The following is a 57,671-nucleotide window of genomic DNA, read 5'->3' on the forward strand; positions in this document are numbered from 1 at the left end:
TTCACCATCGAGGACGTGATCGGGGGCGTCATCGACAAGATGGTACGGCGCCATCCCCACGTCTTCGGCGACGTGAAGGTCGCCGACACCGCCGACGTGCTCCGCAACTGGTCGCGCATCAAGAGCGCTGAACGCGCCGGCAAGGGGACCGACGCGGACCCTTCGATCCTGAGCGGGCTGCCTTCCGAGCTGCCCGCCCTCCACGCCGCGCATCGCATCGGCGAGAAGGCCTCCCGCGTCGGATTCGATTGGCCGTCTCCGCGCGCCGCGATGGCGAAGGTCCGCGAAGAGGTGGCGGAGCTCGAGGAGGCCCTGACGGAGGGCGTACCGTCGCGCGTCGCGCACGAGGTCGGTGACGCGCTCTTCGCCCTCGCGAGCGTCTCCCGCCTCGCCGATCAGAACGCCGAGATGAGCCTGCGCGAGACGCTGGCGCGCTTCACCCGACGCTTTCGCGGCATGGAACGCGCCCTCGCCGTCGCCGGTCGGGACATCCACGCGGTTCCACAGGACGAGCTCGAAGCGCTCTGGGAGGCCGAGAAGCGCGCCGAGCGCGGCGCCGACCACCGTGTCCTCGAAGAGGGCCGTGCCCCCGGAGAGGGCCGTGCCCCGGGAGGGGGTTCGTCATGACGGCCGCGGTGCGATCCGGCGCTGCAACCGCGTCACGACCGCACGGCGAAACGCGGCCACTTCGCTCCCGCCGACGACGTTGAGCGCCGCGCCGCACGTCGCCGCGCCCGCCGCAACCGCCAGCAGCAGCCACCCCACTTTGACCGCCAGCGTCGTCGTGCCGTCGAACCACTCGACGCGGGCCACGATCGTCCGCACGACCGGGACCATCATCGCCGAGGCGATGCCCGTTCGCGCCGTCGAGCCGAGCCACGAGCCCCAGGCGAAACCGCCGATCCGCCGGTTCAGCAGGGCGGCGAGCGCCACGAGATTCACGGTGGCGGCCAGCGAAGTCGAGAGCGCCAATCCGCCGTGGCGGAGATCGAGGATGCCGACCGCATGCGTCGCCGTCGCCATCGTCCGCCCGAACCACGAGTCCGGCGGTACCGTCACCGGACCGATCAACAACACGACGAAGAACAGATTGGCGACAAAAGCCGCAGCGGCCGTGAGAACCGGAGTGCGCGTGTCCTCGAGCGCGTAGAACGCTGGGACCAGGACGCGGACGCACGCGACCGACCAGAGTCCGACGGAGTACCAGCGCACAGCGACAGCCGTCGCGGCGGCATCCGCGGGCGTGAACTGACCCCGAATGAACAGGACGGACGTCAGCGGCTCGGCGGTGAGGGCGAGCCCAACCGCCGCGGGAAGCGCGATGAGATTCACGAGGCGGAGCGCGAAAACGACCGTGTCCCGGAAGGCCGCGAGGTCGTGCTTGGCCAGCGTCGCGAAGCTCGGCAGAGCCGCCGTGCTGAGCGCGACGGCGAAGACGCCGAGCGGAAACTCGAACAGACGCTCGGCGTACCAGAGGAAGGCGACGCTCCCCGCCGGCAAGAGCGAGGCGAACATCGTGCTGACCAGCACGTTGATTTGATAGACGGCCGAGCCGAATACGGTCGGCAGCATCAACGTCCCGACGCGCTTCACCGCCGCGTGACGCGGCGCCCAGAGCGGCGTGAGGGGAATCCCCTGTCGCTGGAGCGCCGGAAGCTGCGACGCCATCTGCGCGGCCCCCCCCAGGAGGACCGCCACCGCGAGGCTGTAGATCCCGAGCCATGGCGCCAACGCGGCCGTCGCCGCGATCATCACGAGGTTCATGACGATCGGGGACATCGCCGGTGCCCAGAAATCGCGGAGCGCGTTCAACACGCCCATCGCCGCCGCGACCATCCCGATGCTGAAGATGTACGGGAACACGACCTGGGTGAGCCGGCTCGTGAGCTCGAGCTTTCCGGGCACCGCGGCGAAGCCCGGCGCGAAAAGGGCCGTGATCGGGCCCGCGAAGACGATTCCGAGCACCGTGACGACGCCGAGCACGAGCGCCATCATGGTGAACAGCACGCGCGCCACCCGATCGGCCTCGGCCCGCGGTCCGTGCGCCAGGTATCCGGTGAAGACCGGGATGAAGGCTGCGGTGGCCGCCCCTTCCGCCACGAGGCGCCGCAAGAGATTCGGGATGCGGTACGCAACGAAGAACGCGTCTGCGCCCATGCCGGCCCCGAAGAGGTACCCGACCACGATGTCGCGCACGAGCCCGGTCACGCGCGAAACCACCGTCAAACCGCCGACCAGCCCGGCCGCCCGGGCGATCTGTCGCTTCTCGCTCATTGACGACCAGGGGGTCGGCTGCTAGAAGCGCCGCCACTGTGAACAAGCACCCGTCCGCACAAAAGCGCCATCGTCAGAGCGTCAAACGGCAAGCCCGCAACACCGTGATCCGGTCGCGCGTTCGCACTTCGGTGCGAAAGCTCCGCGAGTCGATCGCGGCCGGCAACGGCGCAGAAGCAACCGAGCGCCTCCTGAGCGCGACCCGTGCCATCAGCAAGGCCGCAACCAAGGGCGTGTTTCACCGCAATACCGCCTCCCGCAAGATCTCGCGCCTCACGTTGGCCGTCCGCAAGCTGACGGCCAACGCCTGACCCCCCCACCCCGCTCGACCTCACGGGCGGCGTGGTGTCGTTGACGGACGCACCGCGCCACGACACGTCCGCAACATCCAGAGCTCGAGAAGCACCCGGCCGTCACCTCCGCTCTTGGCGGCGAGGTCGATGTCGGCGAGCTCACCGTACGCGCGGCGGAGCTCCCCCGCGCGATAGGCCCGGAGCCCACGCTGGCACGCGATGCGCTGATAGGGCGCGAGCGCGAGCTCCCGCAGCGCCTCATCGACGCTGCGGCCGCGAGCGACCAGCTCGGCGCCCGCCACCAGCGGCCGCAAGCTCGCCGCCAGAGCGCCGATGAGGGCGATGGGCTGCGCCCCTTCGTCGAGCGCGCAGCCCAGGAGTCGCGTCGCGGCGGCGGCATCGCGCGCGCAGAACGCGTCGGCGACCTCGAAGTTGCCGTGCTCGCGCCCCGGAGCGGTCACACGTCGCACGTCGTCCACGTCGACCGCGCGGCCCTCGACCGCCGCCGCGAGCTTGTCGAGCTCGCTCGCCAGCAGGAGAAGATCGCGGCCGACGCACTCGAGCAGCAGCGCGCGCGCATCCTCGCGGAGCTCGAGGCCACGCTCCCGCGCAAACGCGTCCGCGAAGCCGCGCATCTCGCTCGCGCGCGGATGATCGACCGGAATCCGCACCGCCAGCTCGCGGGATCGAGCGAAGAAGCGCCGACGCATGTCGGCTCCGCGCGCCACGATCGCGAGCGTCACTTGCGGCGCCTGGCGGTCGAGCGCCGCCGTGAGACGCTCCTGACTCCGCTCGTCGAGGCTCTCGACACCGCGCACGACGATGAAGGTCCGCGCGCCGAAAAGCGACGGGGTCTCGATCGCATCCGCGAGCGCGACGACGTCGCATTCGCCGGCATGATAGCCGTGCACCGCGAGCGATCCCGCCTGCTCGAGGTTGCGGCGGATGTCGGTGAGCGCGCGGTCGGCGCGCCAGCCGTCGAACTCCCCCCGCCGCTCCTCCGCGAGCAGGTAGAGCGGACTCGTGGGTCTGGACGCCATCAGAAATCTTCCATGATCTGCTCGTAGACGTCGCGCGCCACGCTGCCGATCATCCGGTCGAGCGTCTCGCGTCGACGGAACTCCGCGAGCTGCACGTCGGTGAATCCCCCGAGGTCCTCAGGATTCAACGTCCCCTTCCGGAAGTCCGACGAGGTGGTCACGATGACGGAGGCGATGCTCTCGTAGTCGTCCACGACCCGGAGGCCGCGCACCTTCCAGACGAGCTTGCCGGTCGCACGCTGGCGCAAGTCGAGGTCGAGCGCGAGGATCGTCTGGTAGATGAGGACCTCGTCGTCGCGGTTGAACGCGACGGGGCGATCCTCGGCGGTCTTCACGGTGCCCGTGAGCACCAGATCTCCTTCGTCGGGCTTCGCGACCTTCAGCGGACCGCGCAACACGAACTCCCGTTCGATCGCCATCGCCAGGCGCTTTTCGACGCCGACCTCGCGCGTTTCGTTCGCAAACGGACGGACGCCGATCGTCCGGATGCCCGCCTCGAACGCCCGGCCGGTTCCGGCGAAGTGGTACCCGCAACCGTGAACGAGCGCGAGGCATGCGCCGAGCGCCGCCCGGAACGCGGTCCACCGCCGCACGCCACGCGCCCTCATACGACGATGCTGACGAGCCGCCCTGGAACGACGTGGGTCTTGCGGACCGGTTTACCGGCAATCTGCGCCTGCACCTTCGGATCGGCGAGCGCGCGGGCGATCAGCTCGCTCTCCACCGTGTCGGGCGCGGCGGTGAACCGTCCCCGCACTTTGCCGTTCACCTGCACCACCAACTGGACCTCGTCCTCGACGAGCGCGTCACCGTCCGCCTCGGGCCACGGCGTCGCGGCGAGGGGCCGACCGCCGCCGACCTCCTGCCAGAGCTCGCTGGCGATGTGCGGCACGAACGGCGCGAGGAGGACGATCGTCGTACGCACCGCCTCGCCGATCGCGGCTCCGAGGTCGGCGTCCGACGGCGCCTCGTCCCGGACGAGCTCCGCGTAGCCGTTGACGAGCTCCATCACCGCCGCGACCGCAGTGTTGAAGTGATTCCTCCGCTCCACGTCCTCGGTCACGCGCGCGATCGTCTTGTGCGTGAGGCGGCGAAGCGCGCGCGCGTCGGCGCTCGGCGCCGCGGACCCAGACGGCGCGGCTCCCGCCAGCCAGCCGCATCCCCGAGCCACGATGCGCCAGATCCGATGGAGGAAGCGCGAAGCCCCCTCGACGCCTTGATCGCTCCACTCGAGGTCCCGCTCGGGGGGCGCCGCGAAGATCGAGAACAGGCGTGCCGTGTCGGCGCCGTACCGCTCGACGAGGTAGTCGGGGTCGACGACGTTCCCCTTCGACTTGCTCATCTTCGCACCGTCTTTGATGACCATGCCCTGCGTCAGGAGGTTCGCGAACGGCTCGATCGTCTCGCCCGGCGCCTCCCAATCGGGAATCTCGCCGAGATCACGCAGCACCTTGGTGAAGAAGCGGGCGTACAAGAGGTGCAACACCGCGTGTTCGACGCCGCCGATGTACTGGTCAACGGGCAGCCAGTAGCGGATCGCGTCGCCGGCGAACGCCCGGGTCGTCTCGTCCGGTGTCGTGTAGCGCAGGAAATACCACGACGACTCCATGAACGTATCGAACGTGTCGGTCTCGCGGCGGGCGGCGCTCCCACAGGTCGGACACGTGGTGCGCACGAAGTGCTCGAGCTTCGCGAGCGGTGACCCCCCCGACCCCGTGAACTCGGCGTCGAGCGGCAGGACGACCGGCAGGTCGGCGTCCGGTACGGGAACGATGCCGCACGCGTCGCAATAGACGACCGGAATGGGCGCCCCCCAATAGCGCTGCCGCGAGACGCCCCAGTCACGCAGGCGATACTGCGTCGCCGCGCGCCCGAATCCGCGAGCCTCCGCGGCGTCCGTGATGCGCGCCTTCGCCGCGTCGCTCGCCAATCCATCGAACTCGCCGGACCCCACGAGGCAACCCGGTCCCTCGTGTGCCGCGGTCATGCGCGCCGGATCGAGCCGCGGCTCCCCCTCCGGCTGCACGACGACCTTCTTCGGCAACCCGTGGATCCCGGCGAACTCGAAATCGCGCTGGTCGTGGCACGGTACGGCCATGACGGCGCCCGCGCCGTAGGCCATGAGCACGAAGCTCGCGGCGTAGATCGGGAGGCGCTCGCCCGTGAAGGGATTGCGACAATGGGCCCCGATGAAAACCCCGTCCTTCCCCTCCGCGCGCGCCTCCGGCGCCTGGGATCGCACCGTGCGGACGAACGCGTCCACCGTCGCCTCCTGCGCCGTACCGCGCGACAGCTCGACGACGAGCGGGTGCTCGACCGCGAGGCTGACGAACGTGGCGCCGAACACCGTGTCGGGACGGGTCGTGAAGACCCGGATCTCGCCGTCTCGACCGTCGAGCGCGAAGCGCAGCTCCGCGCCGACGCTCCGTCCGATCCAGTGCCGCTGCATCACCAGCACCTTCTCGGGCCAGCCCGCGAGCCGATCGCAGCCTGCGAGCAACTCGTCGGCGTACGCGGTGATGCGGAGGAACCATTGTTCGAGGTCGCGCTCGCGGACGACCGACTCGCAGCGCCAGCACTTCCCGTCCTCGACCTGCTCGTTCGCGAGTACGGTCTGGCAGCGCTCGCACCAGTTGACGATCGACTTCTTGCGGTAGGCGAGACCGCGTTCCAGCATCGCGAGGAAGAAGCGCTGCTCCCAGCGGTAGTACGCGGGATCGCAGGTCGCGATCTCGCGGCCCCAATCGTAGCTGAAGCCCATCCGACGCAGCTGATCGCGCATGTAGGCGATGTTGTCGCGGGTCCAGTCGGCGGGGTGGGCGCCGCGCTCGATCGCCGCGTTTTCCGCTGGCATCCCGAAGGCATCCCAGCCGATGGGGTGCAGCACGTTGAAGCCGCGCATGCGCCGTTGCCGCGCGATCACGTCGCCGATCGTGTAGTTCCGGACGTGCCCCATGTGGATGCGTCCCGAGGGATACGGAAACATCTCGAGGCAGTAGAACTTCGGGCGCGACGCGTCGGCCCGGACCTCGTGGGTGCGATCGGCCTCCCAGCGAGCCTGCCAGCGCCGCTCGACGGCGTGGGGATCGTAGCGGTGTTCCATGCCGTCTAGGAGCCTGTCCGCGTCATGGTGCCGGCCGCGCCAAACGATCCCGGGGCTGCGAACGGGGTGCTCGCCTCTGCCTTGTGCCGCGTGCCTCTGGGCATGCCGCTGCGGTCGTCGCTGCGCTTCCCGCTCTCCTTTGGCTCGCTCGGCACCATGACGCGGACAGGCTCCTAGAGCGCGCCCTGTCGCTCTTTGGCGCCGACGACGGCGGCAATGGAGTCGAGAACGCCGTTCACGAACGTCGGGGACTCGTCGCTGCCGAAGCGCTTGGCGATCTCGATTGCCTCGTCGATGGCGACGCTCGCCGGCACATCGCGGCGGCAGAGGAGCTCGTACGTAGCGACCCGCAGGATGTTGCGGTCGACGTGCGACAAGCGATCGACGCGCCAGTTCGACGAGCTCCCGCCGATGAGCTCGTCGATCCGCGAGCGGGCGTCGAGCACGCCTCCCACGAGCGCCTGCCCGAAGGAGCGCGCGTCGTTCGGCGCGTCGCAGTGCTCCCAGAAGATCCGGAGCGCCGCGCCCGAATCGTCACCGCAGACGTCCAGTTGATAGAGTGCCTGCAGCGCCAGCTCCCGACCTTTCCGTCGCATGCCCATGAATCGTCGTCACCCCAGCAAACGCGCGAGCTGCGCCATCTCGATCGCCGTCACCGCCGCTTCGTATCCCTTGTTGCCGTGTCCTTCGCCGGCGCGCGCGAGCGCCTGCTCTATCGTGTCCGTGGTGAGGACGCCAAACGCCGCCGGGATCCGGTATTCCGCGACCACCCGGCCCACCCCGCGGGTCACCTCGTCGCAGATGTAGTCGAAGTGCGGCGTCTCCCCCCGCACGACGGCACCGAGGCAGACGAGCGCCTGGTATCGGCCGGTCCGGGCGAGCGCCTGCGCCGCGAACGGGATCTCGAAGGCCCCGGGCACGTGGGCGACGACGATGTCGTCGTCGCTGACGCCATGGGCGGCGAGCGCCTCCAGCGCTCCCGCGAGAAGCGGCGCCGTGATGCTGCGGTTGAAGCGCGACACGACGATCCCGAATCGTAGCGCACCGCCCTCGCGGGCTCCGGTCAGCTCACGTGGCATGGGTGGCCGCTCAGCCCGGCGTGAGACCGGTCAGCAGGTGGCCGAGCTTCTCCTGCTTCGTCCGGAGATAGGCCAGGTTGCCGCTCCGCGGCCGGACCTCGAGCGGCACGCGCTCGACGACCTCGATGCCGTACCCCTGCAGACCGATCACCTTGCGCGGGTTGTTGGTGAGCAAGCGCACCCGCCGGAGTCCGAGGTCGCGCAAGATCTGCGCGCTGATGCCGTAGTCGCGCAGGTCCTCCTCGAAGCCGAGCTCGAGATTGGCCTCGACCGTGTCCCGCCCCTGGTCCTGCAGCGCGTACGCACGGATCTTGTTGGCGAGGCCGATGCCCCGTCCCTCCTGGTGCATGTACACAACCACACCCTGCCCGAGGCCGTCGATCACGCGCAACGCCTGCTCCAGCTGTTCGCCGCAATCGCAGCGCTCCGACTGGAAGACGTCGCCGGTCAGACACTGCGAGTGGACGCGGACGAGCGGAACGTCCCCCGGCTTGAACCCGCCCGTCACGAGCGCCATGTGCTCGTACCGGTCGACCGAGTTGCGATACACGATCGCGCGGAAACGGCCGCCGGTCGCCGTCGTGAAGTCGGACTCGACGACGCGCTCGACGAGGAGCTCGCTCCGCAACCGGTGCGCCCCGAGCGCCGCGAGCGTCGTCATGCGAAGGCCGCGCGCGCGCGCGAGCCCCTCGAGGTCCGTGCGCGTCGCCACGGAGCCGTCGTCGCAGAGCACCGTACAGAACACGGCCGCGGGACGCATGCCGGCGAGGCGCATGAGATCGATCGTACCCTCCGGGTGGCGCTTGTATGCCAGCACGCCGCCACGCTGCACCTGGACGGGAAAGACATGGCCGGGCATCGCGAGATCCGCCGGTCCGGCGCCGTCAGCGACCGTCACGAGGATCGTGCGCGCGCGGTCCGCCGCCGAGATCCCGGTGGTGACGCCCGTCCGCGCCTCGATCGAGGCCCCGAAGGCCGGTTGGCGCGTCGGCGCGAGGGGGTTGCCGAGCAGCGGGATGCCGAGGCGACGCATGCGGCCCTCGGTGAGGGCCAGACAGATGAGCCCGCGCGCGTGCGTCGCCATGAAGTTGATGACATCGGGAGTGACGCGCTCGGCGGCGGCACACAGCACCCCGTCTCCACCCTCGCGCTCGTCGACCAGGACCACCATCTGGCCCGCGCGCACGTCCACCAGGATCTCGTCGATCGGCGACAACATCGGAGCTCGACGCACTATAGCCGCTCCCCGCTAGTATGCCACGGGCCCGTCACGCAGGAGGTCGCGACCGAGGCGCACGACCGTCTGCCGGACGAGGCGAGGGGCGTCGCCGAGCCGGCGAAGGCCGAGCGCGCCGAGCATCGGCCGGCCGTCGCCCCCGAGGAGCACGGGCGCCGTGATCACGGCGAGCCGGTCCACCAACCGCGCGCGCACCATGGCGGCTGCGAGGTCGCCGCCCCCCTCGACGAGGACGCTCACGATCCCGCGCGCCGCGAGGCCGCGCAGCAGCGTCCCGAGATCCACCTTGCCGCCCTTCGCCGGCACCACGATCACCTCGACGCCGGCGTCGGCGAGCGCGCGGCGACGTCCGACCGGCGCGGCCGCCGTCGTCGCGACGATCGTGGCGGCGGCCGACCGTTGCCGGACGACCGCCGCGGCAAGCGGCGTCTGGAGACGCCCGTCGATCACGATGCGCACCGGGTCGCGGCCGCCGCGAACGCGGCACGTCAGCGAGGGATCGTCGGCTCGCACCGTCTCCGACCCGACCATGACCGCGTCGACGCGATTGCGGAGCGTGTGCACCCAACGGCGGGCGGCGGCGCCGGTGATCCAGCGCGATGCTCCCGCGGCGGTCGCGATGCGACCGTCGAGCGACGCCGCGAGCTTCAGGATCACGAACGGTCGGCGCCGTACGACGAAGTGCCGGAACCAGGCGGAGACCGCGCCCGCCTCCTCGGCGAGCACGCCCGTGGTGACGGCAACACCCGCACGCGCGAGGATGCGGAGTCCCCGACCCCGGACGCGCGGATTGGGATCGCCCACCGCGACCACGACGCGCGCGACGCCGGCCGCGACGATCGCATCGGCGCAGGGCGGGGTGCGGCCGAAGTGCGCACACGGCTCGAGCGTCACGTAGAGCGTCGCGCCCCGCGCGCGGGCGCCGGCGCGCCGTAGGGCGACGACCTCCGCGTGTGGCCCGCCGACCGGGCGCGTCCACCCTTCCCCGACGACGCGCCCCGCCTTCACCACCAACGCGCCGACGGCCGGGTTCGGGCTCGTGCGGCCGAGCGCCCGCTCGGCCAACGCGACCGCGCGGCGCATCCACCGCGCGTCGTCGGCGCGCTCACGGCTCTTTCGGCTTCCGCCCCTGCGCGTCGCCACGACGCTCCTTGAGGAGCGTCTGCAGCTCCTCCATGAACTCGCCGATGTCCTCGAACGAGCGGTACACGGACGCGAAGCGCACGTACGCGACCTTGTCGAGCCCGTGCAGCTCGCGCATGAGCGCCTCGCCGATCGTCGAGCTCGGCAGCTCCTTCTCACCGCGCTCCTGCAGCGTGCGCTCGATGCGGTCGACCACCGCCTCGATCGCCTCGATCCCGACGGGGCGCTTCTCGCAGGCGCGCTTCAGGCCCGCGACGATCTTCATGCGGTCGAACGGCTCGCGTCGGCCGTCCTTCTTGACGATCAGCGGGAACGCCTCCTCGGCGCGCTCGTACGTCGTGAACCGCCGCGCGCACTGCAGGCACTCCCGCCGACGGCGGATCACGTCCCCCTCCTTCGAGAGGCGCGAGTCGATGACCTTGTTCTCCAGGTCGCGGCAGAAGGGACACTTCACCGTCGGTCACACTCCCGATCGCTCGGGATAGATCGGGAAACGCGCGCAGAGCGCCGCGACGTCCTCGCCGATCGCCCGCAGCGCCGTCTCGTCGCCGACCCGCGACAGCGCGCGCGCGATCAAGTCGCCGATCGTTCCCATCTCGGGCTCCTTCATGCCGCGCGAGGTCACCGCCGGCGTCCCGATGCGAACCCCGCTCGTCACCATCGGCGAGCGCGGATCGAACGGCACCGTGTTCTTGTTCACGGTGATGCGGGCCCGATCGAGCGTCGTCTCGGCCGCCTTGCCCGTGAGCTCGCCGCCGCGGAGATCGAGCATCATGAGGTGGTTGTCGGTGCCCCCCGTGAGCAGCTGGAACCCGTGCTCGATCAGGCGCGCCGCGAGCGCCTTCGCGTTCGCGACGATCTGACGCTGATACGCCTTGAACTCCGGCGTCAGCGCCTCCTTGAACGCGACCGCCTTCGCCGCGATCACGTGCATGAGCGGGCCGCCCTGGTTCCCGGGGAAGACCGACGAGTTCAAGTGCTTCGCGTGCGCCTCCCGGCAGAGAATGAGGCCACCGCGCGGGCCGCGCAGCGTCTTGTGGGTGGTGCTGGTCACGAAGTCGCAGTGGGGGACCGGGGACGGATGGACCTCCGCGGCGACGAGCCCCGCGAAATGCGCCATGTCCGTCATGAGGAGCGCGCCCACCTCGTCGGCGATCGCCCGGAAGCGCTCGAAGTCGAGCGTCCGGGGATACGCGCTGTAGCCGGCGACGATCATCTTCGGACGATGTCGGCGCGCGAGCGCCTCCAACTGCTCGTAGTCGAGCCGATGGTCCGACTCACGCACCCCGTAGTGCACGACGTCGAAGAACTTTCCCGAAAAGTTGACCGGGCTCCCGTGCGTGAGATGCCCGCCGTGGCTCAGGTTCATCGCGAGCATCGTCGCGCCCGGCTCGAGCTGCGAGAAGTACACGGCCATGTTGGCCTGCGATCCCGAGTGCGGTTGGACGTTGGCGTGGTCGGCGCCGAAGAGCTCCTGCGCGCGGGCAATCGCGAGCGCTTCGACGACGTCGACGTATTCGCAGCCCCCGTAGTAACGCTTGCCCGGATAGCCCTCGGCGTACTTGTTCGTCAGCACCGAGCCCTGCGCCTCCAGAACGGCCTCGCTGACGATGTTCTCGGACGCGATCAGCTCGAGGTTGTACTGCTGGCGATCCGTCTCGCGGCGGATCGCCTCCATCACTTCGGGATCGGTTCTGGCTAGATGACTCGTCATGACGGCACGTCCTCGTCGGCAAAAAAAATCGCAGAGCTGGCCCTTCGGTGCGACGTCGGGCCGGTCTCTGCGATCGTCACGTCCCGCGGGCGGGCGGCCTGAACGCCGCCAATCGCTCCGCCTACTTCTGGCTTTCGATGTAGTTCACCACGTCCTGCACGGTCCGGATCTTCTCGGCTTCCTCGTCCGAGATCTCCATCTCGTACTCTTCCTCCAGAGCCATCACCAGCTCGACGATGTCGAGGGAGTCGGCCCCGAGGTCCTCGATGAACGACGCCTCTGGCGTAACCTCGTCCTCACTGACGCCGAGTTGCTCACAAATGATCTCGCGTACTTTGGCCTCGACTGTCGATGCCATGCTCCCTCCTCACACGTACATGCCGCCGTTGATGTGTAGGACCTGTCCCGTGATGTAGCTCGCGCCGGGCCCCGCGAGAAACGTAACGGCGGCGGCGACGTCTTCCGCCCGCCCGAGCCGCCCGAGCGGGATCATCGTTTGGTACATGGCTCGCGCGCCGGCGTCCAGGGTTTCGGTCATGTCGGTTGTGATCAAGCCCGGCGCGACCACGTTGGCGGTGACGTTCCGGGACGCGAGCTCACGGGCCGTCGATTTCGTGAACCCGATGATACCGGCCTTCGCCGCGGCGTACGCCGCCTGCCCCGTGTTGCCCGTCACGCCGACCACGGAGCTCAGATTGACGATCCGACCGCGGCGAGCGCGCATCATGGGACGCGCGACGGCCTTGGTGCAGTTGAAGACTCCCTTGAGGTTGACGTCGAGCACCCGTTGCCACTGCTCGTCGGTGATCCGCACGATCAGGGCATCCGCGGAAACGCCGGCATTGTTGACCAAGACGTCCACCTTGCCAAGGCGCGCGACCACGTCGCGCACGACCGCATCGACCTCTGCCGTGCTCGCGACGTCGATCGCAACCGCCTCGGCGGCGCCGCCTCCGGCGACGATGTCGGCCACGACTCGCTCCGCCCCCTCACGTTGCGTCCGGTAGCCGACGACCACGTGCGCGCCCGCCCCGGCGAGGTCGCGGGCGATCGCCGCGCCGATGCCGCGCGACGCACCGGTCACGAGCGCAACGTCGCCGGCGAGCGTCGTCACGCGGGCGGCTCCGCCGCGCGTCCGCCGACGTCCTCGAGGCTCGCGCTCGCGAGACCGAGCTTCATGCGCTGCGCGATCCTGGCGAGCACTTGCCCCGGACCGACCTCGACCACCCGTCGGCATCCGAGCGACCGCAGGAGGCGCATCGACTCCGCCCAGCGGACGGGCGCCGTGACCTGCGCCACGAGGAGGTCGCGGATGCGGGCGGCATCGGCGTTGAGCGCCGCCTCGACGTTGCTCACGACCGGCACGCTCGGCATCCGGACGTCGACCGCGGCGAGCGCGCGCGCGAGCTCGGCGGCGACGGGGGTCATCAGCGCGCAGTGGAACGGAGCGCTCACCGCGAGCGCGACGACACGCGCACCGGCCGCCTTGGCGGCTTCCGTCGCGCGCGCGACCGCGGCGCGATGCCCGGCGATCACGACCTGCCCCGCCCCGTTGAAGTTCGCGGGGCTCACGACATCGCCCTCGGCCGCCGCGGCGCAGAGCTCCGCCACCCGCGCGTCCTCGAGACCGACGATCGCGGCCATCGTGCCGGCGCCGGCGGGCACCGCGGACTGCATGAGCCGGCCCCGCAGGCGCACGAGCCGGACGGCGTCGCGAAAGGCGAGCGCACCGGCGACCACGAGCGCCGTGTACTCACCGAGGCTGTGCCCCGCGACCCACCGCGGCGCGATCCCGCTCGCCGGACCGAGCGCGCGCCAGGTCGCCACGCTCACCGCCAGGATCGCCGGCTGACAGAACTCGGTCCGGGTGAGCTCCGCCTCCGGACCCTCGAAGCAGAGCCGGGTCAACGGGTACTCGAGGGCCTCGTCCGCCTCGACCATGGTCGCGCGCGCAACCGCGTGCTCCGCGACCAGGCGCGCGCCCATCCCGACGCGCTGCGATCCCTGTCCGGGAAACAACAGCGCCGTCGGGTCGACCGACGGCGCCTCGGACGCCGATGACATTGCCACCAACGGTGGCGTCACGCCTCCGTGGTGTCGAGCACCTTGCGCCCGCGGTATTCCCCGCAATGCGCGCAGGCGCGATGCCGCAGCATGGGCTCGCTGCAGCTCGGGCAGGTGATGAAGCTCGCCGGGCGCAGCGCATCGTGCGCGCGCCGCTTGTTGCGCTTGGTGCTGGACGTACGTCGTTTCGGAACTGCCATGACCCCTCCTCCGCGGGCTCAGGCGCCGCGGTCGATCTTGAGATTGCGGAGCGCCGACCAGCGAGGATCACCGGTCTCGACCGTGCAGCCGCACCGGCTGGTGTTGCGGTTGCTGCCGCACTGCGGGCAGAGCCCCCGGCACTCTTCACCACAGAGTGGCCGCGTGGGCAAGGCGAGCATCACCTGCTCGTAGACGAGCGGGGTGAGGTCGACCTCGGTCCCCTCGTAGAACGACTGGGTGAGGTCCCCCGGCGCGAGCTCGATCTCGCCGCTGAGCCGCGTCGCCGGGGTCAGGACCACCGAGAACTCCTGGGCGACGTCGAGCGGGTACGTTTCGAGACACCGCCCACAGGCGGCCTCGGCCCGGCCCGACACCTCGCCGTCGAAGAAGAGGTCGAGCTGCGACCGGGAGTACCTGACCCGAACGTGCAGCGGCGCACGGAACTCGTAGTCGTGATTGGCCTTCGCGAGGGTCGCGTTCAGCTCCTCGACCGGCTCGTCGTAGTCGAGCTGGTCCTCGACGGCGAGAATGTCGTGCAGTTGGATTTTCATGAGCGAAGACGTCCGCGCATCGCCGCGAATGCGAGCGAGGGTCTGAACGGTCGTTATACGAGCCGACCCCGAAGCCCACAAGCTCGGCGACCGGCTTCGCCAGGCTGATTCAGCCCTCCGTGTCGCCGCCCTCGTCGCCCCGCTCGGGGCCGAGCCGGCGCTCCAACCGCCGGACCCGCCGCACCAATTCCGGCAAGCGCAGGATCGCAGCCGAGGTGCGGCGCCAGAGCCCGACCTCCATTGCCGGGTAGCCCCCGACGGTCTTTCCCGCCGGCACCGAGTTCGGAACGCCGCTCTGCGCCGCCACCAGCACGCCGTCGCCGATCGTGAGGTGCCCCGCGGCTCCCGCCTGCCCGCCCATTTGGACGCCGCGGCCGATCTTCGTCGAGCCCGCGATCCCCACCTGCGCCGCGAGGAAGCTGTGCGCGCCGACCTCGCAGTTGTGCGCGACCATTACCAGGTTGTCGAGCTTGGCGCCGCGCCGGATGACCGTGGCCCCGAGCGTGGCGCGATCGACCGTCGTGTTCGCGCCGATCTCCACGTCGTCCTCGATTACGACGATGCCGGCCTGCGGGATCTTCACCGCGCCGGTCGGGCTCGGCGCGAAGCCGAAGCCGTCGGCCCCGATCACGACCCCGGCGTGCAGCACCACGCGGTCGCCGATCCGGACGTGCTCGCGTACGACGACGCCGGCGTGCGCGACGAAGTCGCTGCCGATCTTCACGCCGGCGTAGATGGTCACGTGCGGGTGGATCGTCGCGCCGGATCCGATCTCCACGCCCTCCCCCACGACGGCGTAGGGACCGATCGACGTCGGCGCCGCGACCCGCGCGCTCGCCGCGACGACCGCCGTCGGGTGGATGCCGGGCGGCGGCGCCAGCGGTCGATGGAACATCGCGAGCGCCCGCGCGAAGCAAAGATACGGGTTGTCGGCACGGAGCGTCGCGATCGGGAGTTCCGCCGCGCCCGTCGCGACGATCACCGCCGACGCCCGCGTCGCGGCGAGCTGCGCCGCGTATTTCGGATTCACGAGGAACGTGAGGTCGCCGGGACCGGCCTCCTCGAGCCCGCGAATCGCCCCGATCTCGATCGCACCGTCCCCCCGCAGCTCGCACCCCAGCCGTTCCGCGATCTCCGCGAGCGTCATCGTGGGTTGGCTTAGGCCGAAGCGTCCGGACCCGCAAGCCGCGGCACGCGCGCGAATTTGCCGGCCCCGGAGGCCTGTGTTACGAAGCGCGATTCCGGACCGTCCCCATGCAGAACGTCATCGACTTCGCCAAAGGCGACGGGCTCGTCCCGGTGATCGTCCAGGACGACCGGTCCGGGGCGGTCCTGATGCTCGCGTACATGAACCAGGAGTCGTTCGACCGCACGGTCGCGACCGGCTACGCCACCTACTGGAGCCGCTCGCGCCAGAGCTTCTGGGTGAAGGGCGAGAGCTCCGGACACCGGCAGAAGGTGCACGCGATCCACGTCGACTGCGACGGCGACACGGTGCTGTTGCGGGTCGAGCAGGAGGGCGGCGCGGCGTGTCACGAGGGCTACCCGAGCTGCTTCTTCCGCAAGCGCGCCGACGACGCATGGCAGGTCGTCGAGACCCGCGTCTTCGATCCGGCCAAGGTCTACGCGAAATGAGCATCCTCAAACTCGGCATCCCGAAGGGCAGCCTCGAGCAGGCGACGATCGACCTCTTCCGCAAGTCGGGATGGCGAATCAGCGCCGGCAGCCGGAGCTACTTTCCGTCGGTCGACGATTCGGCGCTGCGGTGCAACCTCATACGGGCGCAGGAGATGGCGCGCTACGTCGAGGCGGGCACGCTCGACGCCGGCATCACCGGTCACGACTGGATCCTCGAGAACGACTCGCAGGTCGAGGTGGTCTGCGATCTCGTCTACTCGAAGGCGACGATCCGTCCGACCCGTTGGGTGCTGGTGGTGCCCGACGCATCGCCGGTGCAGAAGCCCGAGGACTTGCGCGGGAAGACCGTCGCGACCGAACTCGTGAGCTACACGAAGCGCTACTTCGCAGCGCGCAAGATCGAGGTCGACGTCGAGTTCTCCTGGGGCGCCACCGAGGCCAAGGCCGCCGAAGGTCTCGTCGACGCGATCGTCGAGGTCACCGAGACGGGCAGCACGCTCCGGGCGAACGGGCTGCGCATCGTCGCCGAGCTCTTCAGCTCCAACCCGCAGCTCATCGCCAATCGGGAGGCGATGCGCGACCCCTGGAAGCGGGAGAAGATCGAGCAGATCGGCCTGCTGCTCACCGGCGCGCTCCGTGCGCAGACGCAGGTCGGAATCAAGCTGAACGTCCCGAAGGAGCAGCTCGAGGCGATCGTCGCCATGCTCCCGAGCATCACCGCACCGACCGTCTCGAACCTCTACGGCAAGGACTGGTTCTCGGTGGAGAGCGTGATCGCCGAGGACGTCGTTCGCGAGCTCATCCCGAAGCTCATGAAAGCCGGCGCCGTCGGCATCATCGAGTACGGTCTCAACAAGGTCATCTGATCCTCGCACGCAGCCTCGCGAACGCCCTCCAAGCTTGCGACGGCGCACGTAATTCGGTACACAGCCGTGTCGCCGACCGCGCCCCGCGCCGGCGTGCGACCCTGAGGCATCGCGATGCTCGGATGGTGGAATCCGGAAAACGTTTCGACTGACGGCGGCCTCTTCCACCCGCTCTGCTGGGGCTCGGCGGTAGGTACGGTCCGCGTGCGGACCGTCTTCTCCCACGCAAGGCGCCGCCCGGTGGCCCCGGCGTGACGGCGCGGGATCGACAGACGCCAGCGGCGGCCGCGCGGACCCCGCGCGGGCTCCACGTCTTCGCGCTCGTCCTCGCGGCCTCGACGCTCGCGCTCATCTTCATCGGCGGGCTCGTCACGAGCACGGGCTCGGGCCTCGCCGTTCCCGACTGGCCGCTCTCGTTCGGGCAGTTCTTCCCGCGCATGGTCGGCGGCGTCTTCTACGAGCACGGCCATCGCATGGTCGCGGCAGCGGTCGGGGCGCTCACCGTGGCGTTCGCCGTGGCGACGTGGCTCGCCGAGACCCATCCGATCGTGCGCCGCCTCGCGCTCGCGGCGATCGGAACGGTCGTCACGCAGGGGCTGCTCGGCGGCCTTACGGTGATCTTCCTTCTGCCGCCGGCGATCTCGTCCGCCCACGCGTGTCTCGCGCAGGCCTTCCTCTGCCTGACCGTCGCCCTGGCAGTGCTGACGCACCCGGATTGGACGCCGGCGACGCGCGCGCCCGCCGATCCCGGGCTCGCCCGGCTCGCGGTGGCGACCGCCGCGACCGTCTACGCGCAGCTGATCCTCGGTGCCGTCATGCGGCATACGGGGGCCGGACTCGCCATCCCCGACTTTCCCCTGGCCTTCGGACGCATCGTACCGCCCCTCGAATCGGCGGCGGTCGTGATCCACTTCCTGCACCGGATGGGCGCGCTCGCCGTCACCGTGATGGTGCTCTGGACGGCCGTGCGCACGCTCCGGACGCACGCGGTCGAGCGCGCCGTCGTCCGGCCCGCGCTCCTGGCGGTCGCGCTCGTGGCGACCCAGATCACGCTCGGCGCCCTCGCCATCTGGACGCGAAAAGCGGTCCTCCCGACCACGGCGCACGTCGCGGTCGGCGCCGCCATCCTCGGAACGACCGTCGTATGGGCGCTCCGCGCCCGCCGCGCCGCCGGGGCGGCGTCCGGATCGACGCACCCGCTCTTCGCCACCGAGCGGGTGCCCGCATGATGCCGGCGCTCGAACCGGCCGAGGACCTGGATCTCGCCCCCGGAGCGCTGCCGATCACCCAGCGGCGCCTCGTCGACTTCATCGAGCTCACGAAACCGCGCGTCGTGGCGATGGTCGTCCTCACCACCCTCTTCGGCTACTACCTCGGCGCCGCGAGCGAGGGATTCGATTGGCTGCGGCTCCTCTGGACACTCGTCGGCACGGGGCTCGCCGCGGGCGGCACGATGGCGCTCAACCAGTATCTCGAACGCGACCTCGACGCGCAGATGCACCGGACCCGTAGGCGCCCGCTCCCGGAGGGACGCCTGGCCCCGGCCGACGCCCTCCAGTTCGGCGCCGCCCTCACGATCGTCGGCATCCTGGTGCTGGTCGCCGGCAGCAACATGCTCGCGGCGGCCGTCACCGCCGCGACCAGCGTGAGCTACCTCTTCGCCTATACCCCCGCGAAGGCGCGGACGTCGCTCTGCACCCTCATCGGCGCGGTCCCAGGCGCCCTGCCGCCGCTCACGGGATGGGCGGCCGCGAGCGGCGGCCTCGACCCCGCGGCGTGGGCGATCTTCGCGATCATGTTCGTCTGGCAGATCCCGCACTCGCTCGCGATCGCCCAGGTGTATCGCGACGATTACGCGCGCGCGGGCTTCCGCCTGCTGCCGGTGGTCGATCCCGACGGCACCAGCACGGCACGCCACATCCTCACGTACTCGCTCGCGCTCGTGAGTGTCGCCATGCTGCCGACGCTGCTCGGGCTCGCCGGCCCGATCTACTTCGCCGCTTCGATCCTGCTCGGGTGCAGCATGGTCGCCCCCTCGGTGCGGCTCGCGCGCTCGACGAACACGGCCGACGCGCGGCGCGTGATGTTCGCGAGCCTCGTCTACCTGCCTTGCCTCTTCGCGGCCATGGCGGCGGACAAGTTGAGCGCGGCACCCTGGTAGTGCGGGCTCAGCGACTGCGCCGCGCCGTAGCGGCCGCCGCCCAGAAGGCGGTGGCGCAGAAGGCAAGCGTCACGAGCACCGACGGCACGAGCGCCGGCACGCGCCCCGCGGCCTCGGGCGCACCGAGATAGAGGCAGCGGCGGAGCGCCGCCATGCCGTACGTCAGCGGGTTCAGTTGCATCAGCCAGCCGAGCCACCCCGCGGCGCCGGAGGCCGGAAAGAAGGCGCCCGAGAGGATCCAGATCGGCATCAGGATCAGGTTCATGATGGCGTGGAACCCCTGGGTGGATTCCATGCGCCACGCGATCACGAGCCCGAGCGAGGTGAGCGCGAAGGCGATGGCGGCGATCACGCCCACGACCGCGAGTATCGCGCCGAACGAGAGCGAGATACCGACGAGCGGCGCCAGCACGAGGAAGAGGGCGCCCTGCAGGACCGCGAGCGTCGTGCCGCCGAGCGCCTGCCCGAGGACGATCCCGCCGCGCGGGATCGGCGACACCAGCACGCCCTGGAGAAAGCCGCTCTTGCGGTCCTCCACGACCGCGATGGTGGAGAAGATCGCGGTGAACAGCAGCACGAGTCCGATGATCCCCGGATAGAAGTAGGCCATCGTGCCGAGATCCGCCGGCGCGCCGGGCGGACGAAGCGACGCGCTGAAGCCGCCACCGAGCAGCACCCAGAAGAGCAGCGGCTGCGCGAAGGCCCCGACGAGGCGGCTCCGCTGCCGGACGAACCGAACGATCTCGCGCCACCAGAGGGCTCGCACGCCGCGCACGGGCTAGGCCCTCCCCGGCCCGGCCGCGCCCTCGCCGAAGAAGCGCTCGCCCGTGAGATGCACGAACACGTCCTCGAGCGTCGGCTTGCCGTACGTGACCGAGCGGATGTCGCCCGGGAACGCCTCGACGACGTCACGCACGAACTCGTGCCCGCGCGGCAGCTCGATCCGCAGCACGCCGTCGACGACATGGGGTACGCACCCGAAGCGGCGCTCGATCCGCTGCCGCATCGCCTCCGGGTCGGCGGCGTCGACAACGACCACGTCCCCGCCGATCTCCGCCTTGAGGTCCGCCGGAGCGCCGACCGCGACCAGCCGACCCTGGTGGATGAAGCCGATGCGATCGCACCGCTCGGCCTCCTCCATGTAGTGCGTGGTCAGCACGACGGTGAGCCCCTCACGATCCCGTAAGTGGACGAGGTACGAAAAGAAATCGCGCCGGGCCCCGGGATCGAGCCCGGTCGACGGCTCGTCGAGCAGGACGAGATCCGGTCCGTGCAGCAGGCCCTTCGCGAGCTCGACGCGCCGGGCGAGGCCGCCGGAGAGCGCCTCCACGCGGTCGTCCGCGCGGTCGGCGAGACCGAGCCGCTCGAGCAACGTCGCGGCCCGCGCGCGGCTCTCGGCGCCGCCGAGGCCGTAGAGCGCCCCATGGCAGGCGAGGTTCTCGCGCACCGTGAGCATGCCGTCGAGGGCCGGCTGTTGGAACACGACGCCGAGCCGCCGCCGCACCCGCTCGGGATACCGCGCGGTATCCTCGTCGAACACGGCGACCGCGCCCGCCTGAGGTGCGACGAGCGTCGCGAGGACCTTGAAGAGCGTCGTCTTCCCGCCCCCGTTCGGGCCGAGCACGCCGAAGATCTCGCCGCGCCGGACGTCGAGGTCGATGCCGTGGAGCGCCGTGCGCTCACCGTAGCGGTGCGTGAGCCCGGCGATCACGATCGCCGCCGTGGTCGTCGGTGACGAGGCGGCCGGACGGACGGCGTTCATCGGGATCCCTCGCGTCCGGCGAGAGGACTACATGGCGGCTGCGGCATCGGAGCGCGCGGCATCCTGCCACAGGCGGCGTCGACCGACCAGTCACGTAGGGCTCGTCACTTGACGCTCCGAGACACGCGACGTTAGATTGCTCGTACTTCGGCGATGCGCCCCGCGCATCGCCCGCGAGCCGTGACCACCGAAGCGATCTTTCCCGTCGATCCGACCCGGCTGGAGCAGCTGCTGCACGTCCAGGAGCGGCTCCTGCTCGGTGGCTACGACGAAGCGACGCTCGCCGACCGCCTCTGCCAGAGCACGGCGCTCGTGCTCGGCGCGTCCGGAGCCCGCCTCGCGGCCGTCGCAAACGACACCGTCGAGACGCGCGGAGCGTACGGCGTGCCCTTCACGGCCGCGGACGACGCTATCGTGCGGTCGGCGACGGCCGAGCGCCGTCCCGTGCTCGGCGACGCGACCCACGAGACCGGCATGCTGACGCTGCCGATCGAACACGAGCCCGCCGGGCTCGCGATGCAGCTCCGCCCATGGATCGGCGGGGCGTTCGGACTCGAACACGTCGGGCTCGCCCGCTACGCCGCCTCGCTGGCAGCGGTCGCCCTGAAGCACGCGCGCACCCGGCGGGAGCCCGCAGCGGGCGACGGAGGACCGGCCGAGATCCTGGCGTCGCTCTCCCACGACCTGCGCCAGCCGCTCAACGTGATGCTCGGCTACACGCAGCTCCTGATCGACGACACCTACGGCGCCTGCACCGCCGAGCAGCGCGAAGTCCTCTCCACCATCGAGCGGCACGCCCGGGAGCTTTTCACGGTGCTGACCGGCGCGCTCGATCTCGTCCGGCTCGAGCGCGAAGCCGACCGAACCGCCGCGGAGCCCTTCACCGCCCGCGAGGTCATCGAGGAGCTTTGCACCGGATCGCTGGCGCACCGCGCCGGCCACGGCGTCGCCCTCACCTGGCACGCCGACCCCGCCACTCCGCCCTTCCGGAGCGACCGCTTCCGCGTGCGCCAGGTCCTGCAGAACCTCGTCGACAACGCGCTCCGCCACACCGAGCGAGGTGCCGTATCGGTCACCGCGGCGCCGCACGCTCGCCGCGTTCGCCTCGAGGTCGCCGACACCGGGAGCGGCATCGCGGCCGCGGACCTGCCGCACGTCTTCACACCCTTTCGGACCGGCAGCCATGGCCGCACCGGAACGGGCCTCGGCCTCTACATCGTGAAGCGCTTCTGCGAGACGCTCGGTGGCGAGGTGCGGGTCGCGAGCACCCTCGGCAGCGGGACGCGCTTCACCGTCGACCTGCCGACCGAGCTTCCCGCTCGATGACGCGCCCCGCGCTCACTCGACCGTGAGCGCGGCGTCGTCTCCGCTGTCCGTGGTGCTGACGCCCGCGGTCGGATGGGTGGCGGAGATCGTCGTCGCACCGGGCGTGAGCGCGTCGACGCGGCTCCGATCGCCCGCGTCGTTCGGCGCGCTCGCCACGGACGAATCGCTGGACGAATAGACGAGCTCCTGCGTCAGGTTCTGCGTCACGCCGCCGCCGAAGTGTCCCGTCGCCGTGTACCGCTGGACACCTCCGGGCGAGCGCGTCGCGACGAGCGGGCTCAAGGTGATGCGCTCGAGCCCGCCGATCACCGTGAGCGCCGCGTCGTCGCCGGTGCTCGTCGTGCTCACGCCGGTCACCGGATCGGTCGCCGAGATCGTGACCTGCCCGGGGGCGAGGGCGTCCACGCGGCTCTTGTTGCCGGCGACGTTCGCCGCGACGGCGACGCCCGCATCGCTCGTGTGGTAGTCGACCCGCTGGGTCAGGTTCTTCGTCGTACCACCGCCGAAGTGCCCGATCGCGGTGTAGGTCAGCGATTGGTTCACCGCGCGCGTCGCTGGCGTCGGCGAGAGCGTGATCCGTTCGAGCGCCCCGAGCACGGTGACCGTGGCATCGCCGCCCGAGTCGGCGCTGCTCACCTCCAGCCCGGACTGCGGATCCGTGTACGCGGCGGAGATCGTCGCCGTGCCCGGCGCCAGCATCTCGACCCGGCTCTTGTTTCCGGGCGCGTTGGGCGCCGCGACGACGCTCGGGTCGGAGGAGACGTACGTCACCTGCTGCGTGAGATTCGCCGTGCCGCCGCCCTCGTAGTGCCCCGTCGCGGTGAAGGTCTGCGCCTCCCCGACGGCACGCGTCGCGCTCGTCGGCGCGAGCGCGATGCCGATCAGGTCCGATACGGCCGCCGAGACCGTGAGGGTCGCGTCGTTGCCTCCCATGGTCGTCGTGACGCCGCTCGGATGCGACGCGGAGATCGTCGTCGTTCCCGGCGCGACGGTGTCGACCCTGCCCTTGTTCCCGGGCGTGTTGGGCGCCACGGCGACGCTCGGGTCGCTCGAAGCGTAGTCGACCTCCTGGGTGATGTTCAGGTCCACGCCGCCGGCGTAGTGGCCCGTCGCCACGTAGCTCTGGAATTGTCCGGCGGGCCGCGTCTTGGCGAGCGGGCTCAGCGTCACGCTCTCGAGCGCACCCAGGACCGTGATCGCGGCGTCGCCGTTCGCGTCGGCGCTGCTGACGCCGGTCACGGGATCCACCGCCGAGATCGCCGCGGACCCCTGCGCCGCCGCCTCGACCCGGCTCTTGTTGCCGTCGAGGTTCGTCGCCACCACGACGGTCGGATCGCTCGAGGCATAGGTGAGCTGTTGCGTGATATTGCGGGTGACGCCGCCCTCGAAGGTGCCGGTCGCGACCAGGCTCTTCGCCTCGCCGACATCGAGCGCCAGCGCCGCCGGCGCGACCGCGATGCTGACGAGCGCGCCGGGTACGTTGAACGTCGCGTCGCCGCCCGACGTCGTCGAGGACACGCCGCTCACCGGATCGGTCGCGGAGATCGTGGCGATCCCGGGGCTCACGGCGGCGATCCTGCTGCGATCTCCGGCCGCGTTCGCCGCCAGCGCGACGCCCGGGTTGCTCGACGTCCAGACGACCTTCTGGGTGTAGTTCTCGGTGCCGCCGCCGACGAGATCGGCGGTGGCCGTGTAGGTCGCGGTGCCGCCGGGGTTCACGTAGCGCGCCTGCGGATCGATGCGGATGGCGACGACGTCTCCGGGCGGCACGGGGGTCGCGGTCGTCGTCGGCACCGGCGTCGCGGCCGAGGGATCCTTCAGCGACGGCACGCAGATCTCGTCGGGCCTCGTGACGGCGAGCGCTTCCGGACCGAAGACGGAGTGCGTCGAGACGCTCGTCGCGCCGGGCTTCGCCTGCTTCGGCTTCGTCCTGGCGAGCCGCACCTGGTAGCAGACGAGATAGGTCGCGTGGGTCGGCGCCGCGGGGTCGGCGCCGGCGACGCTCGCCGGGGCGCAGAAGCGGCGCGGCTTCTTGACCGTCAGGACCCGCGGACCGAACTGGTCCGCTACGGCGACGTCGAACGGCGTGAAGGTCGGATAGACGGGCGCACCCTTCGGCGCCCGCGCGACCTTGGCGTCGTAGCACTTGAAGTGATCGACGCCGGTCGACGCGAGCGGCGCCACCCCGCCCGTGCCGAGCGCCTTCGCCGTCGGCGCGAGCAGGCGGTCCTCGCTCTCGACGCGCAGCTTCAGCCTGCCGAACCGGTTCACGATCTCGTGGACGCCGTCCACGTGACGCGGCTGGCGCGGCGACGTCTTGGTCACCCGGATTCCGTACGCTTCGAGATGCGCGACCTCGTCGACGACGAGTTCGCCCTCGACGCTCGCCGGAGCGCAGAGCCCGATCGCCTTCTGCACGTCGATCTGGTGCCGGTCCTCCGGGCGCGCCGTGCTGAAGACGTCGATGACGACGTCGGCCTCGCGCGGCGCGAAGCTCGGCAACCCGCCGTGCGAGCCGAGCCCGCGCGTCTTGTAGCAGACGGACGGATCGCCGCTCGGCTGCGCGTACGCGGCCCCGACGACGACGAGCGCGGCCACCCAGGCCGCGAGCAACTGGTTGCACGTCTTCTTCATGGTTCCGTGGATCTCCTGGACACCCCGGCGGGAGTCCTCACCATGGACGCCCGCCGCAGCGGAGGCAAGCTCGGGGAGCAGCGCCGGGCGCGACGGCATCGTTGCCGACGGCGCCTTCTTCCGGGGAAGGTCAGCGTTCGACGTCGAGCCTACGGACGTCGGGGACCTGGGCAGGACGCGGCGCGATCTCCTCGACCGCGACCGGCGGCGCGGGGCGTACACGGCGGCTCCGGATGCTGAAACGCGCGATGTGGTACAGCGCCGCGACGCCGTCGCGCCAGGTGATCTTCTTGCCCTGGTCATAATCGCGTCCGGCGTAGGAAATCGGCTGCTCGTAGATGCGGCAGCGCAGCCGCGCGACCTTGGCGGTGATCTCCGGCTCGAATCCGAAGCGGTCGCACTCCACCTGGATCTGCTGGAGCACTTCGCGGCGGAAGAGCTTGTAGCCCGTCTCCATGTCGGTGAGGTTCAGGTTCGTGCACATGTTCGAGAGGAGCGTGAGCACGCGATTGCCGACATAGTGCCAGAAGTTGAGGACCCGGTGCGGTCCGCCGAGAAACCGCGAGCCGAAGACGACGTCGGCCTCCCCGCGCTCGATCGGCGCGAGCAGCGCCGGAATGTCGCGCGGGTTGTATTCGAGGTCCGCGTCCTGCACGACGGCCACGTCGCCCCGCACGTGCGCGAAGCCGGTGCGGAGCGCGGCGCCCTTCCCGCGATTGGTCCCGTGGAAGAAGACCCGCACCTCGCCTCCGGCGAGCTCGCGCAGGATGTCTCGGGTGCCGTCGAGCGAGCCGTCGTCGACGACGATGAGCTCCTTCGCGTGCGGCAAGGCCTGGACGCGCCGCACCACCTCACGCACGCTCGCGGCTTCGTTGTAGACCGGCATGACGATCGAAAGCTTCATCGCAGCGTTCCCCTTCGGATCTCTTCGGCGGTCGCCGCCCGCACCGCCACCACTTTCGCCCAGATGTCGAGGCCCTGCCCCGCGGCCGGGTTGTTGAAATCGGCGAGCACGTCGTCGCCCTCGATGCCGGTCAGGCGGAAGATCATCGGCTCGCCGCGCGGAGGACGGACGGTGTAGCGTTTGCCAACCTCGAGCGCGAGCTCGGGCGGCAGCTGCGCGCGCGGCATCCGACGCACGAGATCCGACCGGTGCTCGCCGTAGCTCTCGTTCGGCGAGAGCGTCAGCCGACGCTCCTCGCCGGCGACGAGCCCCTCGACCGCCTGCTCGAGCGCCGGAAAGATCTGCTCGTTTCCGTGCAGATAGGTCACCGGCCCGCACCGCTCCGTCGAGTCGACGAGCTCGCCGTTCGTGAGGGTGGCGCGATACTCGATCGTGACGACCGTGTCGGCGACGACCCGCAAGGCACCCTGCTCGCTCATGCCCTTCCCTCCGCGGCGTGTCGCGCCGCGCGGCCGGCCGTCGCGAGCCAGTCCGCGACGACGCCGGGCGCGCCGCCCGATCCGCCCTTGGTGACCAGGCGCGTTCCGGCCGCCGCGCCCCGCAGGATCGTCCCGCAGGCGACGAGCGGCGCGACGCGCCCGTGGACCTCGATCGCGCTGGCGCCGATACCTCGCAGGATCGCATGGCTGGTCTCGCCGCCGATCAGCACGAGCGTTCCGATCCGGACGCCGGCGACGATCGCCGCGAGCGCCTCGGCGAGCGCCGCCTCGGTTGCGCGGAGCGCGGCCGCGCTCGGCACGCCGTCCAGAGCGGGCGGCGTCAGGACCACGCTCCTCCCGCCCGCGAGCTCGGCGGCCGCCCGGCGCGCGACATCGCCGGGCCTGGACCCGGCGGCCGCGCCGGCCGTGATCGCCACGGCGTCGCCGGCGGCGAGCACGGCATCCACCTGCGCCCGGGCGCGACTGTGGAGGCTCCCGTTCACGACGAGCGCCGGCCGCGCGGGCGGCGGCGGCTCCGGCGGGCTTGCGAAAAGTCCGCCGTTGCCGAGACGGGGCGCGAGCGCCGCCGCGAGCGCGATCGACCCCGCGAGACAGAGCTTCCCGGGCAGCGCCGTGATCGCCTCGACGGCACCCGCCACGTCGTCGTCGGACTCCGCGTCGACCACGAAGCAGTCCACTCCCGCGGCGCGCCGCCGGCCGACCTCGACGGCGAGCGCACCGCCCCGGACGCACGCGCGCGCCAGCACGGCGACGGGACGGCGGCTCTCGCGAGCGATCACCTCGCCGACAGACGACACCGCGCCGGGTCCCTCGGGATCGCGTGCGAACTCCGTCTCAGCGAGGAGGCGGCCACCGAACCACTGGCACCCCCCGCGCGTCACGCGCCCCGCCGCGGGGATCGCCGGGACGACGAACCCCGTCGCGCCGAGGTGGTCGAGCGCCGCGTCGAGCTCGGCGCCGAGGTGGCCGCGCAGCGCCGTGTCGATCTTCTTGAGCACGAGCCGCGCCGGCCGCGCGCCGAGCGCGGCGCGTACGCGCGCGGCCGCCGCGGCCGGCGCCAACGCGCGGCTCTGTGTGTTCACGACCACGACCACGCCGTCGTCGCCCCGGGCGACCAGCGCTCCCGGCTCGACGGCGACCAGCGCCCGCCGGCCGGCCGCCGCGAGCTCGGCCGCGACGTCGCACGCGCCGGTCAGATCGTCGGCGATCGCGGCGAACGCGCTCACCGCATCAACACCGCGCGCGCCGGCGCCCCGTCGACGCCTTCGAGCTTGAGGGGTAGGCACGCGAGGAGATACGGCCCCGCGGCGATCGCGCGTAGGTCCAGACCCTCGATGACGAAGATCCCGCCGCCGAGGAGCAGCTTGTGCACCGCGAAGTCCTTGCTGCCGAACTGCTCGATGGAGAGGTAGTCCATGCCGATGGTCCTCACGCCCCGGTCGACGAGATGCCAGGCGGCATCGAGCGTGAGGTACGTGAAGTCCTTCTGGAATCCCGGCTTCGCCCAGCGCTCCGAGTTGTCGGTTCGACAGAGCACGATGTCGCCGGCGTTGATCTCGTACCGGCGGAGCGCGGTGGCGTCGATCGCGGCGAGCCCGCGGAGGTCGAGCACCTGCGCCGGCCCCACCATGCGGTCGAGGGGCACCTGCTCGAGCGTCGGCGCGCCGTCGATGAAATGCGCCGGCGCGTCGACGTGCGTCCCGGTGTGAGCGCCCAGGGAAAGATGCGTCAGGTTGGCGGCGTCGCCGCGCTCGATGGCGCGGATCCGGGTCTGCTCGAGCGTCGGGTCGCCCGGATAGACGTGCATGTCCGGACGGTTCGGCACCGAAACGTCCCAGACCCTCCGGCAGTAGCCGGCGAGATCTTCGCGAAGCTGCGGATCGGTGGCGGCCGCCATGGAGTCCCTTTCGACGGAGGTCGCGCGCTCACGCGCTCGCCGCGGACCGCTCTCGCCGGGCGCGGCGCGCGGCGAGAGCGGCGGCGGTCTTGATCGCCTCGAGCAGGTTCTTGTGGTTCGCGAGGCCCTTCCCCGCGATGTCGAACGCCGTGCCGTGCCCCGTCGAGGTCCGGATGAAGGGCAGCCCGACGAGCAACGTCACGACGTCGCCGAAGCCGAGTAGCTTCACCGCGCCGAGGCCCTGATCGTGGTAGAGGGCAATGGTCAGATCGTACATGCCCTGCTTGGTCTTGAAGAAGACCGTATCGGCAGGCACCGGGCCGATCGCGTTCACCCCCGCGGCTCTGGCCTCCGCGATGGCGGGCTCGATTTCCTCGATCTCCTCGCGTCCGAAGAGGCCGCCTTCGCCGGCATGCGGGTTCAGGGCGGAAACCGCGATCCGCGGCGCCGCGATGCCCTGTCCGACCAGCGCCTCGTGCGCCAGCATGATCTTCTCGTGCACCCGCGCCTTCGTCACCTTGTCGCATGCTGCGCGAAGCGACATGTGATTCGTCAGCAAGAGAAGTCGCATGTCGCCGAGCAGGAGCACCATGGCGTAGCGCTTCACCCCGGCCTCCTCGGCGAAGATCTCCGTGGCGCCCTCGTAATGAAAGCCGGCGGCGCGCATCGACTCCTTGTTGAGGGGCGCCGACACGATCCCGTCGATCTCGCCGCTGAGAGCGTAGCGGGCCGCCTCGCGCGTGTAGCGCACGGCCGCCGCCCCGAGCGCCGGCTCGATCACCCCGACCTTTACCGTCGCCGGGTCGACGTCCCGATAGTCGACGACGGCGAAGGCCTCGCCGTCGCGCCGCCAGGCCGCGGGCCGCTCGACCGCGCGGAGCGCCAGCTCGAGGCCGGCCTGCTCGGCCGCGGCGGCCACCACGCGGAGGTCGCCGAGCACGATCGGCTCGCAGAACGTGCGGATCGCCGGGTCGGCGAGCGATTTCACGAGAATCTCGGGGCTGATGCCGGCGGCGTCGCCCATGGTGATGCCGATCGTCGGAAGTGCCATGCGTTCGGAGCTCCTTGCCGTGCAAGCGAGATGGGTGGTGCGTTCAGGCCTCGAGGACGCCGAGCGGCGGCGCCGCGGGCGCCGCCGCGGACGTCGCGCGGCGCTCGAGGACGGCCTCGTAGGTCGACTCGACCTGGTCGATGACGCGCTCCCAACCGTACTCGTCCTCGACGGTCCGGCGCGCGGCCGCGCCGAGGGCGCGCCGCCGCAGCGGATCGGCCAGCAGCGCGACGACCGCCGCGGCGTACGCTTGCGGGCCGTCGACGTCCACCACGACGCCGTTGACGCCGTCGCGCACCGCCTTGGCCGAGCCCGCGGAGACCACGACGGCCTTCGCGGCCGCCATGTAGTTCAGGAGCTTCATCGGAAATCCCGACCACTCGCGACGGGGACAGAGCGCGAGGTCGGCAACCAGGATCAGATCACGCACCGTCGCGAAGTCGCCCGCGCTCACGAGCCGCACCCCGTCGGGCAGCCGGCGAAGACGAGGCGGAAGGTCGCGGGGTGCGGCGTGGGTCGCGAGCACGAGGAGGGCGTCACCGACCGACCGCCGCACGAGGCCGATGCTCTCGAGCAGGAGATCCAGATTCTGATAGCCGTCGACGTTCCCCGTGTAGAGCAGCACCGGACGCTCGCCGAACCCGAAACGGTCGCGGATCGCGGCCACGTCGGCGCGCGAGCACGCCGGAAACTCCTCGGGCGAGCCGCCGGGCGCGATCAGCGCGATGGCGCGTTCGTCGACTCCGCGCGCGCGGAGAAACCCGACGAGCTCCCGGCAGATCGCGATGCAGCGATCGGCGCGCCGCGGCACCTCGCGATCGGCGACGGCGCCGACCGCGCGGGCGAGACGGCGGGCGGTGCGGCTCCGGAAGTACGTCGGCAGCTCCTCCGCGAGCGCGTTGTGGCTATGATAGATGAGCGGCACGCCGGTGAGCCGCCGCGCCACGAGCCCGACGAGCGCGGCTTCGTAGTTGTGGGCGTGTATCACCTCGATCCCCTCGCCCTCGATCACCCGCACGAGGCGCACGAGCAACGCCGCGTCGAGCACCAGCTTGGCCGCGCGCGGCCCGGAGCCGACGGCGCGCAGACCCGCCATGCGCGGGATGCGCCGCACCGGCAGGCCGGCGAGCGCCTCCTCCAACCCCTCGGCGTACGTCACGACGATCGGGTCGTGGCCGCGAGCGCGCAGACCCTGCGCGAGCTTCCGGATGAGGAGCTGCGAGCCTTGCAGGGTCGGGAACGGACACGCGGCGACGATGGCCACGCGATAGCATCGCTTCCGAATGTCGCGGGCGGGCATCATGCCGCGGGCTCGCTCAGGTAGCCGAGCGCCCGCAGGCGGCGCCGCAGCTCGGCCTCGTGGTCGTGGTCGTCCGACGCTTCTGTCAGCACGAGCGCGTCGTCGGCGATGCGCGCCGTCCCCGCGATCCCCGGCAGCAACCGGCCGTCCATCCACGACGGCACGTCGAGCCCCGCGAGATGCAGCACCGACGGGGCGACGTCGACGATCGCGGCCTCCGTCGCCGGCGTCGCGGCGACGCCGCGACCCGCGAGCGCCCACAGCCCCTGCGGACGGTGACTGCCGTTCATACCGCCGCCCTTTCCCGCCACGTGCTCGCGCCGGGCGAGCCGGCGCACGCTGCGCGTCTCGTCGGGCGTCGTCGGCAGACAGGGGTGGGAATAGCCGCGATCGAGCGCCAGCTCGAGGACGAGGTCGGGCGCGGCTTCGACGAGCGGCCCGGCGTAGAGCTCGTCGCGGCGGTGCACGCGCGCGACGATCGCCGCACCAGTCTCCGGATGGCGCCAGGCGAGGAGCGCCGCGCGCAGCTCCGCGACCGCGGCGTCGTACGCGGCGCCCGGGGCGATCGTCCCGTCGGGATCGCGGCCGCGGACGTTCAGCCAGACGCTCGGCGCGTAGTTCAGCTCCTCCGAGAAGGCCCGGGTCCGCGCCATGTCGATCGCCCCGAAGCGCGACCAGCCTTCGAGCCGGCGCGCGAGCGCGCGGCCACCACGGCGCACGAGCCGTTCCTGCACTCCGCGCGGCAGGAGCGCCAGCGCCGCACGGCGGACCACGCGCGCCGCCCGCGCTCCGAGCTCGCGGCGGCCGGCGCGGAACGCGAGCCAACCCTGGTCGGCGAGCCAGCGGTTCAGGTGCAGGACCGTCGTGCCGGCGCCTCCGAACCCGTGGTCGGATGCGACCAGCACGGTCGCATCCGATGGCAGCTCGGTGAGGATCGCGCCGAGCGCGGCGTCGAGCCGTCGGTACACCTCGCGAAGCGCCCCTCGGAAGCGCGGCGCGCCCTCGGCGTCGAAGCGCGGCGAACCCGGATCCGTGAACATCCAGAAGTGATGGCTCGCGGTGTCGGCCTCACCGAAAAGCATCATGAAGCAGTCCCAGCGCTCGCGCCGCAGCACCCAGCGCGCGAGGTCGCGCTTGCGATCGACGGCTGCCAGGATCTTCGGCAGCGCATCGGCGTGCCACCCCGGGCCGATCGTCAGCTCCTGGAAGTCGGTGATGGCGTACGGACCGACGGCCCGCGTCATCTCGGCGTACAGCTCGCGCGGGTGGACGAACGACCCGTCGATGCCGGTCGCGACCGGGCTGTCGAAGCCGCCGACCATGATCCCGTTCACCGGCTCCGGCGGGTACGTAGTCGGGACGCCGATCACCGCCACGCGCCGTCCGGCGTCGGAGAGGAGCTTCCAGATCGTCGGCACGCGGCGGTCGCGGCTGCCGACGAAGGCGACCTCGTAGGTGCCGGGCACGCGGCGGGTGAAGTCGAAGATGCCGTGCTTCCCGGGGTTGGTCCCGGTCATGAACGACGACCACGCGGGAAACGTGACCGGCGGCGTCGTCGACCGCAGCACGCCGTGGGCGCCGCGCCGCCGCACGTCGGCGAGCACGGGCATGTCGCCGGCCTCGCAGAACGGCCCCGCGAGGTCCCACGTCGCCCCGTCGAGACCGATGATCGCGATCACGGGACCGTTCCGACCGCCGTCAGTGCACGTATCCGAGCGCGCGCAGGCGCTCCTCGCTGGCGGCGTCGATGGACGTGCCGGTCGACTCGACCGCGATCGACTCGGCATGGCTCTGCACCGCGCTCATGTCGGCCGTGAGCTTGTTGGCAACCTCGGTCTGCGCCGCGATGAGGTCCCGCTGCTCGCCCGGGTCGGCGACGACGTCGAAGAGCTGGTGCTCGGGGAGCCCGCGCGGGTTGCCGGCGTTGGCATGGATCACCTTCATGCCGCCGCTGCGGTACGCCTGGAGGCTGTTGCCCTCGAGCTCGCTCTCCGCGAACGCGTGATCGCGCGGCGCCGGAGCGTCGGCGGCGAGCCCGAGCGGCTTCCCGACCATCGCCTGCGGCACCTTCAGGCCCGCCGCCCGGATGAGCGTCGGCGCGACGTCGAGACTCGAGACGGCCGCGTCGCTCACGACGCCCCGCGGAGCGTCCGCGCCCGCCTTCACGATCAGCGGCACCGCCAGCTGCTCGTCGTAGAGCGTGGTGCCGTGCCACCAGCCGCCGTGCTCGTGGAACTCCTCGCCGTGATCCGCGGTGAGCAGGATCACGGCGTCGTCGTAGAGGCCCTTGGCCTTCAGCTCGGCGATGAACTTCGCGAGCTCGCCGTCGAGGAAGCGGATCGCTCCGTCGTAGGCGTCGCGGTAGGTCTCGGCGAGCGACGGATCGGGGTTCGGGTTGGCGACGCGCGCGTACGCCTCGCCGTTGTACGGGTGCACGAAGTACGGATCGTGCGGCTCCATGAAGTGCAGGAACATGAAGAACGGCCGCTGCGGGTCGCGTGCGGCGATCCAATCGAGCCCGTGCTTCACCACGACGTCCGCCGGCTGGTAGTAGTTCTCGACCCACTTCTTCTTGGAGACGAAGCGCTCGCGGATGAGACGCAGCTGGTTGTAGATCGTGAGCTGCGCGGCCGACTCGGTTGCGCCGAAGAAGAACTCCGGCTCGAGGAAGACGTACTGGTCGAAGCCCTGCTGGAAGCCGAAGAGCGGCGCGACGTTGATGTTGTTCGCGAAGCCGACCGTCGCGTAGCCGGCGCCCTGCATGACCTCGGCGAGCGTAACGACCGCGTCGGGGAGCGCGTCCGATTTGTGGATCGCCCGGTGCGACGACGGATACAGCGACGTGAAGATGGTGCCGAACGACGGCCGTGTCCACGACGCCTGCGCGTAGGCGCGCCCGAAGCGCGTACCGTCGGCGGCGAGGCCGTCGATCACGGGCGTCCGATTCGTCTTGGCGCCGTAGCACGAGAGGTGATCGGCGCGGAGCGTGTCCACCACGATCAGGAACACGTTCGGCCCCTTCGCGGGCTGACCGACCGCGCTGCGCGCGGGTGCGGACAGTTCCTTGGGGGCGCCGAGCGCCATGACGGCGCGCGCCGCGAGCACGGCGACGATCAGTCCGCCCACCGCCGCGAGGGGTGACGCCAGCCGCGGCTGCCGACGCGCCAGCGCGCGCCAGGCCAGAAAGGCGACCACGAAGAGCGCGAGCGCCGCCGCCGCGGAGGCCAGCTGGAAATGCAGGGGCGACAGCGGCGCACCGTCGAAGGTCTCGTTGAAGACGTCCCGGAACACCCGGAAGCGGCCGATGATCGTCGCCAGGACCGCGAGGACGGACGCCCCGGCGAGCCCGCAGGCGGTCGGCGCCGCCACCCGCGTCACGACTCCGAGGCCGGCGCCGATGCCGAGCCCGACGAGCGCGCCGACGCCGCCGTACGCCAGAAGCGCGAAGTACAGGAGCCCGGCGTCGAGCCCCAGGTGGCGCTCGGCGATGACGATCGCCGCCTCTCCGAGACCCACGACGACGCCGGCGAGCGCGCCCCCGGCAATCGCGCTCCCGAGCGCTCCGTTCGACGACCGGGGCGAGCTCAATCCGGGAGCTCCGCCAGGAGGTCCGCGTCGGTGTGCGTCGCGCGCAGCCCCTTCGGCGAGATCTTGAAGACGTCGGCCGCCTTCCAGTGCAGATACCGGTTCTGCTCGAGCCACTGTACGTGCGGCGCCACGCTCTCGTAGCTCTCGCCGAGCCGCTCGACGAGGTGCTGGCGGGTGTGCAGGAACGGCATGTCCTTGTTGGCGTCGTTCGCCTGACGGTACTCCTTCAGGATGCGCCGCCTGATCGTGTTGTCGGTCATCGGTTCGTGTCGATCCTCCGTCGAAATGCCCCGCCGTGACGTGGGCGGGTACCCTTGCCATCGTCCCCCGGAGGGGCGCAAGGCCCCCTCGCGGTCAGCGCCCGAGCGGCGCCTCCGGCGCCTCCGCGCCGAGCCCCGTCGGCGCGCGTCGTCCGAGGAGGGACGCCTCGTAGACGGCCGCCGTCGCACGCGCCATCCCGGCGGCGTCGAGCTCGCGCTCGGCCCGCGCGCGCGCCGCGTACCCGGCGCTCCGCAGCCGGCTCCGGTCGTCGAGGAGGGTGAGCGCCGCATCCGCGAACGCCCCCGGATCACCAGCGGGGACCACGGCGCCCGTCGTGCCGTCGACGACGAGCTCGTCGATGCCCGGCACCCGGGCCGCCACGATCGGCCGGGCGGCGGCCATCGCCGCGGGCACGAGGTCGAGCGACGGACACTCGGAGGCGCCCGCGAGACAGAGCATCGCGACCCCCCCCAACACCGACACCGGATCGTCGCCGATCCGCGTGACCGTCATCGCCGGTCCGAACGTGGCGACGCGCTCGCCGGCTGGAGACGGCGTCGCGTCCTCCTCCGAGCCGTCGTCGAGCCACACGAATCGCGCCGCCGGGTGGCGCGCCGCGATCCGTACCGCCGTCGCCCCGAAGAGACGCCGACCCGCGTCGCCACCGCCCGCGCCTCCGATCACCAGCGGACGGTGCCACACGCGGTCGCGGAGCCCGTCGAGCACCCCGAGCGCATGCGCGCGGCCGAGATCGACCCCGTCGTACACGACCCGCACTTGCCCCGCCGGCAGATCCGCCTCGGCGCTGATCGCCGCGGCGTGGGCGCGCGTGTTGGCGAGCACCGCCGTCGCGCGTCGATAGATGCGGTGGAGCAAGGTGCGCACGCGCCGCTGCTCGCGCGGATCGCCGGCCCGGCTCGCCACGATCACGACCGGGATGCCGGCGAGTCGCGCCGCGAGCGCCCCGTACGCCGCACCGGCCGGCAGGATGGCGTGCACGAGGTCGATCCCGTCGCGCCGAAACGCGCGCGCGAGCGCCACGAGCCTCCCCGGCTCGTACGCGTGCCGCCGCGGTAGCGCCGTGACCGGAACACCGAGCGGGCCGAGACGCGCGGCCGCGGGACCCGCCGCGCCGGCCAATACGTAGACGTGCGCCCGGTGCCGCCCCGCGCCGAGCGCCCGCACGAGGTCGACGACGTGCCGCGCCACGCTTGTCCGCGCCAGCGTACCGACCACGAGTGCGACGGACACCCGTCCGCCCGCGATCGGCCAGGCGCTCGGCATGCTGGACCGGTGACGCACGCGTCCCGGGGCTCAGAGACGGACGATGTTCCCGCCGATGAAGTCGCGCAGCGCGTTCCGCGTGTCGACGATCATCGGCGCCAGATGGACGATCTCGGGGTAGTTGAAGCAGCTATGGTCGGTGAGCAGCACGACGCAGTCCGTCCCGGCCTCCAGCGCCGCCCGCACGGGCACGTCGCTCATCTCCATGCCCTCCTCGCGGATGGTCGGCGCGTAGGGATCGCTGTAGGTGACCTTCGCTCCCTTATCGAGGAGCATCTTGATCACGTGCAGCGCCGGCGACTCGCGCACGTCGTTCACGTCGCGCTTGTACGCAACCCCGAGGACGTGGATGCGCGAGTTCCGCACCGCCTTGCCGTCGTTGTTGAGCGCGTCGGTCACCTTGTCGACGACAAACTTCGGCATCGACTCGTTGATCTGGCCGGCGAGCTCGATGAAGCGCGGCTCGAAGCCGTTCATCTTGGCTTTCCAGCCGAGATAGAACGGGTCGATCGGGATGCAATGCCCGCCGAGGCCGGGGCCGGGGTAGAACGGCATGAAGCCGAACGGCTTGGTCGCCGCGGCGTCGATCACCTCCCAGACGTTGATGCCGAGCTTCGCCGACATCAGCGCCAGCTCGTTCACGAGGCCGATGTTCACGCTGCGGAACGTGTTCTCGAGGAGCTTCACCATTTCGGCGACGCGCGTGGACGAGACCGGCACCACCGAGTCGATGCTCTGCTCGTAGAGCGCCTTCGCCACCTGCGTGCAGTGTGCGGTGACGCCGCCCACGACCTTCGGGATGTTGCGCGTCTGGTACCGCTTGTTGCCGGGATCGATGCGCTCCGGCGAGAAGGCCAGGAAGAAGTCGTGGCCGACCTCGAGGCCGGCCTCCTCGAGCGCCGGGAGCACCACCTCGTCGGTCGTGCCGGGATAGGTCGTCGACTCCAGGATCACCAGCTGATCCGGGCGGATGTACTTCTTGATCTCCGCGACCGCGGCCAGGATGAACGTCATGTCCGGATCCTTGGTCTTCCGCAGCGGCGTCGGCACGCAGATGTTGATCGTGTCGCAGTCCGCGATGACGGAGAAGTCGCTGGTCGCCGCGAGGCGCCCGGTCGCGACCAGCGACGCGATCTCCTCGTCGGCCGTGTCGACGATGTACGACTTGCCCGCATTGACGGCGTCGACCTTGCGCTGGTCGACGTCGATACCGACGGCCCGAAAGCCGGCGCGCGCGAACTCGATGGCGAGCGGCAGTCCGACGTAGCCGAGACCGATGACGCCGGTACGCGCCTTGCGTCCGCGAATCTTGTCCAACAACTCCATGGAAGCCTCCTTGGGGATCGACGGCCGGAACCGTCACGATAGAGGAAAGGGGTCGCGCCGACGACCGCAAAAACGCGCGCGGCGCGTCCTATAGCAAGAGCACGGGCGGGCTCACCGCTCGCAAGCGGCGAGCGCCGCCACGACGGCGTCGCGATGGCGGTCGACGCCGCGGCCGATGAAGACGGCCTGGGTCTCGACGTCGTCCTCGAGCTTCACCCAGCCGAGATCGACGCGGCCGCACGTCACGTTGAAGACGCGGTGCCAATCGCGATCGACGAGGCGGACGAGACCCTTGGCCCGGATCACGTCCGGCGGCAGCGCGTGAAGCAGCCGCTCGAACGCGACCTGCTCCAGCGGACGGCGGCCACGGTAGGCGAACGATCCGAATCCGTCGCGGGCGAGGTGCGCGGACGTCGCCGGCGGTACGCCCGCGACGCGCGCCCGGTGGCCGGCAATGTCGGTCGCGAAGAGCACGTCGGCGTCCACGGCGCCATGCAGGCTCACGAACTGGAGCGCGCGCGGGTTCAAGCGCGCGAGCCGCGCCCGCACCCGCGCCAGCGTCTCCGGCCCGGCCAGGTCGGTCTTGCTCACGACGAGGAAGTCGGCGGCCGCGATCTGCGCCGCCGCGACCTCGGTTTCGTCGAGGAAGCGCTCGACGTGCGCGGCATCCACGACCGTGATGACGGCGTCGAGCTGGAGCCCGGCGTTCTTCACCCGGTACGCGAGCGGCTCGGGGTCGGCGAGACCGGTCGATTCGATCACGATCAGATCGGGCCGCGCCGTCTCGATGATCTCCTGGATCGCCAGGTCGAATCGGTACTCGTCGATCGAGCAGCAGATGCAGCCGCTCGAAAGCTCCACCATCTTCTCGACGTAGTTGAGGCCGGTGACGACCTTGCCGTCGACGCCGATCTCGCCGATCTCGTTCACGACGAGCGCGACGCGCTTTCCGGCGAGGCCGTGCGCCAACGCGTGGACGAGCAGCGTCGTCTTGCCGCTCCCCAGGAATCCCGTGACGACGTCGACCGCGACGTGCCGTGCCGACATGGCGCCCTACGCGACGAGCGACGCGCCGATCATGTCGGCGGGGACGGTCTCGCCGAAGAGCCGCAGGATCGTCGGCGCGACGTCGTAGATCGAAAGATCGCCGAGGTCTCCCCTGAGCGGCGAGGCGCCGTCCAGGGCGGCGAGCACGAACACTCCGAACCAGTCGTGGTTGGCTTCGTCGGGGCCGGTGTCGTTCTCGAACGTATGGATCCCGCCCATGCCGACCGCGCCCACGGAACGCCACGCGAGGTCCCCGAAGTAGACGATCAGGTCGGGCGCGACGCCGCGCACCTCGCGGTAGATCTCCTGCGGCCGGAACGCGCGCGATCCGAGCGGTCGGCCGCGGTGGTCGGTGATCGCGGCGATGCCGGCGATGAGCTCGTCGCGCACCCGTTCGTAGTCGCCGGGCTCCACGAGCCCCTCGGGCTCGCGCCCTTTCACGTTCATGAAGCAGCGGCCGTAGTAGCCGCCGTCGCCCCAGGCTCGCGTGCGGCTCCAGTCGATCGCCACCTGGCCGATCGGCGTCGGCGCGGAGGGCGGATTGCGCAGCGTGAGGTAGCTCTCGCGAATCAGCCACTCGTTGAAACAGATGCCGCCGTCCATGCGCTTCGACCCGTGGTCGGACACCACGAGCACGATCGTGTCGCGCGGCACGAGCTCGAGGAGCGCCGCGAGCTCGCCGTCGAGGTGGCGATAATAGTCGCGAATCGCGGTCTCGAAGGGGTTGCCGGGCTCGTACTTGTGGTGTTCCGGGTCCATGGAGCTCCAGAACCCGTGATGCAGTCGATCGAGGCCCATCTCGACGAGCATGAAGAAGTCCCAGGGATGGGTCTTGGCGAGGTGGCGCGCGACCGCCCAGTGCTTGCGGGTCTTCGCGTACACGCGCTCGAGGAGGGCGTGTTTGTCGGCCGTTCGGAAATCGTCGACGTCGAGAACGTAGCCGCCGGAAGCCGCCTCGACCTCGGCCTTCAGGCTCGCCGGGTAGGTGTAGGTCGCTTTGGTCGACGGCGTGAGGAAACACGTCACCATGTCGCCGACGATCGGCCGCGGCGGGTAGGTTTGCGGCACGCCGAGGACGATCGAGCGCTTGCCGCTCGCGCCGAGCAGGTCCCACGACCTCGGCGCCGTCACGTGCGTCGAGTTGGCGAATGCGTAGCCGTCGTAGGAGTGGTCCTTGCGGTTGCGGAACCCGTAGCAGCCGAGTTGGCCCGGGTCCCTGCTCGCCATCATCGCGGTCCAGGCGGGCACCGTGATCGGCGGGTTCGTGCTGAGGAGGCGGCCGTGCGCGCCGCGCTCGAGGAGGCCGGCGAGCGTCGGCATCTCGCGCCGGAAGACGTCGAAGACCAGACGCGGCGGCGCCGAGTCCAGCCCGACCACGAGAACCCTGCGACCCACGTACCCTCCCCCCGAGCGGACGTCAGGACGTTCCCGGCCGCCGCAAGCGCGCACTCGTCGCCATGAGGAGCCGAGCATAGCGCGCGAGATCGTCCGCGCCCACCAGGACCGTGTCCCGCACCCGCCATCCCGACTCCCGGACGAACACGGCGAGCAGGATGCCGGCCGCGAGCGAATACGAGATCGCGGTCGAGAGCGCCGCGCCGACGATTCCGAAGCGCGGACTCAGGACCAGGTTCGAGCCGGCGTTCACGGCGAGCGCGACGCCGGCGGCGACGATGTTGATCTGCTGCCGGTTCCGGCTCGTGAAGTTGCGGCTCAGGATCTGGTACAGCGAGATCATGATGATGCCCGGCAGCATCATGAACATCGGCGGGATCGCCGGGGCGTAGCGGCTGCCGTAGAAGAGGACCATCAGCTGGCTGCCGACGCCGGCATAGAAGACGGCCGCGACGAGCGTCGCGAAGAGCGTGTGCCGGCACGTGACGGCGGTTCGCTCGTGCGCCGCCTGATCCGGCGAGCCCGCGAGCTTCGGGAAGATGACGGTGCCGATCGCGTCGGGAATCTGCAGGATCGGGTTCGTCATGTTGACCGCGATCGAGTAGAACGCGACCTGCTCCGGGCTCAGGAGGAGCGCGATCAGGTAGAGGTCGATGCGATAGTGGAGATGGGCGGCGAGCGTTTGGACGTACGACTTGGCGCCGAAGCCGAGCGTGCCGCGCCCGACTTGCCGATCCCAGCGGAACCCGAACGGCGCGACGCGATGGCACTGCATCAGCAGCCAGAGATTGCAGACCGCCAGCACCGAGACCTGCGATATGAGTGCGGCCCAGAGCTTGCCGTGGGCGAGTAGCAGCGCGGTCGCGATGCCGACGAAGCTCAGGATCGCCTTGATGATCGACTGCAGATTGTATGCGTTGAACGCCTCGACCGCCTGCAGGATCGCCATGAAATAGCTCTCGATCAGCAGGAACGGCACCAGCACGAGCGCCAGCCAGACGTACGACGAGGGCGCGCCGTCGGTAAACGGGTCGATGATCCAGTGCCCGGCGAAGTAGCACGTCGTGAGCAGGGCGAGCGACACGACGAGCGTCAGAACGAGCGAATTCGACGCGACGGTCGACACCGGCACCTTGGCCCGCCGCACGTAGTAGACGTTCGCTTGCGCCACACCCATCTTCGCGAACGTCACGAGCGTCTGCGGCAGGGTGATCAGCAACGTAAAGAGGCCGCGGTCGTGCGGACCGAGCACGCGCGCCGTGATGATCCCGGTGCCGAAGCCGAAGACGACGAGCATGAACCGGGAGCCGATCAGCCCGGCGATATCGAGCAACATGTTGCCGCTCGCCTTGCGCTTCATGATCCGCTCGCCGCCGGCGCCGCTCCGTGGTTGGCGACGACCGGCCTGAAGCGCGGCGGCAGCTTGTAGACGGCGCCGCTCGGCCCGTCCGCCACTTTCTCCGCTTCGGCGAGGAGTTCGTCCCAGAGACGGGTCACGCGCTCACCGACCGGATTGGCGGCGGCTCGCTCCTCCTCCGGCTCGCGCACGACGTGCGTGACGCCGTAGGGCGCGAGCGCCGCCGCGAGGTCGCCCACGCCGGCGAGGCGGCGGTAGTCGATGGCGCCCTGCTCGAGGGGGCTCGCCAGGGTGAAGGGCCGCAGGATGTGGTAGGGATGCGGAATCATCGCGAGTATGAGCACGTTGCCGTCCGCCGGCACCTCGCGGTTCACGAGATCCCAGAGCGGATAGCGGCGCTCGTAGCGGCGGAGGAAGGCGTCTTCGGAGAGTCGTCCGACCGCGACGCGGAAGCTGTCGGGCGCCAGCGGAGCCGCCACGCGGAAGGCCGTCCCCCCCTGCCAGAGGGCCGTCGCCGCGAACACGGCCGTCACGGCGCGGCGCGCGCGCGGTCCCAGGTCGGCGAGCGTACGGAGGGCGTACACGGCGACCACCAGGACGAGCGCCAGCGCCGGATGGATGTATCGCGGATGCGCCCACACGCCGAGGACGACGATCGCGCCGTACCCGAGCCCGACTCCGGCGAGAATCCACGCCCGCGGGTCGCGACGCACCAGCACGACCGCCGGAGCGAACGCGAGCAGGAACGGCCCGACGTCGTACGCGAAGCGGCCGACGTTCTCGAACGCGTACGGCGCCATCGTCGCGTCCCACGGGAAGCGCAACGCTTCGCGCCACGAGCCGTACGCCCCCCCGCCGCGCTTCTGGGCGTGGGTTTGCCGGTAGGCCGCGTAGTAGTCGTCGAGCCCGCGCGCGGCCTCGGCGCTCCAGTATCGACCGCCGAAGACGCCGTAGCCGAACGGGAAGATGGGGTTCCCGGTCGCGACCGCGTTCCGCAGATAACACGGCGACGCGACCAGCATCGCCACGAGCCCGAATCCGATCGTCGCGCGCAGCGCGGGACCGATCCCGCCGCGGGCGAGCGCGGTCGCGAGGATCACCACCCCGAGCAGCGCCGGCGCGAGCACCCCCATGAGCTTCGTCCCGGCGGCGAATCCGCCCATGACGGCTGCGAGCGCGAGCCAACTGCGATGGTCGGACTCGCGCCACGCGAGCACGCCGATCGTCGCGGCCACCACGTAGAGCGTGAGCGCGAACTCGACCCAGGCGCGAACCATCAGGGTCGCGGTGAAGGGCATGCAGAAGAAGAGCAGCGCCGCCCATGCTCCGACCGTCCGCCCGAAGGCGCGGCGCCCGAGCGCGAACACCGCGGCGGTCGCCAGCACGCCGAACGCGACGTTCACGAAGCGCGCCAGCACGTCGCCCCGCAGCACGAAGGCCGCGGTGAAGAGCATGTTGACGAGGTACTGCATGTACCCCCAGAAGCTCCACGGCGTCGGCACGAAGCCGCCGGACTCCGCGAAGAGGCGGGGGTACACGAGCTGATACTTCGTCTGGTCGCCCCCGACCGCCGGCGCCATGACGAGCACGCACTCGATCGCGAGGAGCCCGGATGCGAGGACCACCGCCACACGGGCGCCCGCCGGGGCGGCCGCGGCGAAGCGACCGGCCGCGCGCAGCCCGCGCGCGACACCGCTCACGGCCTCGCGTCGACCGATCCACGCCGCCGCCGCTCCCGCGGACACGAGCGTCGGCAGCCGGAGAACGCCGAGGATCCCGAGCGCCAACGTCGCATACGCGAGCAGGCCGAAGCCGAGGCCGAGGGCGAAGATCGCCTCCTCAGCGCCGTCGGCGAACGGCACCCCGCGCAGGCAGCGCCGCCCGACGCCGTACAGGACGACGAGCAACGCGATCAGGATGACGGCGTCGAGCATCAGCTCAGATAGCTTGCCGCGTAGACAGCGTACACAAGGGCCGCCCATCCGAGCAGCGCGAGCACGAGCGGCCAGGACGGCCGGGGGTTGGAAGCGTCAGTAGACATGGGGCACGAGGCGGGAGGTGCGCGAGGCGTAGGCGGCGTACTCGGGGCATCGCGCCGCCAGAGCGCGCTCCTCGATCTCGATGCGATGGACGACTGCGGCGAGGAAGAGGCCGCTCAGCGCGAGCGTCCAGCGCGCGGCGAGAACGAGCGGCAGCCCGAACGCCAGCGCCAGCTCGGCGAGGTACATCGGATGGCGGATCCGTCCGTACCAGCCGCGATCGATCAGACGCGCAGGCTCGACCGGAGCGACGAGCGGGCCGAGCTGATCGCCGAGCGCGCGACCGGCGCGGCGGTACCCGTGGACGCCCGCGGCAGCCAGCGCGGCGCCCGCGAGCTGCCACGCAGCGGCGGGGCGGCCGTGCAGCCACCATTCCACCGGCGCCGCCAGCAGGAGCAGGTAGAAGAGCGCGTGATGCCGCCGCACGAGCGCGAGGTCCGCGGCGCTCGCGACGAGGTGGCGCGGGGCACGCGCCGCCTCGGGGTCGACGAAGCGCACGAAGAGCGCCGCCAGCGTCGCGAGATGGGCGGCGAGCGGCCAGAACCCGATCAGGCGCCGTCCTCCGGACTGGCTTTCAGGCGGAGCGCGGGGGCCGCAACACGCGCGCACGCGATCTCGACGGCGCACCACACCGCGACGGCTCCTACCACCAGCGCGGCCTCGCGCGCCAGGACGAGAACGGTCGGCCAACCGAGGAGGCTCCCGAGGAAACCCGCGCGCGTAAGCCCGTCGATGTGGATCTCCCGGAAAATGGCGACCGGCGCGATGTAGTATGCGTCGGAGAACGGCCACAGGAACTGCGCCCCCTCGGGAGGGCGCGAGTCGATGGTCAGCCAGTCGAGCAGGAGATGCGAGCCGTACGCAACCGCGAACGCGAGGGCCGTCGGCAGGAACCGCTTCCCTCGCAGGCTCCGCGCGACGATCCCCGCCAGCGCGCCGAAGATCACGGCGGCGAGGATCGTGTGGCTGACGCCCCGGTGCACCAACCCGGGGCGTCCCACCACGAATCCGATCAGGAAATCGCAGTCGGGAAGATTCCCGATCACCATGAACGACACCGCGCGCCGCCACGCCCCCGCCGACGATCGGTCCCGGCTCGGGACGCGTCGCGCCGCGCGATGAACGAGATAGCCCGCCGCCGCGTGCGCGATCGGCAGCGCCATGGAGCCTCGTCAGTTTGCGGCGCGACGCTCGACCGGCTCGGCCACGTCGGCCGCCGCGGGCCGGATCGGCTCCACCACGCGCAGGCGCGGCGGCTTCTTCCGGAGCATGAAGCGCTTCTTCACGAGAAAGAACAGGTTGTAGAAGCCGTCGCGCCAGATGTTGAGCTTCGATTCGCCGATGCGCGCGCCGTAATAGATCGGCATCTCGAGGCAGCGGATGCCCGGGTGGGTGAACGCCTCGATCTTGATCTCCTCGGAGAGCGCCATGCCGTTCGACGTGAGGTCGAGCTCCGGGAGGATTTCCTTCTTGAACATCCACATGCCCGACTGCGAGTCGATGATGAACTTGAAGTAGAGCGTCATCATCGCGCCCGAAAGGATCGCGTTCCCGAGGAGGCGGATCGGGCTCTTCACCTCGCCGCTCTTCGAGTACCAGCGGCGAGCGGTGATGAAGTCGACCTTCTCCTCCAGCATCACGTACAGGAGAAGCGGCACGCTGTCCGGCGGGTAGGTTCCGTCGCCGTCCATCGTCACGATGATGTCGCCCTTGGCTGCGGCATACCCCGCCTTGTGCGCGTAGCCGTAGCCCTTGCGGCTCTCCTTGACGACACGTGCTCCCGCCGCGGTCGCGACCTCGGCGGTCCGGTCGGTCGAGTTGTTGTCGACCACGACGACCTCGTCGATGATCGGCGGCATCTGCGCCATGACGGCCGCGATGCCGTCCTCCTCGTTGTGGCACGGAATGACCACGGAAATGCGCTTGCCTCTATACATGTGGGGACCTCCGGTCGAATGGGGTTTGTGAGGTGGGAGGGCCGCGGCCGCGGGCCGCGACCCTGTCGTGATCAGTGAAGCGGGTGCGTCTCGTCGTTCGCGCGCGCGCTGCCGTTCGCGACGCCGTTCGACGTACCGTTGGCGTGGCCGTTCGCGTGCCCGTTGGCGCCGCTCAAGACCTTCTGGTTGTGGGCGGCGATCGCGCCGTTGATGCACGCGCCTTGCGCCTTCGGATGGGAGAGGATCGCCGAGGGCTTCTTCTCGGCGAGGCCGAGGGCCCGCATCGCCTTGCGGATCTTCAGTCCCCCCCATTCCTTCAGGATCTTCGGCATCATGCGGGGGTTGAAGAGGATGTTCACCGTGAGGAAGCACTCGTAGGTGCAGAAGCACTTCGTGTCGCGGATGAACTTCCGGGTCTCGTCCGCCTTCTGGCTGTACCAGATCTTCTTGAAGTCGTAGTTCACGTCACGGACGTTGCCGAGCTTGCGGTCGATCAGGAGCTCGCACGGCAGGATGTCGCCGTTCGCGAACATGCAGGCGCCGAGCGAGCCGGCGTAGCACGGGATCTGGTAGGTGTTCGTCTTGGCGATCTCCGCGATCAGACGATGACGGACGATGCGCTTCGCGTTGATGAAGTCGGCGAACGGGAACGAGTCGTACCCCGAGAGCGCGCCGGACTTCATGTCCTCTTCGATGAGATCCGCGTACTCCTCGTAGAGTTTCACGTCGAAGAACTTCGCGATCGACTCCTTCGGCGACCCGCGAGTGAGAAGCGTGAAGACGTTGTCGACCTCGAGCTCGCGGCGGAACCAGGCGTAGTTCTCGAGCAGGTGCTTGTCGTTGTGCGCCGAGACGGTCGTCTCGACGTTCACATTCAAGCGCGGATAGTGCTTCGAGAGCTTCTTCAGCTCGCGGTAGGTCTGGACCGAGCGCTCGAACAGCCCCGGGAAGACCCGGATCTCGTCGTGCAGCGCGCCGACGCCGTCGAGCGACACGTCGATACCGAGATCGAGATCGGGGCAGGACTTCAGCACGTCCTCGACGATCTTCAGCGTGCGGGCCACGGTCGAGCCGTTGGTCGGGATGCCGACGTTCCGGACGCCCGTGTTCTTGTAGAAGATCTTGACGATCTCCCCGATGTCCTTGCGGAGGAAGGGCTCGCCTCCGGTCGGTAGGAGGAACATCAGGCTCTTCCCCATGCTCGCGGTGATCTTGTCGACTTCCTCGAGCGTGAGCTCCTGCTTCTTGAACTGCATGCTCGGCGTCTCCCAGCCGGGGTGCGCGCCGTCCGCGAGCAGGCAGTGCTTGCACTTCGCGTTGCAGGCGTCGGCGATGAAGTACACCATGTACGCCGGCATCGCGCCCTTCTTCGAGAACATCTTGCTGCCGTGCCGCAGGTAGTCCAGGTAGCCCATCAGGAAGTCCTCCTAGTACTTCTTACCGCCGAGATAGGTTGCGATGCCGACGGCGCTGCCCGCGCCGGCGGCGAGAAGCTCGATGATGAGCAGGCCGCAGCTCAGCCCCCACGTACGCACCCCGCCGTGCGCGCGAATGAGCCTGAGAAACGTGATGTTTAGCACGAGAATGGTCATCAGGGCGAGAAAATTCGCGACCAGCAGCGTCCGGTTGCCGAGCGCCATGCCGACCAGCAAGAGCAGGACTGCGAGGCCCGCGAGCGGCACGCTCACGATGTACCCCGTCGGCACCGACGTATCATTGGTCCCGATTCCGTCGGCGCTTTTGCGAAGCTTCAGGCGCGCAAGCGACATAGAGCGTAGGAAGTCGACTCGCAGGAGACCCGCGAGGTCGTAGCCCTTCACGTGCTCGACCTCGAGATCGGGAAAAACCTGGACCCGATAGCCCAGGCGCGCGAGCTTCTGACCGTAGTCGGTGTCCTCGATGTTGGGATCGGCGTAGTTGGCGTCGAATCCGCCGGAGGCGATGAAGACGTCGCGCCGGATGGCGGCCGCGGTCGTGTAGAAGAGCGGCACGTCTTCACCCGCCCGCCGCACGTACGTGTAGTGCATCCAGAGGTTCTTGTAGACGCTGCAGAGATTCCGGAACCGCATCGTCGGCGACTGCACCGCCATCAGGCCCGAAAGACCCGCGTCGCGGTCGAAGGCAGCGACGAGGCGCGCCAGCGTGTCGGGCCTGACGACGACGTCCGAGTCGATGAAGAAGACGATGTCGCCGCGCGACTGCTCGACGCCCTTGTTGCGGGCGCGCCCCGGACCGAGCCGGCCGCCGCTCGGGACGACGCGGGCGCCGTGTCCGGCCGCGATCTCGCGCGAGCGATCGGTCGAGCTGTCGTCGACGACGACGATCTCGTACTCGCGATACGTGCTCGCGTTCACCGCCGCGAGACATTCTCCGAGCAAGCGCTCGGCGTTGTAGACCGGCATCACGACCGAGATGCGCGGCGCCGTCGCCGTGAGGCTGGAGGGGGAACCAGTGGGGGGCATGCAGCTCCTCTATTCGATGTGCTCGTGGAGGTCGGCGTAGGGGTCGACGGCCGCCGCGACGTTCGAGTCCATGGCGCTCATCGCCGCTTCGAGCTCGTCCTCCATGCCGGTCACGCGTTGCGGCTCGCGCTCGGCGAGATTCTGCTCCTCGCCGGGATCCTTCCCGAGGTCGAAGAGGAAGCGCTCGCCGCGCGAGGTGGAGATCAGCTTGTACGGCCCCTCGTAGATGACCCGCAGCGCGCGGTTGTAGACCTCGCCGTAGAACGACACGAACTCGGGATTGATGTGCTCCTCCGCGAGGCTGTCGTGCGCGACCTGCTGGAGGGGCGAGCCCTGGACCCCGCCCGGAAGCGGCGCGCCGATCGTCTGAAGGACGGTCGGCAGGATGTCGACGAGCTGCACGGAATCGGCGACGACGCCCTTCGGACGCGAAGCCCCGGGAAGCTTCACGACCATCGGGACGCGCAGCAGCCCTTCGTACATCATGCGGCCGCCGTGTCCGACGATGTCGTGCTCGCCGAGCAGCTCGCCGTGGTCCGCGGTCACCACGATGAGCGCGTTCTCGTAGCGGCCGCGCTCCTTGAGCTCCGCCACGAGCTCGCCGAGCGCCGCGTCCATCGCGAGGATCTGCCCGTCGTAGTTGGCCGCGACGAAATCGCGCTCATCCTTGCTGAGGTTGGCCGGTACGGCGTGCGTGAAGAGACCCTTGCGCGCGAGACGCGCGGCGTCTGGAAGCTCGCGCGCCCAGAGATCGTACGGCGGCGCCGCGATCCAGTGATGCGGCTCGAGATAGTTCATGAAGACGAACGCGGGACGGCCCGCCGGCACCTTGTCGAGCCACGCGAGGGCGGCCCCGTTGATCTCCTGGGCGCTCCGGAACGGCTTCTTCATGAAGGCCGGCGAGAACTGCTGCATGAAGCCGACGACGTGCGGGATGGGCCGCAGCAGAAGCTCCGGATGATCCTCGTAGCGCTGGAACCCCTGCGCCATGCCGAAGCCCCGAAAGAGATTCGCGAAGTTGGCGACGAAGGCGCCCGTCGCCCAGCCCCGGTCGCGCAGCGCCTCGGCGAGCGTCGTGCGGTCGTCGGCGAGCGGGAAGACGCGGCGCCGTCCGTAGATCGCCGGCCCCGTGCTCCAGCCGCCGACGTAGTGCGCGCCGTGCCGGCTCGGATACATCCCGGTGAGCATCGACGCGTGCCCCGGCACCGTCCACTGCGCCGGCGAGCGCGCCTGCGTGAAGCTGAGGCCATCGGCGGCGAGCTCGCTCAAATGCGGCGAGGTCCGGCGCTCGTAGCCGTAGGTCGACATGTGATCGGCCCGCGTCGTGTCCATCGAAATGAGGAACACGTCGGGCGCGCCGGCGGGCGCGACCGCGCGCAGCGGACGAGGATCTTCGAAGGGTGCGACCGAGAGCGGCTTTCCCCAGACCAAGCTGGCGACGACCGCCGCGACCCCCCACGTCGCGAGACGAACGCCGTCCCGCCGCACCACGCAGCCGACGAGGCGGTCGGCGGCGACTCCCACGAGCGGCAGGACCGCGAGGACCAGGACGAGTGCGACGCCGTTCGGCTCCTGCTTGCTGAAGTAGGAGCTCTGCACCTCGGTGATGCCGGTCTTGCCGATGGCGAGCGCCGCCGTCGCGACGAGCGTCACGTGCAGGAAGCCGAGCGCGCCGCTTCGCCGCCCGGCGACCAGCACGCCGATCGCGGCCGCGAGGGTGCCGACCACCACGAACATCGCCTCGGCGAGAAGGCCGGGTGGCTCGTAGACGCGCAGCAGGCCGTACACGATCGTCACGCCGAGCGCGTACGCCGCGACATCGCCGCGCCCGAGCGCGCCGAGGACCGCGCCGACCACGAGACCGCCGGCTCCCGCGATCACGAGATCCAGCGCGAGGACGATCAGCGCCTGGCGGAGCGGGATGACCCCGCCGAAGGCGTAGTTCACGGCCTGCTCGACGAGCCACCAGACGATGCCCGCCGCGAGCCCGGCTCCGAGGCCGCGGACGATGCCGGCGCCGATGCCGACGCGCGTGTCGCTTCCGGTCATGCTTCCTCTTTCTCCCTCAGTCTCCGTGCTCGCCGAAGCGCCACAGCACGCGGAACGTCGGCCGCCGTCCGCTGAGATGCGTGACGATGCCGAGTCCGACGCCGACCATGCCCCAGAAGAAGATCTGGATCGTCACGTTGAAGAAGACGTTGGCGTCGGTCATGGAGATCAACACGCCCACCATCGAGCTGAAGATCGCCCACACGATGCGCCGCATGTGCGGGTCGTGGATCTGGTCGTACCCGCGGTACAGCGCGAGCAGCGTCGCGCCGAAGATCCAGAGCATGAGTCCCCACCCGATCAAGCCGTGCTGACGGATCAGGGTGAGGTGCATGTTGTTCGAAATGTACGGACGGTCCTTCTCCGAGATGGGCGAAACGGCCTGGCGCCGGGTGCTGCCGACCCCGAGCAGCAACTGCGGAACGGGCGCCGAAAACACCTCGTGCGCCGCATCCCGGCGGCGCGCCGCCTCGGCCGTCACTTCCGGCAAAGAGAGTCGGAGGTGGGCGCCGCCGAGCGCGATCATCGTCCCCATGACGACGAACAGAGCGACGATGGCGAGGAGACGATATCGGCTCCGCCAGAGGAACGTTCCGAACGTCACCAGCAACGCAACGAAGCCCATGCGCGTCTGCGTCAGGAAGACGCCGACGAGCGCGATGGTCGCGCACGCGACCCAGAGGTCGCGCACCTCCCGGGTCCGGCTGTGCAGCATCTGCGTCAACAGGAACGGCAGTCCGAGCACGAGGTACGTCGCGAGGAGCACGGGGTTGCCGAGCGTCGACGACATCCGGGCGGCGCTCTGCGCCCCGAGCTGGTTCGCGACCCCCACCTGCATGAGGCCGATCATCGACACGGCGACCGCCGACAAGCCGACGACGGTCGCGATCTGATTGGCTTCGGTCTGCGAGAGTCGCGTCGTCACGATCAGGAAGGTCAAGAAGAACCCCGTCGCGACGTAGTACAGGACGCCCTGAATCGCGGAGGCGGGATCGCCCGAGAAGAGCGCCGCGACGAGCGCGAAGCCGACGAACGCGCCGATCGCGCCGTTCACCGGCGTATCGTAGATGCAGAGTCGGTGGCGCGGCGACCGCTGCACGGCGATCCACGCCGCCGTCACGGCCACGAAGAACTCGAACGGGCTCAGCTTGAACGTGCCGATCTCGAGCTGGAACGGGTAGTGGAAGAGGCCCGGGAGCAACGCGGCCGACAGGAACAACGCGGTCAGCAGGAGCCCCAGGGTCATCCACCGGTTCAACACCTTGATGAACGTCAGAGTGACCAACCGGACGTCGAGCCACCATCCGCGGTTCTCGATGTAGATCTCGTCGTAGCGGAGCTTGTCGCGGGGGTGCGTAAAGTAGCCGCCGCGGACCTGCGCGAGGCCGGTCATACCCGGATTCACCGCGAAGCGCCGGAGATAGCCCGGGATCTCGCGCGAGAGCGTCTCCAGGAATATCGGCCGCACGGGACGCGGTCCGACCAAGTTCATCGTGCCGAAGATGACGTTGAAGAGCTGCGGGATCTCGTCGAGCTTCGCGCGCTTCAGCAGGCGGCCGATGCGCGTGTAGAAGCCGTCGGAGTGCTCGAGCAGGCGCGCGCCGATCCGCTGCTCGGCGCCGACCTCGAGCGTGCGGAACTTGTAGATGGTGAAGGCGGCGGCGCCACGCCCGAGGCGTTTGCCGCGATAGAGGATCGGGCCCGGACTCGTGAGCTTGATCGCGACCGCAATGACGAACGCGAGGGGCGACAACACCACGAGGCCGATGATCGCCGCGAGGCGCTGCCAGATGGGCGTCGCCCCGCCGATCACCGTGAGCGCGGCGGACTCGGCGGACGGACGCGCCAGCTCTGGCGCCTCGATGCTCGGCATCCGCGGGGTGACGGATGCGCTGCTGACGGGAGTGAGCATGCTCATGGATCTCAGGATCCTCGGGCTGCCAGGCCGACGGCGGCCGCGGTTGGCACTGCGGGGTGAGAAGCGACGGCGCGGGCGCGCGCCTGTTGCCACATGTCGTACCAATTCATGAACACGAGCAGCGTCCACAACGGGCGACTGTGGTCCATCTGCATGGAATCGTGCTCGGCGATCAGCCGGCGCACGTAGAACGGCTCGAAGAGGCCGACCCGCCCGAGCGCCGTCGGCGACAACACGTCGGCGACCATGTCGCGCAGGTCGTTGCGAAGCCAGGTCGCGACCGGCACGTTGAAGCCGCGCTTCTTCGCTTGCAGGATCGATGCGGGGACGTGCTCGGCGAGCGCCCGCTTCAGGATCCACTTCTTGTTGAAGCGGCGGAGCTTCACGTCGCTCGGGAGCCGCGCCGCGAGTTCGACCAGCTTGGTGTCGAGAAACGGCACGCGCGCCTCGAGCGAGTGCGCCATGCTCATGCGGTCGGCCTTCGTGAGGATGTCGTCCGGCAAGAAGATGTGCGAGTCGATCGCGAGGAGCTGCGCGAGCCAGTCGTCGGTTCCGGCGCGCTCCGCGGCGGCGCGGAACAGCGCCGCGGTCTCGAGCCGCGGGTCGTGGGCCTCGCGCACGCAAAGCTCGGCTTGCGCCGCTTCCGACAACACCACCTTCCACCAGAAATGCCCGTCGGCGAGCGGCAGAGCGGCGCCGGCAACGAAGCGTTTCGCCTTGTAGTCGAGGCTCACCCTGGCGTGAGAGACCGGCAGCCGTCGAATGACCGCGGGGACGAGGCTCCGGCCGACCACCCCCGGCAGCCGCCGGTAGAGCGCGGCGAGCTTGCCGGCGAGATAGGTCTCGTATCCGGCGAAAACCTCGTCGCCGCCCTCGCCCGACAGCACCACCTTCACGTGCCGGTGCGCGAGCTCGGACACGTAGTAGACCGGCACGGCGGACGAATCGGCGAAGGGCTCCCCGAAGTGTCGCACCAGCGCCGGCAGCACGCGGAGCGCGTCGGGCCGCACGACGATCTCGTGATGCTCGGTCCCGTAGCGGGTCGCGACCTGGCGCGCGAGCTCGAGTTCGTCGAAGCTCTTCTCCTCGAATCCGACCGAGAAGGTCTGGATCCTCTGCGGCGCCATCTCGCTCATGAGCCCGACGAGACCGCTCGAATCGACGCCGCCCGACAGGAACACCCCGATCGGAACGTCGGAGAGGAGATGGCTCTTCACCGCGGCGCGCAGCGCCTCCCGCACCTCCTCGACGTAGTCCTCGGCGCGCCGCGCCGAGGTCTCGGGAGCGAAGCGCAGCTGCCAGTACCGCCGCTCGGCGAGCGCCCGGCCCGGGGCGAAGGTCGCCTGCGTGCCGGGTTCGAGCTTCCTCACGCCCGCGAAGATGCTGCCGGGCGCCGGAATGTATCCGAGCGACAGGTAGTGATGGAGGCTCGTGAGGTCGAGATCCTCGCACCAGCCGCCGGCCATGAGCGCGGTGATCTCCGAGGCGAACGCCACCGCGCCGGGTCGGGTCGCGACGTAGAGCGGCTTGATGCCGATCCGGTCGCGCGCGAGGCAGAGGATGCGCTTGCGGGCGTCCCACAGCGCGAGCGCGAACATGCCGTCGAGATGACGGACGAAATCCTCGCCGTGCTCCTCGTAGAGATGGGGGATGACGGCGACGTCCGAGTGCGACGTGACCCGATGGCCGCGCGCCTCGAGCTCTCGACGCAGCGCCGGCGAATTGTAGATTTCGCCGTTGCAGACCACGACGACCGAGCCCTCCTCGTTGGCGAGCGGCTGATGTCCGCCCTCGAGGTCGTTGATGCTGAGACGGGTCATGCCCATCCCGAACGCGCCGTCGAGGAAATGCCCCTCGTGGTCGGGTCCGCGATGCACGATCGCCGAGCACATCCGATGGAGCGTCCCGTCGCTCATCGGCGTACCGTCACCGTAGTTGTATTGGCCGACTATCCCGCACATGTCAGACGATCTCGAACGAAACGTTCAGGCGCGCGCGCGCGCGGCGGCATCCATGAGCACGCCACGGATGTGTCGCCAACGCTCGGCGCCCACGAGCTGCTTTCCGAGCTTCTTCACGGCGTGAAACGACTGCAGGGTCGCGAGGGCCACGCGGCGGCCCGTGCAGACCTGACGAAGGAACTCCGGCGTGGTGCGTTGCTTCACCGCGATACGCGGCACTTCGTAGGGATCGGTGCGGACCGAAACGAGCCCCGGCTCGCTCGTACAGAAGGCGCGATAGCCGAGCTCCTTGATGAGTGCGCCCATGCCCGGCGCGGCGCTGCCGCGCGGCAACGACGCGAAGTGCACGGCTTGTCCGAGCCCGTCCTCCAGGATGCGCTTCGACTCGCCGAACTCGCGGCGGATCTCGTCGGGATCGGCCCGGTGGAGGAAGGGATGCGTGAGCGAATGGCTTCCGATCTCCATGCCGGCCGCGACCATCTCGCGGAGCTCGCGCCAGCCGAGCGCCCGCGGGGCGCCCACCTGGCTCGCGATCACGAAGAAGCACCCCGGCCAGCCGCGCTCGGCCAGCCGGGCGAACGCGACCGTGTAGTCCGTGAGATAGCCGTCGTCGAACGAGAGGACGAAGCGGCCCGACGACGGCGTCGCGAGCACGTCGACAAGCCGGCTCGGCCGCAGCCCGGGCGCGTCGAGGGCGGCGAGGTGCGCGGCGAACTGGGCCTGGCTCAGGACGTACGCCTGCGCCGCGGGCGCCGGCGCATCGGGGCGCTCGACGAAGTTGTGGTACGCGAAGATCGCGGCGCCGTTCATCGCGGCTCCGCGACGAGGGCGGCGAGGCCGTTCGCGGCGTGTTCGCCGCCCGCGGCGACCGCCGCGTAGACGGCCTCGAGACGCCGCACCATGCTGCGGGAGCCGTAGCGCTCCTCGACGACCCGCCGCGCCGCCGATCCGAGCCGGGTCGCGAGCGCGCCATCGTCGAGCACGCGCCCGACCGCCGCCGCCATGGCGTCCGGGTCGCCCGCCGGCACGAGCAGCCCGCTCCGTCCGTCGGCAACGACCTCCGGGTTTCCGCCGACCGTGGTCGCGACGACGGGCAACCCCATCGCCATCGCCTCGAGGAGCGCGTTCGACATGCCTTCGGTGCGCGACGGCAACACGAACGCGTCGAGCGCCGCCAGCACCTCGCGGACGTCGGCGCGATCTCCGAGCAGCCGCACCCGTGACGCCAGGCCGCGCGCGGCGACGTCGCGCTCGATCTCCGACCGCAGCGGGCCGTCACCGACGACGACCGCCGCGAGCGTGCGCCCCGCGTCGCCGAGCGCGTGGACCGCGGCGATCAGCGTCGCGGTGCCCTTGCGCGGCTCCAGGCGGCCGACCGTGCCGATCACCGGCGTCGCCGCGTCGAGGCCGAGCGCCGCTTTCGCGGCGGCACGGTCCGCGCCCGGCCGGAAGCGATTCGTATCGACGCCGCTCGGGATCACGTCCGTCCGCCCCCCTGCCCGGCCGCTCGGCCGCAGGATCTCGGCGTTCACGACGATGCGATCCGCCGCGTGCACCACGAGATCGGCGAGCCAGCGCTGTACGCCGCGCTCCTTGTTGACGCTTCGCCGCGCCGCGACCATCCGGCAACCGCCCGCGCGCCGGGCCGCCAGGAGCGCGATCGTTCCGGCGCGCCACTCGAAGTACTGCACGATGCCGACACCGTGCGCCCGCAGCGCCGCTGCGGCCTCCCGCACGCAGCGGAGGAAATCGCGGCCCACCATCGACGGCCCGAGGCCGAGCTCGACGAGCGGTACCCCCGCCGCGCGGATCTGGTCCCCGAGCGGGCCGTGCCCCTTGGCGCAGACGACGATCGGCGTGAAGCGCGCGCGGTCGATCAGCCGCAGCACCTCGAGGAGGTGCCGTTGCGTACCGCCGCTCACGAGCTCGGGCGAAAAGAACGCGATCGCGCGGGGGGTCTGGTCAGGCGAGGACGACACGGCGGGAGCTCACGTAGCGTTTGAAGACGACGGTCAGCACGACGAGGATGTAGGTGATGGGATTCAACCACATGTCGGCGAAGAAACTGTAGAAGAGCAACAGCACGAGGCTGGGTTCGAGGGCGGCCGCGATCCAGCGCAGATCCGACGGCGTCGCCGGAGAGCGTTGGATCCACCGAATATCACGCAGGGTCACCCAGTAGAGCAGCAAGAAGAGCGCGAAGCAGAAAATCCCGCCTTCGCTGAGCGCCCAGATGTAGGAATTGTGCGGCGGTCTATAGAACGGATCGTTGTAGACCTGTCGGGCGACCTCGCGGAAGTTTCCGAGCCCGATCCCGAAGATCGGATATTCGAGGAAGATGTCCCATCCGAGGCCGACGGTCTCGACGCGGCGCTCGGTCGAGTGGGTGCCGAGGTTGCCGCCCCGTCCCTGTGCGAACGGATTGAGGTTCGCGATGCGGTCGAGGTTCTCCTGGGGCACGATCGTGAGCATCATGCCGACCATCAGGAAGGCCAGGAGAATCACCTTGATGCGGCCGCCCCTCATCGCGCCGCGCTCGCGGGTCAGGAGGTACAGGAGCACCCCGAGTCCGAGGAAGCCGCTGCGCGACGCGGTGAGCAGCACCGTCAGCACGAGCGACCCGATCACGCCGTAGATGACGAGACGCACCGCCGGCGACTTCTGCGTCTGCCCGAGATACCACCAGAATGCCGCCTGCATGAGGCAGAGGAACGCGAGGCGGTTCGAGTTCGTGCCCATCGAGAATGCCGCCGCCGCGCGTCCGTCGGCGGTCGCACCCGTTGCCCAGCCTGCGAGCGCCGAGGGAACGACCATGACGAGGCAGAGCAAGATGACGGTGATCGCCATCTTGATGTGGCGCTTGGTGGTCAGGAACTTCGCGGCGAGGATGATGAACGCGAACCGCGTCACGAAATCACGCGTGAGCGGCGCCGTCTGATCGAGCGTACGGACCTTGCCCCAGGTGATCCTGAGGTCCGGAAACGTCCAGTACGACGCGAAGGTTCCGAAGAGGAACACCACCCCCAGCAGCACGTACAGCTGCACCTGCCGGACCCGGGCGATCCAGAAATCCGGACGCTGCGAGAGCTCGGCGAGCAGGATCACCGACAGGATGATGCCGAGGACGTTGTTGATCGTCAGGAGCCCCCCGCCGCGTATGGGGGTCGGGTAGCTCGCGAAGAGGTAGTTCGTGAGGAGCAGCAAGATGCCGATCTCGGGTCGCGCGACCACGACCACGAGCAACATCGACGCGACGATGAGCGCGACCGCGGTCGCCTCCTGGCCGGCCCGCGTCGCGACCACCAGGAGCGCCCCGAGCACGGCGAGCCCCACGAGCCCGAGGGCGGAAACGCCGCGACCGCCGCGGGCCGGCGTGCGAGACCCCGGCAGCACCTGCTCGGTCGCGACGGTCATCGCTCCTCGTCGATCTGCGCGCGACGGCGGTCGCGGCTCAGATCATCTCCTCGAGGAACGCCGGCAAATAGCTCTTGCGGCGGTTGAAGAGCGCCCCCAGCATCTTGGTGCCCGCCCGTTCGAGCTGGCGCTTGGCGCGCTGCGCCTCGTCGATGCGCGTCCGGTCCGCTTCGACCACGAAGACGGCTCCGTCCGTGTGCGGGCCGAGGATCAGGGCGTCGGTGTAGACGTTCACGGGCGCGGAGTCGAAGACGACGAACTGGAACCGCTCGTGGAGCTTCTCCATCACCTCCGCGAAGCGGGACGACTCGAGGATCGCCGAGGGCGAGCTCTCGTAGTGGCCGCTCGTGATGACGAAGAGCCCAGGCTGCGCCGTCGCCTGCACGACGGTCTCCATGCCCTGCCGGCCTTCGACGAGCTCCGCGAACCCGCCGTTCCGACGGATCGGGAACACCTGCTCGAGCGCGGGCGTGCGGAAATTCGCTTCGATGAGGAGGACGTCGAGCTTCTTGCGCTTGGCCAGCGTCGACGCGAAGAGCGCCGCCGTCGTGGTCGCGCCTTCTCCATGCTGGGATGCGACGACCATCAGGTCGCGGAGCACCGGCTGCTCCCGGCTCGGCAGAAGCACGTGCGTCCCGAGCCGCTGATAGGCCTCCTCGATGTCGGGCGCGAGGTCGAAATCGATGTGCAGACTGCCGTGCGACCGCGCGCCGTTCGCCTTCGGGGCGCGGCGCCACCAGGAGCGCCGCGGCTGCGGCTCGCCCGCGGCGGGGCTCGGGGCCGCCCCTTCCCGCTCCTCCTGCGCCCGCTGCAGCGCCTCGTAGATCTTGCTCATGACCGTTCGACCTCGACGACGTCGCTGATGTCGGGAATGACCGCGAAGACGGGAAGCTCG

The 57,671-nt window shown here is 70.3% G+C and carries 54 protein-coding genes (2 of these 54 cut by a window edge); 7 read left to right on the forward strand and 47 right to left on the reverse strand.

The features are described from left to right. Positions 1-627, forward strand: partial view of a nucleoside triphosphate pyrophosphohydrolase gene (gene mazG, locus IT293_21390; protein MCC6767212.1) — the 3' portion only. Its footprint begins 231 nt before the window's first position; only the last 627 of its 858 coding nucleotides appear in the window; its start codon lies beyond the left edge, outside the window; its stop codon occupies positions 625-627. Here mazG and murJ read toward each other — a convergent pair. Beyond that, on the reverse strand, positions 622-2,274 hold the full coding sequence (gene murJ / locus IT293_21395) for a murein biosynthesis integral membrane protein MurJ (GenBank protein MCC6767213.1): 1,653 nt from the start codon (positions 2,272-2,274) through the stop codon (positions 622-624). The two genes, mazG and murJ, sit on opposite strands and share 6 nt — an antisense overlap. Before the next feature lie 38 nt (positions 2,275-2,312). Between murJ and rpsT the strand changes: the two genes are divergently transcribed. Continuing rightward, entirely contained in the window at positions 2,313-2,585 is a 273-nt protein-coding gene (gene rpsT, locus IT293_21400) for a 30S ribosomal protein S20 (protein ID MCC6767214.1), read from the forward strand. A 20-nt stretch (positions 2,586-2,605) separates the two neighbouring features. Here the strand turns inward: rpsT and holA are convergent, their stop codons facing one another. The 15 genes from holA to lpxD form a co-directional block, all read right to left on the reverse strand. After that, positions 2,606-3,607 carry a DNA polymerase III subunit delta gene (holA, locus tag IT293_21405; protein MCC6767215.1) on the reverse strand — a complete coding sequence of 334 codons (1,002 nt, stop codon included), beginning with the start codon at positions 3,605-3,607 and terminating at the stop codon, positions 2,606-2,608. Further along, complete coding sequence (locus IT293_21410) at positions 3,607-4,215, reverse strand: hypothetical protein (protein ID MCC6767216.1); 609 nt, start codon at positions 4,213-4,215, stop codon at positions 3,607-3,609. Before IT293_21410 ends, holA begins: the two co-directional genes overlap by 1 nt. Continuing rightward, positions 4,212-6,710 (reverse strand): leucine--tRNA ligase, encoded by a 2,499-nt coding sequence (locus IT293_21415; protein MCC6767217.1) that lies wholly within the window; start codon positions 6,708-6,710, stop codon positions 4,212-4,214. The genes IT293_21410 and IT293_21415 overlap by 4 nt, the downstream gene beginning before the upstream one ends. 173 nt (positions 6,711-6,883) lie before the next feature. Beyond that, positions 6,884-7,312 (reverse strand): transcription antitermination factor NusB, encoded by a 429-nt coding sequence (nusB, locus tag IT293_21420; GenBank protein MCC6767218.1) that lies wholly within the window; start codon positions 7,310-7,312, stop codon positions 6,884-6,886. A gap of 9 nt (positions 7,313-7,321) precedes the next feature. Beyond that, positions 7,322-7,789: a 6,7-dimethyl-8-ribityllumazine synthase gene (locus IT293_21425; protein ID MCC6767219.1), complete on the reverse strand. Its 468-nt coding sequence runs from the start codon at positions 7,787-7,789 to the stop codon at positions 7,322-7,324. Between the two features lie 10 nt (positions 7,790-7,799). Next, on the reverse strand, positions 7,800-9,008 hold the full coding sequence (ribA, locus tag IT293_21430; GenBank protein ID MCC6767220.1) for a GTP cyclohydrolase II: 1,209 nt from the start codon (positions 9,006-9,008) through the stop codon (positions 7,800-7,802). A 30-nt stretch (positions 9,009-9,038) separates the two neighbouring features. Further along, the gene (ribD, locus tag IT293_21435; GenBank protein MCC6767221.1) at positions 9,039-10,109 is read right to left on the reverse strand and encodes a bifunctional diaminohydroxyphosphoribosylaminopyrimidine deaminase/5-amino-6-(5-phosphoribosylamino)uracil reductase RibD; all 1,071 of its coding nucleotides are present in this window, start codon (positions 10,107-10,109) and stop codon (positions 9,039-9,041) included. 22 nt (positions 10,110-10,131) lie between these two features. Further along, positions 10,132-10,623 (reverse strand): transcriptional repressor NrdR, encoded by a 492-nt coding sequence (gene nrdR / locus IT293_21440; GenBank protein MCC6767222.1) that lies wholly within the window; start codon positions 10,621-10,623, stop codon positions 10,132-10,134. A gap of 6 nt (positions 10,624-10,629) precedes the next feature. Next, the gene (locus tag IT293_21445; protein ID MCC6767223.1) at positions 10,630-11,883 is read right to left on the reverse strand and encodes a serine hydroxymethyltransferase; all 1,254 of its coding nucleotides are present in this window, start codon (positions 11,881-11,883) and stop codon (positions 10,630-10,632) included. Positions 11,884-12,004: 121 nt separating this feature from the next. After that, positions 12,005-12,241, reverse strand: coding sequence for an acyl carrier protein (gene acpP, locus IT293_21450; protein ID MCC6767224.1), 237 nt, complete (start codon positions 12,239-12,241; stop codon positions 12,005-12,007). Positions 12,242-12,250: 9 nt separating this feature from the next. After that, a complete protein-coding gene (gene fabG / locus IT293_21455; protein ID MCC6767225.1) occupies positions 12,251-12,997 on the reverse strand; it encodes a 3-oxoacyl-[acyl-carrier-protein] reductase in 747 nt (248 codons plus the stop codon). Continuing rightward, the gene (gene fabD / locus IT293_21460) at positions 12,994-13,947 is read right to left on the reverse strand and encodes an ACP S-malonyltransferase (protein ID MCC6767226.1); all 954 of its coding nucleotides are present in this window, start codon (positions 13,945-13,947) and stop codon (positions 12,994-12,996) included. Before fabD ends, fabG begins: the two co-directional genes overlap by 4 nt. Before the next feature lie 17 nt (positions 13,948-13,964). Continuing rightward, on the reverse strand, positions 13,965-14,147 hold the full coding sequence (gene rpmF, locus IT293_21465) for a 50S ribosomal protein L32 (protein MCC6767227.1): 183 nt from the start codon (positions 14,145-14,147) through the stop codon (positions 13,965-13,967). Between the two features lie 18 nt (positions 14,148-14,165). After that, on the reverse strand, positions 14,166-14,699 hold the full coding sequence (locus IT293_21470; GenBank protein MCC6767228.1) for a DUF177 domain-containing protein: 534 nt from the start codon (positions 14,697-14,699) through the stop codon (positions 14,166-14,168). A 109-nt stretch (positions 14,700-14,808) separates the two neighbouring features. Next, positions 14,809-15,846 carry a UDP-3-O-(3-hydroxymyristoyl)glucosamine N-acyltransferase gene (gene lpxD, locus IT293_21475; protein ID MCC6767229.1) on the reverse strand — a complete coding sequence of 346 codons (1,038 nt, stop codon included), beginning with the start codon at positions 15,844-15,846 and terminating at the stop codon, positions 14,809-14,811. A 107-nt stretch (positions 15,847-15,953) separates the two neighbouring features. On the opposite strand from lpxD, the gene hisI reads away from it, so the two are divergent. From hisI to cyoE, 4 genes are all read left to right on the forward strand, one after another. After that, a complete protein-coding gene (hisI, locus tag IT293_21480; protein ID MCC6767230.1) occupies positions 15,954-16,334 on the forward strand; it encodes a phosphoribosyl-AMP cyclohydrolase in 381 nt (126 codons plus the stop codon). Next, positions 16,331-17,203, forward strand: a complete 873-nt coding sequence (locus IT293_21485; GenBank protein ID MCC6767231.1) for an ATP phosphoribosyltransferase — start codon at positions 16,331-16,333, stop codon at positions 17,201-17,203. Before hisI ends, IT293_21485 begins: the two co-directional genes overlap by 4 nt. A 251-nt stretch (positions 17,204-17,454) precedes the next feature. After that, positions 17,455-18,432: a heme A synthase gene (locus IT293_21490; protein MCC6767232.1), complete on the forward strand. Its 978-nt coding sequence runs from the start codon at positions 17,455-17,457 to the stop codon at positions 18,430-18,432. Continuing rightward, a complete protein-coding gene (cyoE, locus tag IT293_21495; protein MCC6767233.1) occupies positions 18,432-19,364 on the forward strand; it encodes a protoheme IX farnesyltransferase in 933 nt (310 codons plus the stop codon). The genes IT293_21490 and cyoE overlap by 1 nt, the downstream gene beginning before the upstream one ends. A gap of 7 nt (positions 19,365-19,371) precedes the next feature. Here the strand turns inward: cyoE and IT293_21500 are convergent, their stop codons facing one another. Next, positions 19,372-20,130: an ABC transporter permease gene (locus tag IT293_21500; protein MCC6767234.1), complete on the reverse strand. Its 759-nt coding sequence runs from the start codon at positions 20,128-20,130 to the stop codon at positions 19,372-19,374. Positions 20,131-20,142: 12 nt separating this feature from the next. Beyond that, positions 20,143-21,126, reverse strand: a complete 984-nt coding sequence (locus IT293_21505) for an ABC transporter ATP-binding protein (GenBank protein ID MCC6767235.1) — start codon at positions 21,124-21,126, stop codon at positions 20,143-20,145. A gap of 180 nt (positions 21,127-21,306) precedes the next feature. Here IT293_21505 and IT293_21510 point away from each other — a divergent pair, with 180 nt between their 5' ends. Next, positions 21,307-22,452, forward strand: a complete 1,146-nt coding sequence (locus IT293_21510) for a HAMP domain-containing histidine kinase (protein MCC6767236.1) — start codon at positions 21,307-21,309, stop codon at positions 22,450-22,452. A 12-nt stretch (positions 22,453-22,464) separates the two neighbouring features. Here IT293_21510 and IT293_21515 read toward each other — a convergent pair whose 3' ends face one another. The 29 genes from IT293_21515 to IT293_21655 all read right to left on the reverse strand — a co-directional run. Next, positions 22,465-25,086 carry an Ig-like domain-containing protein gene (locus tag IT293_21515; protein ID MCC6767237.1) on the reverse strand — a complete coding sequence of 874 codons (2,622 nt, stop codon included), beginning with the start codon at positions 25,084-25,086 and terminating at the stop codon, positions 22,465-22,467. Between the two features lie 130 nt (positions 25,087-25,216). Then, the gene (locus IT293_21520) at positions 25,217-25,990 is read right to left on the reverse strand and encodes a glycosyltransferase family 2 protein (GenBank protein MCC6767238.1); all 774 of its coding nucleotides are present in this window, start codon (positions 25,988-25,990) and stop codon (positions 25,217-25,219) included. After that, entirely contained in the window at positions 25,987-26,469 is a 483-nt protein-coding gene (locus IT293_21525; protein MCC6767239.1) for a peptidylprolyl isomerase, read from the reverse strand. The genes IT293_21520 and IT293_21525 overlap by 4 nt, the downstream gene beginning before the upstream one ends. Further along, on the reverse strand, positions 26,466-27,716 hold the full coding sequence (locus IT293_21530) for a hypothetical protein (GenBank protein ID MCC6767240.1): 1,251 nt from the start codon (positions 27,714-27,716) through the stop codon (positions 26,466-26,468). The genes IT293_21525 and IT293_21530 overlap by 4 nt, the downstream gene beginning before the upstream one ends. Beyond that, the gene (locus IT293_21535; protein MCC6767241.1) at positions 27,713-28,387 is read right to left on the reverse strand and encodes a cyclase family protein; all 675 of its coding nucleotides are present in this window, start codon (positions 28,385-28,387) and stop codon (positions 27,713-27,715) included. The genes IT293_21530 and IT293_21535 overlap by 4 nt, the downstream gene beginning before the upstream one ends. Before the next feature lie 28 nt (positions 28,388-28,415). Then, entirely contained in the window at positions 28,416-29,438 is a 1,023-nt protein-coding gene (gene pdxA, locus IT293_21540) for a 4-hydroxythreonine-4-phosphate dehydrogenase PdxA (GenBank protein MCC6767242.1), read from the reverse strand. Between the two features lie 43 nt (positions 29,439-29,481). Further along, positions 29,482-30,702 carry a glycosyltransferase family 4 protein gene (locus IT293_21545; protein ID MCC6767243.1) on the reverse strand — a complete coding sequence of 407 codons (1,221 nt, stop codon included), beginning with the start codon at positions 30,700-30,702 and terminating at the stop codon, positions 29,482-29,484. Positions 30,703-30,737: 35 nt separating this feature from the next. Further along, positions 30,738-32,417, reverse strand: a complete 1,680-nt coding sequence (locus tag IT293_21550) for an alkaline phosphatase family protein (GenBank protein ID MCC6767244.1) — start codon at positions 32,415-32,417, stop codon at positions 30,738-30,740. 19 nt (positions 32,418-32,436) lie between these two features. Continuing rightward, positions 32,437-34,326, reverse strand: coding sequence for a sulfatase (locus tag IT293_21555; GenBank protein MCC6767245.1), 1,890 nt, complete (start codon positions 34,324-34,326; stop codon positions 32,437-32,439). Next, a complete protein-coding gene (locus tag IT293_21560; GenBank protein MCC6767246.1) occupies positions 34,323-34,586 on the reverse strand; it encodes a hypothetical protein in 264 nt (87 codons plus the stop codon). The genes IT293_21555 and IT293_21560 overlap by 4 nt, the downstream gene beginning before the upstream one ends. A gap of 94 nt (positions 34,587-34,680) precedes the next feature. Continuing rightward, entirely contained in the window at positions 34,681-35,889 is a 1,209-nt protein-coding gene (locus IT293_21565) for a glycosyltransferase (protein ID MCC6767247.1), read from the reverse strand. A gap of 12 nt (positions 35,890-35,901) precedes the next feature. Continuing rightward, positions 35,902-37,197, reverse strand: a complete 1,296-nt coding sequence (locus tag IT293_21570) for a nucleotide sugar dehydrogenase (protein ID MCC6767248.1) — start codon at positions 37,195-37,197, stop codon at positions 35,902-35,904. A 111-nt stretch (positions 37,198-37,308) separates the two neighbouring features. Beyond that, positions 37,309-38,244, reverse strand: a complete 936-nt coding sequence (locus IT293_21575; protein MCC6767249.1) for a GTP-binding protein — start codon at positions 38,242-38,244, stop codon at positions 37,309-37,311. Positions 38,245-38,250: 6 nt separating this feature from the next. Then, complete coding sequence (locus tag IT293_21580; GenBank protein MCC6767250.1) at positions 38,251-39,717, reverse strand: alkaline phosphatase family protein; 1,467 nt, start codon at positions 39,715-39,717, stop codon at positions 38,251-38,253. Continuing rightward, positions 39,662-40,999, reverse strand: coding sequence for a flippase (locus IT293_21585; GenBank protein MCC6767251.1), 1,338 nt, complete (start codon positions 40,997-40,999; stop codon positions 39,662-39,664). The genes IT293_21580 and IT293_21585 overlap by 56 nt, the downstream gene beginning before the upstream one ends. Then, a complete protein-coding gene (locus IT293_21590; protein ID MCC6767252.1) occupies positions 40,996-42,930 on the reverse strand; it encodes a glycosyltransferase family 39 protein in 1,935 nt (644 codons plus the stop codon). Before IT293_21590 ends, IT293_21585 begins: the two co-directional genes overlap by 4 nt. Before the next feature lie 96 nt (positions 42,931-43,026). After that, positions 43,027-43,644 (reverse strand): isoprenylcysteine carboxylmethyltransferase family protein, encoded by a 618-nt coding sequence (locus tag IT293_21595; protein ID MCC6767253.1) that lies wholly within the window; start codon positions 43,642-43,644, stop codon positions 43,027-43,029. Beyond that, entirely contained in the window at positions 43,584-44,198 is a 615-nt protein-coding gene (locus IT293_21600) for a metal-dependent hydrolase (protein ID MCC6767254.1), read from the reverse strand. The genes IT293_21595 and IT293_21600 overlap by 61 nt, the downstream gene beginning before the upstream one ends. Positions 44,199-44,207: 9 nt before the next feature. Further along, positions 44,208-44,972 (reverse strand): glycosyltransferase family 2 protein, encoded by a 765-nt coding sequence (locus tag IT293_21605; protein MCC6767255.1) that lies wholly within the window; start codon positions 44,970-44,972, stop codon positions 44,208-44,210. A gap of 71 nt (positions 44,973-45,043) precedes the next feature. Then, a complete protein-coding gene (locus IT293_21610; GenBank protein MCC6767256.1) occupies positions 45,044-46,387 on the reverse strand; it encodes a radical SAM protein in 1,344 nt (447 codons plus the stop codon). Between the two features lie 12 nt (positions 46,388-46,399). Then, positions 46,400-47,434, reverse strand: a complete 1,035-nt coding sequence (locus IT293_21615) for a glycosyltransferase family 2 protein (protein MCC6767257.1) — start codon at positions 47,432-47,434, stop codon at positions 46,400-46,402. A 9-nt stretch (positions 47,435-47,443) separates the two neighbouring features. Further along, positions 47,444-49,483, reverse strand: coding sequence for a sulfatase (locus IT293_21620; GenBank protein ID MCC6767258.1), 2,040 nt, complete (start codon positions 49,481-49,483; stop codon positions 47,444-47,446). A gap of 16 nt (positions 49,484-49,499) precedes the next feature. Further along, positions 49,500-51,401 (reverse strand): sugar transferase, encoded by a 1,902-nt coding sequence (locus IT293_21625; protein ID MCC6767259.1) that lies wholly within the window; start codon positions 51,399-51,401, stop codon positions 49,500-49,502. Between the two features lie 5 nt (positions 51,402-51,406). Then, complete coding sequence (gene asnB / locus IT293_21630) at positions 51,407-53,362, reverse strand: asparagine synthase (glutamine-hydrolyzing) (protein MCC6767260.1); 1,956 nt, start codon at positions 53,360-53,362, stop codon at positions 51,407-51,409. Positions 53,363-53,386: 24 nt separating this feature from the next. Next, positions 53,387-54,172, reverse strand: coding sequence for a polysaccharide deacetylase family protein (locus tag IT293_21635; GenBank protein ID MCC6767261.1), 786 nt, complete (start codon positions 54,170-54,172; stop codon positions 53,387-53,389). Continuing rightward, on the reverse strand, positions 54,169-55,341 hold the full coding sequence (locus IT293_21640; protein ID MCC6767262.1) for a glycosyltransferase: 1,173 nt from the start codon (positions 55,339-55,341) through the stop codon (positions 54,169-54,171). Before IT293_21640 ends, IT293_21635 begins: the two co-directional genes overlap by 4 nt. Further along, complete coding sequence (locus IT293_21645) at positions 55,325-56,776, reverse strand: O-antigen ligase family protein (protein ID MCC6767263.1); 1,452 nt, start codon at positions 56,774-56,776, stop codon at positions 55,325-55,327. The genes IT293_21640 and IT293_21645 overlap by 17 nt, the downstream gene beginning before the upstream one ends. Positions 56,777-56,813: 37 nt before the next feature. After that, a complete protein-coding gene (locus tag IT293_21650; protein ID MCC6767264.1) occupies positions 56,814-57,611 on the reverse strand; it encodes a CpsD/CapB family tyrosine-protein kinase in 798 nt (265 codons plus the stop codon). Further along, positions 57,608-57,671, reverse strand: partial view of a hypothetical protein gene (locus IT293_21655; GenBank protein MCC6767265.1) — the final stretch only. The gene runs 1,475 nt beyond the window's last position; the window shows 64 of its 1,539 coding nt (coding positions 1,476-1,539); its start codon lies off the right edge, out of view; the stop codon is at positions 57,608-57,610. Before IT293_21655 ends, IT293_21650 begins: the two co-directional genes overlap by 4 nt.

The sequence above is a fragment of the Deltaproteobacteria bacterium genome, from assembly GCA_020848745.1.
GTDB lineage: Bacteria > Desulfobacterota > Binatia > UTPRO1 > UTPRO1 > UTPRO1.

Coding starts and splice junctions, on each gene's coding strand:
- asnB (MCC6767260.1), bottom strand. CDS start 53,362: ATGTGCGGGATAGTCGGCCAATACAACTACGGTGACGGTACGCCGATG.
- IT293_21635 (MCC6767261.1), bottom strand. CDS start 54,172: ATGAACGGCGCCGCGATCTTCGCGTACCACAACTTCGTCGAGCGCCCC.
- IT293_21585 (MCC6767251.1), bottom strand. CDS start 40,999: ATGAAGCGCAAGGCGAGCGGCAACATGTTGCTCGATATCGCCGGGCTG.
- IT293_21445 (MCC6767223.1), bottom strand. CDS start 11,883: ATGACGAGTCATCTAGCCAGAACCGATCCCGAAGTGATGGAGGCGATC.
- hisI (MCC6767230.1), top strand. CDS start 15,954: ATGCAGAACGTCATCGACTTCGCCAAAGGCGACGGGCTCGTCCCGGTG.
- IT293_21470 (MCC6767228.1), bottom strand. CDS start 14,699: ATGAAAATCCAACTGCACGACATTCTCGCCGTCGAGGACCAGCTCGAC.
- IT293_21575 (MCC6767249.1), bottom strand. CDS start 38,244: ATGTCGGCACGGCACGTCGCGGTCGACGTCGTCACGGGATTCCTGGGG.
- IT293_21620 (MCC6767258.1), bottom strand. CDS start 49,483: ATGACCGGAAGCGACACGCGCGTCGGCATCGGCGCCGGCATCGTCCGC.
- IT293_21410 (MCC6767216.1), bottom strand. CDS start 4,215: ATGAGGGCGCGTGGCGTGCGGCGGTGGACCGCGTTCCGGGCGGCGCTC.
- cyoE (MCC6767233.1), top strand. CDS start 18,432: ATGCCGGCGCTCGAACCGGCCGAGGACCTGGATCTCGCCCCCGGAGCG.
- IT293_21425 (MCC6767219.1), bottom strand. CDS start 7,789: ATGCCACGTGAGCTGACCGGAGCCCGCGAGGGCGGTGCGCTACGATTC.
- IT293_21615 (MCC6767257.1), bottom strand. CDS start 47,434: ATGCCCCCCACTGGTTCCCCCTCCAGCCTCACGGCGACGGCGCCGCGC.
- IT293_21535 (MCC6767241.1), bottom strand. CDS start 28,387: ATGGCGGCCGCCACCGATCCGCAGCTTCGCGAAGATCTCGCCGGCTAC.
- IT293_21645 (MCC6767263.1), bottom strand. CDS start 56,776: ATGACCGTCGCGACCGAGCAGGTGCTGCCGGGGTCTCGCACGCCGGCC.
- IT293_21650 (MCC6767264.1), bottom strand. CDS start 57,611: ATGAGCAAGATCTACGAGGCGCTGCAGCGGGCGCAGGAGGAGCGGGAA.
- ribD (MCC6767221.1), bottom strand. CDS start 10,109: ATGCGCCGCGCGGTCGCGTTGGCCGAGCGGGCGCTCGGCCGCACGAGC.
- nusB (MCC6767218.1), bottom strand. CDS start 7,312: ATGGGCATGCGACGGAAAGGTCGGGAGCTGGCGCTGCAGGCACTCTAT.
- pdxA (MCC6767242.1), bottom strand. CDS start 29,438: ATGGCACTTCCGACGATCGGCATCACCATGGGCGACGCCGCCGGCATC.
- IT293_21525 (MCC6767239.1), bottom strand. CDS start 26,469: ATGAGCGAGCAGGGTGCCTTGCGGGTCGTCGCCGACACGGTCGTCACG.
- IT293_21580 (MCC6767250.1), bottom strand. CDS start 39,717: ATGCTCGGCTCCTCATGGCGACGAGTGCGCGCTTGCGGCGGCCGGGAA.
- IT293_21625 (MCC6767259.1), bottom strand. CDS start 51,401: ATGAGCATGCTCACTCCCGTCAGCAGCGCATCCGTCACCCCGCGGATG.
- IT293_21515 (MCC6767237.1), bottom strand. CDS start 25,086: ATGAAGAAGACGTGCAACCAGTTGCTCGCGGCCTGGGTGGCCGCGCTC.
- rpmF (MCC6767227.1), bottom strand. CDS start 14,147: ATGGCAGTTCCGAAACGACGTACGTCCAGCACCAAGCGCAACAAGCGG.
- IT293_21505 (MCC6767235.1), bottom strand. CDS start 21,126: ATGAACGCCGTCCGTCCGGCCGCCTCGTCACCGACGACCACGGCGGCG.
- murJ (MCC6767213.1), bottom strand. CDS start 2,274: ATGAGCGAGAAGCGACAGATCGCCCGGGCGGCCGGGCTGGTCGGCGGT.
- acpP (MCC6767224.1), bottom strand. CDS start 12,241: ATGGCATCGACAGTCGAGGCCAAAGTACGCGAGATCATTTGTGAGCAA.
- lpxD (MCC6767229.1), bottom strand. CDS start 15,846: ATGACGCTCGCGGAGATCGCGGAACGGCTGGGGTGCGAGCTGCGGGGG.
- IT293_21415 (MCC6767217.1), bottom strand. CDS start 6,710: ATGGAACACCGCTACGATCCCCACGCCGTCGAGCGGCGCTGGCAGGCT.
- IT293_21605 (MCC6767255.1), bottom strand. CDS start 44,972: ATGTATAGAGGCAAGCGCATTTCCGTGGTCATTCCGTGCCACAACGAG.
- ribA (MCC6767220.1), bottom strand. CDS start 9,008: ATGTTGTCGCCGATCGACGAGATCCTGGTGGACGTGCGCGCGGGCCAG.
- holA (MCC6767215.1), bottom strand. CDS start 3,607: ATGGCGTCCAGACCCACGAGTCCGCTCTACCTGCTCGCGGAGGAGCGG.
- IT293_21560 (MCC6767246.1), bottom strand. CDS start 34,586: ATGACCGACAACACGATCAGGCGGCGCATCCTGAAGGAGTACCGTCAG.
- IT293_21590 (MCC6767252.1), bottom strand. CDS start 42,930: ATGCTCGACGCCGTCATCCTGATCGCGTTGCTCGTCGTCCTGTACGGC.
- IT293_21610 (MCC6767256.1), bottom strand. CDS start 46,387: ATGGGCTACCTGGACTACCTGCGGCACGGCAGCAAGATGTTCTCGAAG.
- IT293_21520 (MCC6767238.1), bottom strand. CDS start 25,990: ATGAAGCTTTCGATCGTCATGCCGGTCTACAACGAAGCCGCGAGCGTG.
- IT293_21570 (MCC6767248.1), bottom strand. CDS start 37,197: ATGGAGTTGTTGGACAAGATTCGCGGACGCAAGGCGCGTACCGGCGTC.
- IT293_21600 (MCC6767254.1), bottom strand. CDS start 44,198: ATGGCGCTGCCGATCGCGCACGCGGCGGCGGGCTATCTCGTTCATCGC.
- IT293_21485 (MCC6767231.1), top strand. CDS start 16,331: ATGAGCATCCTCAAACTCGGCATCCCGAAGGGCAGCCTCGAGCAGGCG.
- fabD (MCC6767226.1), bottom strand. CDS start 13,947: ATGTCATCGGCGTCCGAGGCGCCGTCGGTCGACCCGACGGCGCTGTTG.